At 60.5% G+C, this 57,671-nt stretch carries 43 protein-coding genes and 1 tRNA gene (2 of these 44 cut by a window edge); 19 read left to right on the plus strand and 25 right to left on the minus strand.

Annotation, left to right across the window (positions count from 1 at the left end; genetic code table 11):
* A protein-coding gene (locus tag EI290_RS00875) for a glycosyltransferase family 4 protein (RefSeq protein ID WP_246008810.1) crosses the window boundary here: on the minus strand, window positions 1-225 show its 5' end (the start). It extends 936 nt beyond the left edge of the window; the window shows 225 of its 1,161 coding nt (coding positions 1-225); it begins with the start codon at window positions 223-225; its stop codon lies off the left edge, out of view.
* Between the two features lie 119 nt (window positions 226-344).
* Here EI290_RS00875 and EI290_RS22565 point away from each other — a divergent pair, with 119 nt between their 5' ends.
* The 8 genes from EI290_RS22565 to EI290_RS00915 all read left to right on the plus strand — a co-directional run bounded on the left by EI290_RS22565 (window position 345) and on the right by EI290_RS00915 (window position 12,728).
* Entirely contained in the window at window positions 345-1,184 is an 840-nt protein-coding gene (locus tag EI290_RS22565; RefSeq protein WP_125425693.1) for a c-type cytochrome, read from the plus strand.
* Between the two features lie 126 nt (window positions 1,185-1,310).
* A complete protein-coding gene (locus tag EI290_RS00885; protein WP_125425695.1) occupies window positions 1,311-4,061 on the plus strand; it encodes a M16 family metallopeptidase in 2,751 nt (916 codons plus the stop codon).
* A 390-nt stretch (window positions 4,062-4,451) separates the two neighbouring features.
* Window positions 4,452-5,771: a GTPase HflX gene (hflX, locus tag EI290_RS00890; RefSeq protein ID WP_125425698.1), complete on the plus strand. Its 1,320-nt coding sequence runs from the start codon at window positions 4,452-4,454 to the stop codon at window positions 5,769-5,771.
* A gap of 208 nt (window positions 5,772-5,979) precedes the next feature.
* The gene (locus tag EI290_RS00895; RefSeq protein ID WP_185816782.1) at window positions 5,980-7,263 is read left to right on the plus strand and encodes a M43 family zinc metalloprotease; all 1,284 of its coding nucleotides are present in this window, start codon (window positions 5,980-5,982) and stop codon (window positions 7,261-7,263) included.
* A 244-nt stretch (window positions 7,264-7,507) separates the two neighbouring features.
* The gene (locus EI290_RS22275) at window positions 7,508-9,214 is read left to right on the plus strand and encodes a GEVED domain-containing protein (protein ID WP_185816783.1); all 1,707 of its coding nucleotides are present in this window, start codon (window positions 7,508-7,510) and stop codon (window positions 9,212-9,214) included.
* Between the two features lie 162 nt (window positions 9,215-9,376).
* Window positions 9,377-9,868 carry a SixA phosphatase family protein gene (locus EI290_RS00905; RefSeq protein WP_125425700.1) on the plus strand — a complete coding sequence of 164 codons (492 nt, stop codon included), beginning with the start codon at window positions 9,377-9,379 and terminating at the stop codon, window positions 9,866-9,868.
* A 112-nt stretch (window positions 9,869-9,980) separates the two neighbouring features.
* Window positions 9,981-12,068: a polyphosphate kinase 1 gene (gene ppk1 / locus EI290_RS00910; protein ID WP_125425702.1), complete on the plus strand. Its 2,088-nt coding sequence runs from the start codon at window positions 9,981-9,983 to the stop codon at window positions 12,066-12,068.
* Between the two features lie 324 nt (window positions 12,069-12,392).
* Window positions 12,393-12,728 (plus strand): ASCH/PUA domain-containing protein, encoded by a 336-nt coding sequence (locus EI290_RS00915; protein ID WP_125425704.1) that lies wholly within the window; start codon window positions 12,393-12,395, stop codon window positions 12,726-12,728.
* A 241-nt stretch (window positions 12,729-12,969) separates the two neighbouring features.
* Here the strand turns inward: EI290_RS00915 and EI290_RS00920 are convergent, their stop codons facing one another.
* The gene (locus tag EI290_RS00920) at window positions 12,970-14,097 is read right to left on the minus strand and encodes a DUF6268 family outer membrane beta-barrel protein (RefSeq protein ID WP_125425706.1); all 1,128 of its coding nucleotides are present in this window, start codon (window positions 14,095-14,097) and stop codon (window positions 12,970-12,972) included.
* 155 nt (window positions 14,098-14,252) lie between these two features.
* Window positions 14,253-18,155 carry a metallophosphoesterase gene (locus EI290_RS00925; RefSeq protein WP_246008811.1) on the minus strand — a complete coding sequence of 1,301 codons (3,903 nt, stop codon included), beginning with the start codon at window positions 18,153-18,155 and terminating at the stop codon, window positions 14,253-14,255.
* A gap of 537 nt (window positions 18,156-18,692) precedes the next feature.
* On the opposite strand from EI290_RS00925, the gene EI290_RS00930 reads away from it, so the two are divergent.
* Window positions 18,693-19,934, plus strand: coding sequence for a Pycsar system effector family protein (locus EI290_RS00930; RefSeq protein ID WP_125425708.1), 1,242 nt, complete (start codon window positions 18,693-18,695; stop codon window positions 19,932-19,934).
* Window positions 19,935-20,086: 152 nt separating this feature from the next.
* On the opposite strand, the gene EI290_RS00935 is transcribed toward EI290_RS00930, so the two are convergent.
* Entirely contained in the window at window positions 20,087-21,241 is a 1,155-nt protein-coding gene (locus EI290_RS00935; RefSeq protein WP_185816784.1) for a DUF2652 domain-containing protein, read from the minus strand.
* 138 nt (window positions 21,242-21,379) lie between these two features.
* On the opposite strand from EI290_RS00935, the gene EI290_RS00940 reads away from it, so the two are divergent.
* Window positions 21,380-21,454, plus strand: a tRNA-Arg gene (locus EI290_RS00940).
* Between the two features lie 163 nt (window positions 21,455-21,617).
* Here the strand turns inward: EI290_RS00940 and EI290_RS00945 are convergent.
* The 3 genes from EI290_RS00945 to EI290_RS00955 form a co-directional block, all read right to left on the minus strand.
* On the minus strand, window positions 21,618-22,820 hold the full coding sequence (locus tag EI290_RS00945) for a threonine synthase (protein ID WP_125425712.1): 1,203 nt from the start codon (window positions 22,818-22,820) through the stop codon (window positions 21,618-21,620).
* Window positions 22,821-23,160: 340 nt separating this feature from the next.
* Entirely contained in the window at window positions 23,161-24,069 is a 909-nt protein-coding gene (locus tag EI290_RS00950; protein WP_125425714.1) for a LysR substrate-binding domain-containing protein, read from the minus strand.
* A gap of 304 nt (window positions 24,070-24,373) precedes the next feature.
* The gene (locus EI290_RS00955) at window positions 24,374-25,051 is read right to left on the minus strand and encodes a response regulator (protein WP_125425716.1); all 678 of its coding nucleotides are present in this window, start codon (window positions 25,049-25,051) and stop codon (window positions 24,374-24,376) included.
* Between the two features lie 138 nt (window positions 25,052-25,189).
* On the opposite strand from EI290_RS00955, the gene EI290_RS00960 reads away from it, so the two are divergent.
* Both EI290_RS00960 and EI290_RS00965 read left to right on the plus strand, forming a co-directional pair.
* The gene (locus EI290_RS00960) at window positions 25,190-27,397 is read left to right on the plus strand and encodes a sensor histidine kinase (protein WP_185816785.1); all 2,208 of its coding nucleotides are present in this window, start codon (window positions 25,190-25,192) and stop codon (window positions 27,395-27,397) included.
* Window positions 27,398-27,552: 155 nt separating this feature from the next.
* The gene (locus tag EI290_RS00965) at window positions 27,553-27,927 is read left to right on the plus strand and encodes an STAS domain-containing protein (RefSeq protein ID WP_125425720.1); all 375 of its coding nucleotides are present in this window, start codon (window positions 27,553-27,555) and stop codon (window positions 27,925-27,927) included.
* Here EI290_RS00965 and EI290_RS00970 read toward each other — a convergent pair.
* Window positions 27,922-28,599 carry a DUF1345 domain-containing protein gene (locus tag EI290_RS00970; RefSeq protein WP_125425722.1) on the minus strand — a complete coding sequence of 226 codons (678 nt, stop codon included), beginning with the start codon at window positions 28,597-28,599 and terminating at the stop codon, window positions 27,922-27,924. The two genes, EI290_RS00965 and EI290_RS00970, sit on opposite strands and share 6 nt — an antisense overlap.
* 69 nt (window positions 28,600-28,668) lie before the next feature.
* On the opposite strand from EI290_RS00970, the gene EI290_RS00975 reads away from it, so the two are divergent.
* On the plus strand, window positions 28,669-30,156 hold the full coding sequence (locus EI290_RS00975; protein ID WP_125425724.1) for a nicotinate phosphoribosyltransferase: 1,488 nt from the start codon (window positions 28,669-28,671) through the stop codon (window positions 30,154-30,156).
* A gap of 173 nt (window positions 30,157-30,329) precedes the next feature.
* Here EI290_RS00975 and EI290_RS00980 read toward each other — a convergent pair whose 3' ends face one another.
* Window positions 30,330-30,674: a winged helix-turn-helix transcriptional regulator gene (locus tag EI290_RS00980; RefSeq protein ID WP_125425726.1), complete on the minus strand. Its 345-nt coding sequence runs from the start codon at window positions 30,672-30,674 to the stop codon at window positions 30,330-30,332.
* Window positions 30,675-30,817: 143 nt separating this feature from the next.
* On the opposite strand from EI290_RS00980, the gene EI290_RS00985 reads away from it, so the two are divergent.
* On the plus strand, window positions 30,818-31,576 hold the full coding sequence (locus tag EI290_RS00985; RefSeq protein WP_125425728.1) for an SDR family oxidoreductase: 759 nt from the start codon (window positions 30,818-30,820) through the stop codon (window positions 31,574-31,576).
* Between the two features lie 102 nt (window positions 31,577-31,678).
* On the opposite strand, the gene EI290_RS00990 is transcribed toward EI290_RS00985, so the two are convergent.
* Complete coding sequence (locus tag EI290_RS00990) at window positions 31,679-32,212, minus strand: DUF4240 domain-containing protein (protein ID WP_185816786.1); 534 nt, start codon at window positions 32,210-32,212, stop codon at window positions 31,679-31,681.
* 160 nt (window positions 32,213-32,372) lie between these two features.
* On the opposite strand from EI290_RS00990, the gene EI290_RS00995 reads away from it, so the two are divergent.
* Entirely contained in the window at window positions 32,373-32,582 is a 210-nt protein-coding gene (locus EI290_RS00995) for a heavy-metal-associated domain-containing protein (RefSeq protein WP_125425732.1), read from the plus strand.
* A gap of 57 nt (window positions 32,583-32,639) precedes the next feature.
* Window positions 32,640-33,062 (plus strand): hypothetical protein, encoded by a 423-nt coding sequence (locus tag EI290_RS01000; RefSeq protein ID WP_125425734.1) that lies wholly within the window; start codon window positions 32,640-32,642, stop codon window positions 33,060-33,062.
* Between the two features lie 71 nt (window positions 33,063-33,133).
* Here the strand turns inward: EI290_RS01000 and EI290_RS01005 are convergent, their stop codons facing one another.
* The 12 genes from EI290_RS01005 to EI290_RS01060 all read right to left on the minus strand — a co-directional run bounded on the left by EI290_RS01005 (window position 33,134) and on the right by EI290_RS01060 (window position 46,772).
* Entirely contained in the window at window positions 33,134-34,291 is a 1,158-nt protein-coding gene (locus tag EI290_RS01005) for an AIR synthase-related protein (RefSeq protein WP_125425736.1), read from the minus strand.
* Window positions 34,292-34,485: 194 nt separating this feature from the next.
* Window positions 34,486-35,994, minus strand: a complete 1,509-nt coding sequence (purF, locus tag EI290_RS01010; protein WP_125425738.1) for an amidophosphoribosyltransferase — start codon at window positions 35,992-35,994, stop codon at window positions 34,486-34,488.
* Window positions 35,995-36,140: 146 nt separating this feature from the next.
* On the minus strand, window positions 36,141-36,872 hold the full coding sequence (gene purN / locus EI290_RS01015; protein ID WP_262706111.1) for a phosphoribosylglycinamide formyltransferase: 732 nt from the start codon (window positions 36,870-36,872) through the stop codon (window positions 36,141-36,143).
* Window positions 36,869-38,158: a phosphoribosylamine--glycine ligase gene (gene purD, locus EI290_RS01020; protein WP_262706114.1), complete on the minus strand. Its 1,290-nt coding sequence runs from the start codon at window positions 38,156-38,158 to the stop codon at window positions 36,869-36,871. The genes purN and purD overlap by 4 nt, the downstream gene beginning before the upstream one ends.
* Window positions 38,159-38,224: 66 nt before the next feature.
* Window positions 38,225-38,608, minus strand: coding sequence for a nuclear transport factor 2 family protein (locus tag EI290_RS01025; RefSeq protein WP_125425744.1), 384 nt, complete (start codon window positions 38,606-38,608; stop codon window positions 38,225-38,227).
* A gap of 1 nt (window position 38,609) precedes the next feature.
* A complete protein-coding gene (locus tag EI290_RS01030) occupies window positions 38,610-39,545 on the minus strand; it encodes a phosphoribosylaminoimidazolesuccinocarboxamide synthase (protein WP_125425746.1) in 936 nt (311 codons plus the stop codon).
* 39 nt (window positions 39,546-39,584) lie between these two features.
* Window positions 39,585-40,649, minus strand: coding sequence for a phosphoribosylformylglycinamidine synthase subunit PurQ (locus tag EI290_RS01035; RefSeq protein WP_125425748.1), 1,065 nt, complete (start codon window positions 40,647-40,649; stop codon window positions 39,585-39,587).
* 2 nt (window positions 40,650-40,651) lie between these two features.
* On the minus strand, window positions 40,652-43,648 hold the full coding sequence (locus EI290_RS01040; protein ID WP_246008812.1) for a phosphoribosylformylglycinamidine synthase subunit PurL: 2,997 nt from the start codon (window positions 43,646-43,648) through the stop codon (window positions 40,652-40,654).
* Window positions 43,649-43,806: 158 nt separating this feature from the next.
* A complete protein-coding gene (gene pyrE / locus EI290_RS01045; protein WP_125425752.1) occupies window positions 43,807-44,424 on the minus strand; it encodes an orotate phosphoribosyltransferase in 618 nt (205 codons plus the stop codon).
* A 70-nt stretch (window positions 44,425-44,494) separates the two neighbouring features.
* Complete coding sequence (pyrF, locus tag EI290_RS01050; RefSeq protein ID WP_185816787.1) at window positions 44,495-45,256, minus strand: orotidine-5'-phosphate decarboxylase; 762 nt, start codon at window positions 45,254-45,256, stop codon at window positions 44,495-44,497.
* The gene (locus tag EI290_RS01055) at window positions 45,244-46,107 is read right to left on the minus strand and encodes a dihydroorotate dehydrogenase (protein ID WP_125425756.1); all 864 of its coding nucleotides are present in this window, start codon (window positions 46,105-46,107) and stop codon (window positions 45,244-45,246) included. The genes pyrF and EI290_RS01055 overlap by 13 nt, the downstream gene beginning before the upstream one ends.
* A gap of 422 nt (window positions 46,108-46,529) precedes the next feature.
* Window positions 46,530-46,772 (minus strand): hypothetical protein, encoded by a 243-nt coding sequence (locus EI290_RS01060; protein WP_125425758.1) that lies wholly within the window; start codon window positions 46,770-46,772, stop codon window positions 46,530-46,532.
* A 489-nt stretch (window positions 46,773-47,261) separates the two neighbouring features.
* Here EI290_RS01060 and EI290_RS01065 point away from each other — a divergent pair, with 489 nt between their 5' ends.
* Entirely contained in the window at window positions 47,262-47,828 is a 567-nt protein-coding gene (locus EI290_RS01065) for a DUF4468 domain-containing protein (protein ID WP_125425760.1), read from the plus strand.
* A gap of 78 nt (window positions 47,829-47,906) precedes the next feature.
* Here the strand turns inward: EI290_RS01065 and EI290_RS01070 are convergent, their stop codons facing one another.
* The 3 genes from EI290_RS01070 to EI290_RS01080 all read right to left on the minus strand — a co-directional run bounded on the left by EI290_RS01070 (window position 47,907) and on the right by EI290_RS01080 (window position 53,561).
* A complete protein-coding gene (locus tag EI290_RS01070; RefSeq protein ID WP_125425762.1) occupies window positions 47,907-49,673 on the minus strand; it encodes a lysophospholipid acyltransferase family protein in 1,767 nt (588 codons plus the stop codon).
* Between the two features lie 381 nt (window positions 49,674-50,054).
* A complete protein-coding gene (locus EI290_RS01075; RefSeq protein ID WP_125425764.1) occupies window positions 50,055-50,942 on the minus strand; it encodes a DNA/RNA non-specific endonuclease in 888 nt (295 codons plus the stop codon).
* 402 nt (window positions 50,943-51,344) lie between these two features.
* Window positions 51,345-53,561 (minus strand): T9SS type A sorting domain-containing protein, encoded by a 2,217-nt coding sequence (locus EI290_RS01080; RefSeq protein ID WP_125425766.1) that lies wholly within the window; start codon window positions 53,559-53,561, stop codon window positions 51,345-51,347.
* Between the two features lie 316 nt (window positions 53,562-53,877).
* Here EI290_RS01080 and EI290_RS01085 point away from each other — a divergent pair, with 316 nt between their 5' ends.
* Together EI290_RS01085 and EI290_RS01090 are read left to right on the plus strand one after the other, a co-directional pair.
* Complete coding sequence (locus EI290_RS01085; RefSeq protein ID WP_125425768.1) at window positions 53,878-55,245, plus strand: sigma-54-dependent transcriptional regulator; 1,368 nt, start codon at window positions 53,878-53,880, stop codon at window positions 55,243-55,245.
* Between the two features lie 94 nt (window positions 55,246-55,339).
* On the plus strand, window positions 55,340-57,671 hold the 5' portion of the coding sequence (locus tag EI290_RS01090) for a PAS domain-containing hybrid sensor histidine kinase/response regulator (RefSeq protein WP_125425770.1). The gene runs 1,268 nt beyond the window's last position; only the first 2,332 of its 3,600 coding nucleotides appear in the window; its start codon is at window positions 55,340-55,342; its stop codon lies off the right edge, out of view.

Raw genomic sequence — 57,671 nt, forward strand, 5'->3', positions numbered from 1 at the left:
CACCGGGTTGGTACCCTTATTTTCCATCAGGATGGGCACGTAGCGGCAGCCCAGCTCGGTTTCCAGCCGCTCGGAGTAGGCATCGGGCGGAGCAATGGCCAGCACCTCGTGGCCGGCGGCCTGCAGGGCCTTCACCAGGCTCCGACGAAAGTTCCAGATGTTCCAGCTGGTATTGATAACTAGGGCAACGCGCAAAACAGTGAACCGGTGAATGAGTAGATACATGAACTGAGGCAAAGATACGGGGTACCCGGCGGCCCTGTACGTGGCCGCCGGGTTTTCGGCTGCATGCCGGCGGTGGTTCTATCTTCGCAGTTGCGTTCCGTGCTTTTGTTTCTTCTGCCTTGACTACTCCCGTTCTGCTATTGCGCCTGCACGCCGTTGTGGCGCTGGTTGTGTTTCTGTTCTTCGGCTACAAGCTGCTGCTGCTGCTCATGGAGCGGCGCGAACCGCTACGCCACCTACGTGCCCGTACCCGCTGGGCCGACAGTCTTTTGCTAGGGATGTTGGTGCTTTCGGGTGTGTTGGCCTGGGTTGCTTTCCCCGAGCCGTTTAATGGCTGGAACCTGTTTCCGGCGCTGCTGCTATGCCTTCTGCTGTTGTTCTTTGTTCGGGCGCTACGGCAGGAACGGGCAGGCAGGGCCAGCTGGTACCTATTGGGGGCACTGACGCTCTACGGACTAGCAGGCGCCCGCGCCCTGAGCATACCCTGGCCGCGCCAACCTAACACGCTGCGGCAAGCCCTGCTCGGCGAAGCTCCTGATGCCGCTGCCTTGGCTACGGCTACCACGCCCTCCCCTGCTCCCGCCGGCCAAGCCGAAACCACCGCCACGCCCGAAGCCGCTGCGCCCGTTGATACCGCCGCCGCTTCAGTCCATCTTTCGGCCCAGGATTCGGCCACGCTGGTGGCGGCCGGGCCGGGTGCTACGGCAGAACCGGTCGAAACTCCGGACCTAGTAGCCGGCAAGGTGCTGTTTGCGCAGAACTGCGCAGTTTGCCACGGCACCAATGGCAAACTGGGCCTTAACGGGGCCCGCGACCTGACCAAGAGTAACCTCAACGAGACGGGCCGCATCTACCAGGTTACCCACGGCAGCATCAGCAAGAAGATGCCTGCCTTTCAGGGCAAGCTCACCGATGAGCAGATTGCGCAGGTTGTGGCCTATTCGCTGACGTTGCGCTAGTGCCCCTTCTGGCTGCTCCTTTACCAAAGAAAAGAGCCCTGCTATATTAGAATATCCTGCAACCCTGATACTTGGTTGTGTATCTTCCCCGTTGTTTGATTTTTTAGTTTTATTCCCACTCAGCATATGAAATTACCTTTCCTCCTGGCTCCGCTAGCGGCGGGGCTATTGGCCAGCCCCATGCAGGCCCAACCGACAACAGCTCTGCCGGCCGGCGTTACGCAAGCCACTTCGGTTGAAGGCATTACGGAATACCGGCTGGCCAACGGGCTGCGGGTGCTCCTGTTCCCGGACCAGTCGAAGCCCACGGCCACCGTCAACATCACGTATCTGGTGGGCTCCCGGCATGAGGGCTACGGCGAAAGTGGTATGGCCCACCTGCTGGAGCACATGGTGTTCAAAGGCTCCACCAAGCACCCCAATGTACCCCAGGAGCTGACCGAGCATGGCGCCTCCCCTAATGGCACCACCTGGTACGACCGCACCAACTACTTCGAAACCTTTGCGGCCACCGACGAGAACCTGAAGTGGGCCCTGGACCTGGAAGCCGACCGTATGGTGAACTCCTTCATTGCCAAGAAGGACCTGGATACGGAGTTCAGCGTGGTGCGCAACGAGTTCGAGAGCGGGGAAAACTCGCCCGTGCGCGTGCTCATGGACCGGGTGCTGAGCACGGCCTACCTCTGGCACAACTACGGCAAAAGCACCATCGGCTCCCGGGAAGATATTGAGCGGGTACCCATCGACAACCTCAAGGCCTTCTACCAGAAATACTACCAGCCCGATAACGCCGTGCTGCTGGTGGCCGGCAAAATTGACCCTACCCAGACGCTGGGCCTCATTAAGCAGTATTTCGGCGGCATTCCGAAGCCCGCGCGCCAGCTCCAGCCTACCTACACCGTGGAGCCCACCCAGGATGGGGAGCGGAGCGTAACGCTGCGCCGCCCCGGCGACACCCAGGGTCTGGCTGTGGCCTACCACGTGCCCGCCGCCGCCCACCCCGATTACCCCGCCACTGATGTGCTGGTGGAAGTACTGACCAATGAGCCTTCGGGCCGCCTGTACAAAGCACTGGTCGAGTCGAAAAAGGCCGCCGCCGCCTGGGGTTTCACGCCGGGCCTGCACGATGCCGGCTTTGCCTACTTCTACGCCGATGTGCGCCAGAACCGCTCCCTCGACTCGGCCCGCACGGTTATGCTGACAACTTTTGATGAGGTGGTGAAGCGCCCGCCCACGGCCGAGGAAGTAGACCGGGCCCGCACCAAGCTGCTCAAGAACGTGGAGCTGATGTTTCAGAACAGCGAAAACCTGGGCCTGAGCCTGAGCGAGTACATTGCTTCCGGCGACTGGCGGCTGGTGTACCTGTACCGCGACGCCCTGCGCCGGGTAAGCCCCGCCGATGTGCAGCGCGTAGCCACCGCCTACTTTAAGCCCAGCAACCGCACCGTGGGCCTGTTTCAGCCCGATAACAAGCCCGAGCGAAGCCTTATTCCGGCCACGCCCGATGTGCTGGCGCTGGTGAAAGACTACAAGGGCGAAGCGGCCGTGGCTGCCGGCGAGGCCTTTGATGTAGCGCCGGCCAACATTGATACCCGTACCAAGCGGGGCCAGGAGAAGAACGGGCTGAAATACGCCTACCTCAGCAAGCAGAACCGCGCCAACGCCGTAAATGCCGAGCTGAAAGTGCGCTACGGCTCCTCAGCAACCCTCCAGAACAAAACCGTGCTGGCTGGCCTCACGGCCTCTATGCTGGAGCGGGGCACCAAAACCCGCAGCTACGCCCAGATCCGGGACGCCTTTGATAAGGCCAAGGCCCAGGTATATTTCTACGGCGGCGGGCAGATTACCACGGCCGCCATCCAGACGGATAAGGAGCACCTGCCGGCCGTGCTGGATGTGGCCTTCGACTGCCTGCGCAACCCGACGTTTCCGGCCCAGGAGTTTGAGAAGCTGAAGCAGGAGCGCCTGGCCCAGCTGGAAGCCCAGCAGCAGGAGCCCCAGGCCCTGGCTTTCAACCGGGCCGAGCGGCTGGCCAACCCTTACCCCGCCGGCCATATCTTCCAGATGCTGAGCTTCGACGAGGAAATTGCCGAACTGAAGAAACTGACCGTGGAGGATGTACGCCAGTTCTACAAAACCTTCTACGGCGCCCAGAATGCCACGCTGGCTGTGGTAGGCACTTTCGATGAAAAAGCCGTGCAGCAGCGCGTGAGCAAGCAGCTGGCCTCCTGGAAAGCCGCTACGCCCTACACCCGCGTACCGCTAATGGCTTTTGAGACCAAAGCCCAGCAGGAAAGCATTCAGACCAACGACAAGGCCAACGCCCTGTACGTAACCATGCTCAAAATGCCCCTGCGCGACGACAACCCCGACTACGCCCCCGTGTTCCTGGCCAACTACGTGCTTGGCGACGGATTCCTGAACTCCCGCCTGGCCACCCGCATCCGTCAGAAGGAGGGCGTAAGCTACGGCGTGGGCTCCCAGGTGTACGCCGACGACAACGACCCCATGGGCGGCTACTACAGCTACGCCATTTACAACCCCGACAACTCAAGCCGGCTGGAGCAGGCCTATAAGGAGGAGCTGGAGCGCTTTATCAAGGAGGGCGTAACGGCCGAGGAGCTGAAAGCGGCCAAATCGGCGGCGCTGCAGAACTACCAGGTACAGCGTGCCCAGGACCGGTACCTGGCCAGCACCTGGGCGCAATATCTGGCCAAACCCGAGGGCCGCACTTTTCAGTACAACGCCGAGCTGGAAAAGCAGCTGGCGGCCCTTACCCCCGAGCAAGTCAACGCCGCCATCCGCAAGTACTTCTCCTACGACCGGCTGGTACAGGTGAAGGCCGGCGACTTCGCCCGCTCGGCCAAGGCCAAGTAGCCTGCTGTCATTGTGAGGACGAAGGACATTCCGCGCATCAAGCGGCGTCAATCCGTCCTTTTTCAGGGGTAGAAGCTCAGACCTATTCCAAAGCCCCTATCGTGCCCACGGTAGGGGCTTTTTACCTGCAGAGACGCGACACTTCGCGTCTGCTGCCAGAACGACAACGCCGGAACGACACCGTTCAATGCCGAGACGCGAAGTGTCGCGTCTCTACAATCGTTCATTAAAGGGCTTGTCATTTCTCGAATGTCTGTCCCCTGACAAGGACACATTGCTTCGTCCTTCATCCTCGCAATGACAAACACCTAACGCCTACCTTTGCCGTAGAACCCTGTAGGAGCCTGCCGCTTGGCGGGCTCTCGTTTTCTCCCCCGATCCTTGCGTACCATGGCCAAAGAATCCAAACCCCGCCAGAACAGTGCCCGTCACCCCGGCCAAACCGATGGTCTGAAGCCCCGCGTGGCTCGCATTCTGGCCAAAGGCAATAAAGAGGCTACCTACGAAACTACCTCGGAAGCCGAAACCGCCGTGCTGGTAGCCGTACCCGAAAAGCGCCAGGCCGATGCCCGCACCCAGGAATATCTGGATGAGCTGGCCTTTCTGGCCGAAACGGCCGGCGCTACCGTCACGCAACGCTTTGTGCAGCGCCTCGACAAGCCCGATATCCGCACGTTTGTGGGGGAGGGCAAGCTGGAGGAAATCAAGGCCTACGTCCAGCACAGCGGGGCCAGCATGGTTATTTTCGATGATGACCTCTCCCCCTCCCAGCTCCGCAACCTGGAGGCCGAGCTGCGGGTGAAAATTGTGGACCGCAGCCTGCTGATCATCGATATTTTCGCCCAGCGGGCCAAGTCGGCTACGGCCCAGACGCAGGTGGAGCTGGCTCAGTACCAGTACCTGCTGCCCCGCCTCACCGGCCTCTGGACTCACCTGGACAAGCAGCGCGGCGGCGGGGTGGCTCAGCGGGGGCCTGGTGAAACGGAAATTGAGACGGACCGCCGCGTAGTGCGGGACCGGATCAGCTTCCTGAAAGAGCGCCTCAAGGACCTCGATAAGCAAAGCCACACCCAGCGCAAGTCGCGCACCGGCATGGCCCGGGTGGCGCTGGTGGGCTACACCAACGTGGGCAAAAGCACTATCATGAACCTGCTGAGCCGGGCCGATGTGTTTGCCGAAAATAAGCTGTTTGCTACCGTGGACTCCACCGTGCGCAAGGTGGTGTTGGATACGGTACCCTTTCTGTTGTCCGATACGGTCGGGTTTATCCGCAAATTGCCCACCCGCCTGATTGAGAGCTTTAAAAGTACCCTCGATGAAATCCGGGAGGCCGATTTGCTGGTGCACGTAGTGGACATTTCTCACCCTTCGTTTGAGGAGCACATTGCGGTGGTAAATGACACGCTGAAAGACATTCAGGCCGCCGACAAGCCCATGCTGCTGGTATTCAATAAGATTGACCAGTACAACCCCGAAGCTGAAACCGAGCATCATGGTGGTTTTGAGGGTATGAACCAGGACGACGAAGATGCGCCCACTCCCCGCCCCTCATTGGAACAGCTGAAAGCCACTTATATGGCCAAGCTGCACGACCCGGTTATCTTCATCTCCGCCAAAAACCGGGAAAATATCGACGAGTTGCGGGCCTTGTTGGTACGCCACGTATCGGCTCTCTACCCCGCCGACCGGTATTCATCGACCAACGGCTGAGCACGGCCTGAAAAAATTCAGGTATCTATTGCACTGAGTACCAGAAAGCCCGGCGGCCAGCCGGGCTTTTTTTATGAACATTTCATCAGCGCAGTTAACATTTCATTGAATACTTCGTACTGAGCACGGCGTTTGATTGATAATTTTTCAATAAAGCGTATATTCCCTGCTCATTTTCCCCATTTTCCACAACCTACCCCGAGTACACATGAAGAAAACCTTCTACTCTCTGTCGTTGGGCTTAGCCTGCTTTGCATCCGTATCTGTTTCCGCACAAACGAGCCTGCGGGCGGCGCTGCCCACGCTGGGCCAGCAGCCCGAGCAGGCGAAAGGCCGTGGCTGCGCTTCTATGGATGTGCTGAATGCCCAATTAGCCGCCGACCCTACTCTGGCTACCCGCATGGCTGGCATTGAGGCGCAAACCGGCCGCTTTGTGGCCACCGGAGCAGCCCAGCGCACTGCCGCTGTGGTAAACATTCCGGTGGTGGTACACGTGCTCTACAACACGGCCGCCCAGAATGCCTCAGACGCCCAGGTACAGGCCCAGATTAACGTTCTGAACCAGGATTTTGCCAAGCTGAATTCTGATATTAATAAGGTACCTGCGGCCTTCGCCGGACTGGCAGCCAACACCAACATCCAGTTTGTACTGGCCAAGCGCACCCCTACCGGCGCCGCTACTACGGGCATCATTCATAAGTCTACCAAGGTAAGCTCCTGGAGCAGCAACGATGCCGTGAAAAACTCCAAGCGCGGCGGCGACGATGCCTGGGATACCAGCAAGTATCTCAACATTTGGGTGTGTAACCTGGGCCAGGGCCTGCTGGGCTACGCCCAGTTCCCCGGCGGCGCCGCCAGCACCGACGGCGTGGTGATTCTGTACTCTTCCCTGCCCGGCGGCTCTTCGGCCCCCTACGACAAGGGTCGTACGGCTACACACGAGGTGGGTCACTGGCTGAACCTGCGCCACATCTGGGGGGATGCCAGCTGCGGCAACGACCTGGTGAGCGACACGCCCACCCAGCAAACCAGCAACTACGGCTGCCCCAGCTTCCCGAAAGTAACCTGCTCCAACGGCCCCAACGGCGACATGTTCATGAACTACATGGACTACACCGATGATGCCTGCATGTACATGTTCTCCAACGGCCAGTCGGCCCGCATGAATGCCCTCTTCGCCGCTGGTGGCGCCCGCGCTTCGCTGCTGACCTCCAATGGTGCCACGGCTCCGCTGTTGGCTGGCACCGTTACCATGGAGTCGATGAAGCTCTATCCCAACCCCGCTACCGACCAGCTCACGATCCGCACGGCCATGGATACGCCAGCCAGCAACTGGACGGCCAAAGTGTACGATCTGCGGGGCTTCGAAATGAAGCAGGCCCGTACTTCGGCCAACGGCACCCTGGATGTAACCAACCTGCCCGCCGGCTACTACCAGGTAGTACTCACCGATGGGGTAAATGTGCAGCACCAACGCTTCCAGAAGCAGTAAGCCTCTCGCCCGACAACAAGCCCAGCCTAGCAAACGAGAGGCTGGGCTTGTTGTTTGCCGTTTTGCTGTGGTATGCAGATTTGCGCTGCATTAGCGCAGTATTTTGTCATATCGTTTAATAAAATTGGCATTTGTTCAAATATTTTCAATAGTTTCGGCTCTACGTTCCCTTTTCTCACAACCAGCACACCTGTTTCATTTCGTTCCTCTTCACCCTCTCACCACAACCTTTCACACGAAGCGCATGAAAAAAACGCTCTACTCCTTTGCTCTGGCTTGCCTGGGTCTGGGGGCCTCACTAACGGCCGAAGCCCAGAAAGTACGCCAGTGCTCCACCATGGAAAACCTGGCGCAGCAGCTGGCCGCCGACCCTGCCATGGCCCAGCGCCTCGCGGCCATTGAAGGTCAGACCCGCAGCTTCATTGATAACCCGGTGGCCCAGCGCACCTCTGCCGTAGTAACTATTCCGGTGGTAGTGCACGTGCTCTACAACACGGCCGCCCAGAACGTATCGGATGCCCAGATTCAGTCGCAGATTGATGTACTGAACGAGGATTTCAACAAGCAGAACGCCGATTATACCAAAACGCCTTCAGCCTTTGCGGGCCTGGTAGCCAACGTGGGCGTACAGTTCGTACTGGCCAAGCAAACGCCTACGGGGGCTGCTACCACGGGCATCGAGCGGAAGTCGACGACCCGCACCAGCTGGGGCACCGACGACGCCATGAAAAAGGTGAGCACCGGCGGCCTCGACGCCTGGAACTCGGCTAAATACCTCAACCTGTGGGTGTGCAACCTGTCGGGCGGTGTGCTGGGCTACGCCCAGTTCCCCGGCGGCGCCGCTGCCACCGACGGCGTGGTGATTCTGAGCTCGGGCTTCGGCCGGGGCGGCTCGGCGGCTGCTCCCTTCAACCTGGGCCGCACGGCTACACACGAGGTAGGCCACTGGCTGAACCTGCGCCACATCTGGGGGGATGCCAGCTGCGGCAACGACCTGGTGAGCGACACGCCCACCCAGCAAACCAGCAATGGCGGCTGCCCCAGCTTCCCGAAAGTAACCTGCTCCAACGGCCCCAACGGCGACATGTTCATGAACTACATGGACTACACCGATGATGCCTGCATGTACATGTTCTCCAACGGCCAGTCGGCCCGCATGAATGCCCTTTTCGCAGCCGGTGGTGCCCGCGTGGGCCTTACTACCTCAAACGGCGGCACGGCCCCCGGCGGTGGCGGCACGCCCACCACGCCTACCTACTGCGCCAGCAAAGGCACTAGCGTATCGTACGAGTGGATTGACCTGGTACAGCTGGGCTCCATCAACCGGACCTCGGCCGCCAACGCCGGCTACTACGATGGTACTGCCCTGGGCACCACGGTAACGGCCGGCTCGGCCCAAACCATCAGCTACTCGGCTGGCTACGCTTCCACGGCCTACACCGAGTACTGGAAAGTGTACATCGACTACAACCAGAACGGCGTATTCACGGATGCCGGCGAGCTGGTGGCCAGCCGCAGCAGCGCCTCGGCCAGCACTCTTACCAGCACCTTCACGGTGCCCACCACGGCTAAAAACGGCAAAACCCGTCTGCGGGTGGTGATGAGCGACGCCTCGGCCACAACCAGCTGCGGCAGCTACAGCTACGGCGAAACGGAAGACTACAGCATCACCATTTCGGGTGGCACGGCCCGTCAGGGCGGCGCTACGGCGGAGGCTGCCGGCTACCGCCTCTACCCCAACCCCGCTACCGACGTGCTGAACATTGAGGTACCCGCTTCCATCGACAACAAAGCCGTTTCGGTAACTGTGTACGATGTACGTGGCGCCGAAATGAAGCAGGTTCGCTTTGATGGCAACCTGCTGAACGTGGGCAGCCTGGCCAAGGGCGTATACACCCTGCGCATTGCCGATGGCCAGCAGGTAACGCACCAGCGCTTCGTAAAAGAGTAAAGAACACCGGCTGGTTTCGGCCCGCTGCTCCGATAAAAGACCTGCTCCCTGGGGGCAGGTCTTTTTTTTTGGGCTGGCCCACGGCGCCAACCACCGGCAGAGCATAACCTTTTTGCCGGGTCGTAGTAAAGAGGCCTGCCTACCGTTCTGCTCCCAACCCGTATGAAGACACTATACCTGATGCGCCATGCCAAGTCCAGCTGGAGTTTTGATGGCCTGAGTGACAAGCAACGCCCCCTCAACGACCGGGGCCGCGACGATGCCCCCCTCATGGGCCAGGCGTTGGCCAAGCGGGCTATTACACTGGATTTGCTGGTGGCCTCCCCGGCCGTACGGGCCATGAGTACGGCGGCTCTGGTAGCCCAGGAGCTGGAATACCCTTCCGATAAGATTGAAGTGGTGGAAGCCATCTATGAGGCTACCGTGCCCGATCTGCTGGCGGTGGTGCGCGCGTTGCCCGACGCGGCCGATTCGGTGCTGCTGGTGGGCCATAACAATACTCTCACCGAGTTTGCCAACCTGCTTTCCCCCAGCGAAATTCCGGACATGCCTACGGCCGCCATTGTATGCCTGAAATTCAGCACCGACAGCTGGAAACAAGTGGACCGCGCCAACGCGGAGTATTACTTCTTCGACAAACCAAAAAATCAATAAGTACTTGTTAGTTATTGGATTTTAGTTGCTGGTTGTTCGTTATCATCACGCACTTATTTCCTGACAACCAGCAACTAAAAACCAATAACTAACAACCAGCACCTCCTCATCCATGTCCGACACCAAGCAGGTGCAGCCCCGGCTGCTGAACCGTGAGTTAAGCTGGCTGACGTTTAACCGCCGCGTACTACAGGAAGCCCAGAACCCCGAGGTGCCCCTGCTGGAGCGCATTAAGTTTCTGGCTATTTTCAGCAGCAACCTGGATGAATATTTCAAGGTACGGGTAGCCACGCTGCGCCGCCTGGTCAAGCTCAAGAAGAAAACCCGCGCCAAGCTGGGCGAAGACCCCGCCGAGCAACTCCACGACCTGCTGCAGGAGGTAGGCCGGCAGCAGCAGGAATTCGGCGACACGTTCCGCAACCAGATCCTGCCGGGCTTGCGGCAGGAGCATATTCACCTGATTTCGGAGCATGACCTGAGCGAGGAGCAGCACCAATGGGTGCAGCAGTATTTCCGGCAGAACGTGCAGGACCTTCTCTCGCCCATTATTCTGGATGAGAACCTGCACCACCTGTTTCTGCGCGACCAGAGTGTGTATCTCACGTTCTTCCTGACTCAGCCCGAAAACCGCAAAAAGCACGACGGGGAACGAGTAGTTGTGATGGAGCTGCCTACCAAGCGCCACGGTGGCCGCTTTGTGCGCCTGCCCGACGTGGCGGGGGAGCATTACGTGATGTTCCTCGACGACGTGATTCGGTGCTGCGCCCAGGAGGTGTTTGCCAAGTACCAGAAGGTGCAGGTGCACGCCGTAAAGCTCTCCCGCGACGCCGAGCTGGACATTCAGGAAGAGGTATCAGGCAACCTGCTGGCCAAAATTAAAAGTAGCCTGCAGAAGCGGGAAACCGGCTTCCCGGCCCGTCTGCTCTACGACCCCGCCATGCCCAAGGAGGTACTGCGGGCCGTAATGCAGAAAACCGGCATCGGCAAGGAGGAGCTGGTGGAGGGCAGCCGCTACCACAACTTCCGCGACTTTTTTGGCTTCCCCGATTTCGGATTGGCGCGGCTGCAGTACACGCCCATGCCCCCGCTGCCTCACCCCACCTTGCCCCGCACCGGGGCCATGCTGCCTGCCATTGCCCAGCGCGACCATCTGCTGCATCCGCCCTACCAATCCTTCGACTATGTGACGCGGCTGCTGACCGAAGCCGCCAAGGACCCGCAGGTGAGCGGCATCAGCATGACGCTGTACCGGGTGGCGGGTAAAAGTGAGGTGGCCAAAGCCCTGCTGAAAGCCGTGAAAAACGGCAAGCAGGTGACGGTGGTGGTTGAGTTGAAGGCCCGCTTCGATGAGGAAAGCAACATGTTCTGGGCCGAAAAGCTGCAAAAGGCTGGGGCCAACGTCATCTTCGGTATTCCTGACCTGAAAGTACACAGCAAGCTGTTGCTCATTACACGAGCCGAGGAGGGCCACAACCAGCTGTATGCTTACCTGAGCACGGGCAACTTCAACGAGCAGACCAGCGGTATTTACGCCGACCACGGCCTGTTTACCAGCAACCCCGACATCACGCGGGAGGTGGCCGAGGTGTTTCGCTACTTCCACGACCGGCAGGACAAAGCCGGTATGTTCCGGCACCTGCTGGTGGCCCCTTTTGAACTGCGCGAGCAGCTGGTTGCGCTGATAGATGCCGAAATAGCGCGGGCCCAACGCGGCGAGGATGCCTATATTATCCTGAAGCTGAACGCCCTGCAGGATGAGCGCATGATCCTGAAGCTATATGAGGCCAGCGAGGCCGGGGTGCGGGTAGAGCTGCTTATCCGGGGTATTTCCTGCCTGATTCCGGACCTGCCCGGCCAGAGCAGCAACATCAGCCAGCGGGGCATGGTGGATAGGTTTCTGGAACATGCCCGGGTGTACGTGTTCGGCAATGGGGGCGAGGAGAAGGTGTACGTAGCCTCCTCCGACTGGATGGCCCGCAACCTGGACCGCCGCGTGGAGGTGGCTTTCCCTATTCTGCAGCCCGATCTGAAAGCCGAAGTGCGCCATCTGCTGGATTTGCAGCGCCAGGACAACGTAAAAGCCCGCGACTGGCAGAACAACTTCCTGGGCCAGGAGCAGGCTGCTGAGCAAGGCCGCGTCCGCTCCCAGTTCGATACGTACTCTTATCTGAAAACCCTGGGCAGGAAAAAGCGCCCGTAGCGGCCATACACCCGTACCGCCAGAAAGTGCTGGGCTTCCGTGGAAGCTCAGCACTTTTTTATTGCGCTGCCCACGGCACAGCTTCCGCCATGGCCCGGTAGGCCTAACCTGGCAGCGGCCAGCTTCTTCTGCGTCAGGCATGGTATAGGTAGCCGCTGCGGAGCCGGCCAAGCTGGCGCTAGGGCTGCCACACTACTACCCTATCTGCAGCAGCAGGCAACTATTTTGCCTGTATTTGCTGTTATATAGCTTCTTCTTACCAATTTGAGGTAATACGGCATGATTTTTACGGCCGTTCTTACTTCAACCTTTGCTTTCATCATCATGATACATAGTTCTGTCGGCTCGTTTGCTCCCGCTTCCCACACGCTTGCCAACTACCACGAGCTGAAGGTCTGGCCCGGGTGCTTCGCCGCCGTGCAAGCCGGCACCAAACCGTTTGACGTACGTCTCAACGACCGAAACTTCCAGGTGGGCGACGCCCTGCTGCTGTGCGAGTATGAGCCCGAGAGTGAGCAGTTTACCGGCCGCACCGTGGAGCGCTGGATCAGCTACCTGCTGCCGGGGGGTACCTTCGGCGTGGAAGCGGGTTGGTGCGTGCTGGGCTTTTCGGAGCATCCGCCCCTGCCGGCCGGCGTGAGCGACACCCGTTTGTGGTAGCCTCCGTTGTTTTCTTCCTTATGGCCCCTGCCTTGTCCGGCCGGGGCTTTTTTTTGATGGTTACCACCGGACCGGCGCAACCAGCCCGCGCCTGCCAGCTGTTTGCCCTCAGTGGCGAGGCTGCTCCTGCAACACAACCGGCTGCAACACAACCGGCTGTAATACAACCGGCTGTAATACAACCGGCCCGACGGCTATGCGCCGTCGGGCCGGTTGTATGGTGCGCGAGCAGTAAGGGTACTTACTTGCTGACTGTTTTCTTCAGGAACTTGCGCGGGGGTACGATAAACAGCTCCACCGAGGCATAGGGTGCGCCGGCCAGCTTCGAGTCGATAATTTTGGTTCGGTCGTTGTTGGTGCGGTCAAAGGCATCGAAAGCGTAGTTGTAGCGGTAGCCCCCTTCCAGCCCGAACCAGAGGAAGTCGTAGATTTCCCGCTCCCAGCGGCCCCGGAACTTCACCTCGGTTTCGCGCAGCTCCAGACTACGCAGGGCCACATTATCGGCGCGGCGCAAAGGCTGCCGCAGCTTGATGATGTAGTTGAAGCCATCCACGGAGTAGCCGGCGAAAAACAACGATTTGGGTGAAGCATTGTAGCGGGCCGTTACGCGGGCCGGGAAGATGGCCTCCACGCCCCAGCGGTTATTGAAGGTGCGGTTGTAAAGCACCGCCGGATAAATACTCTGGCGCCCGAAGGTGTAGCCCAGCTGCAGGCCCACTCCCCAGGAAAACGTGGGGCTGCGTTTCCAGCCGTACAGAAACTCGGAGGATACCCGCAGATAGTCGCTTATGGTTACGCCCTGGGCAGTATAGTCGCCGCTTAGCTCACCCTTGAGGCGGAAGATGTACCAGTTAACGGCATTCACCGGCCGGATAATGGCCAGCTGAGCCCCCAGGGTTTTCAGTCCCTTGTTCTCAATGTTGTCATAAAGCTCGTAGCCAGTGGGTTTCTGGCGGAATTTGAACTCCTCCCGCTCATAGTTGATACCGAGCAGCATTTTCAGGTGGGGCCGGTTCCAGAACGGGATGTACCCCTTAATAACCAGGCGGGCATTTTTTTCGGCCTGAGAATTATAGTCCTGCAGGCCTACCGCCTGCCCGTCGGAGGCCACATTGAAGCGGGGCATCCGCTCGTAATGGAAAATAAGACCTTTACTGGGGCCCATACCAACCACGGAGGGGGTCGCAAACTCCTGGTCGCGGCCTACCTGGTCGGCGGCGGTGGTATCGGAGGCCGGTGGGGCGGGCGGCGGATACACGGGTGGGGTGCCGGGCGTTACCTGGGCCTGCGCCGTACTGGCTGCCACTACGCATAGGGCGGCAACAGCAGGGCGGGCTACCCGCCCAATCAGCGTCGAAAAAAAGGACATACGAAAAGGTAAGAGGGGAGCGGAAAAAAGGCGAGTTGGTGAGGTAGTGAAATGGTGAGGTAAGGTTCTGTCATCCGCAGTCTGGGGTCCGCCTACGAAGGACCCCAGACTGCGGATGAGGAAACAGCAAAACTCACTACCTCACTATTTCACCGCTAGAACAGGAAGTCAAAGCCCACGAACACCAGGTTTTCCTCGCCTACGGAGTAGGTAGCGTTGATGACGGCCTGCTTGAGCACATCAACCCACACGCCCCCGCCCACGGCGGTATGGAAGGCCTGCAGGCCGGTCTGGGTGTCGCGGGAGGTGTACACGCGGGCCGCATCGGCCAGGCCCAGGATGCCGAACTTGCCGGGCACCACGTAGGCGTTGAAGGTGAAGAGCTGGATGCGCACCTCCGCGTTGCCGTACACCGAGGAGCGGCCGGCGTAGCGGGTGCGGCGGTAACCGCGCAGGTTGGTGGTACCGCCCAGGGTGTTGGCCTGGTAGAAGCGGTAGTCGCCCAGGTTGCGGTTGGCCCCGATGCGGCCGGCCCAGGTGAGCTGGAAGGGGAAGTTGGGCGAGAGGTAAGCCCGGAACTCAGTGGCCAGGCGGCCATAGTTCAGCTGCTCTCCGTTGAGCTGGTAGTTGTACTCCACGGAATTGTACCAACGCAGGCCGATGCGGGGGTTTTTGGGCGAAGAGGCGGCATCCAGGTTCAGATAGGCCCGGCCACCCACGTAGCGGTTCAGGCCGAAATCAGAACTGCGGATGCCGGCGGCGGCGGTGCCCGCCTGCCCGTTGCCGGCCGCATCGAGGCCGCTGGCTATTTCGCTGCCAATCTGGCTCCGGTCGATGCGGAACTGGTCGTACTGGGGGCCGAAGCCGAACTTCAAGAAGCTGAACAGATCCTTCTCCAGCATGGGCGCTATATACAGCCGCGAGAAGCGGATGCGGTAGGTGTCGTTGATGTCCCGGTTGCGGGCGCGCTCATCCCCGTCGGCCAGAATATTCTTGGTATCGTTGCCGAGGCCGAAGAAGTTGTAGAGCAGCTGTGGGCCGTAGAGCTGAGCCGTGAGGCGCAGGTCAGTTTTACCGAAAACGTCCACGAAGTGGCCCAGGTAGCGCACGTTGTAGGCGCTCTGGGAAGGCGAGTAGTTGGCCGCCAGGCTCTGCTCGGTGGCGTAGGGCGTTTTGCGGAAGCCATAGGTGCGGTATACCGCGCCCCCACCCAAAAACACCCGGTCGTCGATGTTGTAGCCGAAGTAGGCCGTGGGACCGAAGTAGTTGAGGGTGTAGTCCTTACGGTCGGTGCGGGTGTGTACGTCGTAGCGGCTCACATCAATGCCGGGCTCCAGGCGCAGGCGGGCATCCTTGCCGGGCACCACCACATTGCCCGAGTCGGCATCGTAAATGTGCAGGCGGTGGCGCAGGCCAGCCACGTTCGAGCGGTCCACGATGGAGTCCCGGTCTACCCCCCCGATGATGCGCACTAGCGGGCCGTTCTTCACGTCGCCCTTCACCTCATACAGGTCCCGGTCGGCGAAGCCGTAGAGGCGCAGCTCCCTGGTCACCTTGTTATCGAAGGTGCGGTCGAAGAGCATTTTGGTCAGCTCGCCTTCCTTGTTGATTTTCTGCACCGTCACGCGGGTTTTATCCCCAGGCAGGCGCTCCACTACAAATTTCTCCCGCTTCTTGGAGCCTTTCACCTCCGTTACACGGCTGAGCACCTCGTAATAGTCGGCGGCTACCTGGGGCAGCAGCTCGCGGCGGCTTTTCAGCTTGGCAATGATTTCGGGGCCATGGAGGGCGTAAATCTGCTGGGGCCACCGCTCCCGGAAGGCTATTTCAATTACCTCGTCGGTCAGGCTGGCCTTCATTTCCTCGGCCTGCTTCACCCATTCTTCCTTGCTCACCGAAGCCAGGTACACCCGGTCGTTGCTCAGGGCCGTCAGGTTCAGGCCCTTCCAGTCGGCGTAATCCTTGCCGAAGTTCTGGAAGTTGCGGATGGCCCACTTGCGCGAGGCCAGGTAGGGAAACAGCCCGTCGCCCTTAAAGAAGGCAATATCCCGGTCCTCGGGCACAGCCGTAAATTTCCGGTCCCCGTCCTTATCCTTTTTCTCGGCCCAGCGCCACTGGTCCTCGTGCCGGTCCCAGTCGCCAATCCACATATCAAAGAGGCGGGAGCGGGCAAACGCTTTTTCGTTAACGCGGTTGTCGTTGTCGTCGGTGATGCGCTCAAACACCTTATCGGTGCCCACCAGGTTTTTGGCGTTGCCCAGGCTCTCCACGTTGCTCTGGTCGTCCTTGGCATCCTCCTCAATGGCTCCCGGCGTGTTGCCAAACCGCTCCAGGTACTGGCCCAGCAAGGGGTCCTGCGGGATGTAGCGCAGCTCGGGGTTGGTGTGCAGAATACCGGCCGCGTCGGCCAGGGGCGGAATAACAATGGAGTTGTAGGGGTGCTGGGCCGAAATCTGGTCCTGCAGAATGTCGGCCGCCGCGCCCTCGCGCAGGCTTTCGGGCAGTACGGCCGAGGGGTCTTTGTTGAGGCTGCGGATGGTAAAGTTGCGGCCCTCCTCGTTGCGCACTTTCAACGAGGCCGTTTGCTTGCCGCCCCCGATTTTGTAGGGCGTGAGGCCGCCCTTCTCGGTGGCCATGTCCAGCACCGGGAACTTCACGGGCGTAGCCCACTCCTTGCGGTAATGCTCCCCGAACAGAAACTTATGGAACCGGCCCCGGTCGTCGTAGCTGGGGTTTACGGCCACCGTTACGGTAGAGTCGCGGAAGTTGGGGCGGGGGCCGGTAGCCTTGCCGGGGCCCTCGGCCACCACGGCCTGCTGGGCATACATGGGCGTGCGGAACACTAGGCGGCCGGTCTGGCCGCTACCTTCCGGCACGTAAAACTCCGTCCACACCTCCCCGTTGTCGTAGTAATTCACGCGGGCAAAGCCCTTTTCCTTGTCCGAGAACAGGGCGTCGCCGCCTGAGCCGGGCTTTACGTGCTGGGTTTTGCAGCCCGAGCCGCTGACGATGTGGTTGAGGTTGCCCTCCTTAAAGTACTGCAGGTTGTGCTCATGGCCGGCGGCATACACCACGTTGGGGTATTTCTGGAAAATCTCCAGCAGCCCTTTCTTATAGGCCTGGTACAGCGGGTGGGCAATGTCCTGGCTTACGCCGCCGTACTTGCGGGCAAACGGATAAATGGAGCCAATAACCGGCAGCGGCACAAAGGCATATTTGTACACAATGCTGAGCGGAAAGAAATGGTCCCCCAGCGTAAAGTAGCCGCCGTGGATACCATCCGAAAACAGCGGGTGGTGGGCCACCACCATAATGTTCTTACCCGCGTTGCGCTGTATAATATCCTCTACCTGGGTAAAGAAGTCGGTTTCGTTGGCTACCCCGCAGCCGCTGTTAGCCCCGTAAGGCCGCTCCCCGGTGGTTTGCAGAAACCACTGCGAGTTGATGGCAATCAGTACTACATCATCCTGCAGGCGCACTTCCACGGGACCGGGACAGGCGTCGCGGGGCAGGAAAAAGTCGCCGGTGTAGGGGAAGGCCGCCGAGTCGCTCTGCAGGTAGTTCTCCACGAAAAACTGCTCCCGGTTTACCTGGTCCACGGCCCCGCGCAGGCCCTGCTTCCAGTCGTGGTTGCCCGGAATCATGTATTTCTCGCCCTGGTAGTCGCGCAGGATTTTCAGCTGGTCCACCATGCGCCGCTCCGATTCCTTCCGGTCGTAAGCTTTTTCCTCGGGCATACCATACTCGTATATATTGTCGCCGAGGTAGACGGTGGTGCTTTTGCTGCCGGCCGCCAGAATCTGCTTGCGCAGGTAGTTCAGCGAGGGTTCACCCCCTTCGGCCTCGGCAATGGGCTTGCCCACGTCGCCAATCAGGAACACGGAGTAACGGATGCGGGAGCTGTCGGGTGGGGTTTTGGACTCCCAGCCCAGGCCGCTTTTGCGGTAGTTGGGTCGGGTGGGGTGGGGCGTCTGGTTTTTTTGCTGGGCCAGTGCCGCAGGTGCGGCGGCCCCAACCAGGGCCAGCAGCAGGCAACAGGACAGGAAATGTCGGCTCATAAAACGAGGAGGAAGTAGCGCAAAGTCCCGCGCACCGGCCACGAACCGGCTTGCGGGAGGAGTGGAGTTCAGAAATACGGCAAACCGTGCCGCAACGGCCATGGTTGAGGTGCAGTTTACCACGGCCGGGCCGTGGGCTGCCCTACGCAAATCGTCTGGCTACGGTTGGGCTGGCGCATAAGTGAAGGCTCCCGTCACTACCGGGCCCCGCCACGAGCCCCGCATCCGGCGCGGGAGTCGGGCCTTCTGCTTGTACACGTAGCAACATCCTGACCCCGGTGGGTGTTGAGGATAAACAGGATGCCCCGCGCCTTCCGGGGGAGTACAGTGGGCAGTAGGCAGCCCGGATAGCGCGCCGCGAATACGCGGCTTTCTTTACCCGCCACCCGGTTGGTGGTGGTGCCGGGCCGGCCGGCCCCAATTTTGCAAACCGGCGCTTGCCCCCGCAACTTGTTCAGCTCAACAACCTGAAGGCGCGAATCGCGTTGTAAGCGGCACAGCCCGTTGTTGCCATCTTTTTGTTGTCTCTTTGCCCTGATGGAGCCTACTCTTACTCAGAAACCGGCCAAGGCCGAAATTGTCAAGCAAGCCAAGGCCTACGTGCAGGCGCTGCTGGAAGAAAAACTTCCGGCCCAGCTCGTGTACCACTCGCCCAAGCATACGGCCACGGTGGCCAAGGAGGCCCGCGCCCTGGGCGAAGCCGCCGGCCTGGCCGAAGCCGACCAGGAAGCCCTGGTGCTGGCCGCCTGGTTTCATGATGTGGGCTACATTGATACCTACGACGGCCACGAGTTCCGCAGCGCTGAGCTGGCCGGTGAGTGGCTCAGCGAACAAGGCTACCCGCCCGAGCGTGTGGTCCTGGTGCAGCAGCTCATTAAGGCCACCCACCGCGACGCCACCCGCGAAACCGAGCTGGAGCAGCTGCTGGTGGATGCCGATATGAGCAATATGGGCCGCGACGACTTCTTCGCCAACGGCGAGCTGCTCCGGGCCGAGTGGGAGGCCACCCTGGGCAAAACCTACTCCAACCCCGACTGGGCCGAAAACCAGCTAGCTTTTCTCTGCGCCGGCAAGTACTACACCAAGGCCGCCCGGGAGCGGTACGAGGAGCAGCTAAAGGACAACGTGAAGGAGCAGCGCAAGCAGCTCAAGAAAACCGAGAAAAAGAAAAAGAAGAAGGACGAGGAAGCCACCGGCACCTTCGCCGAGCCCAAGCGGGGCATCGAAACCATGTTCCGGACCATGTACAGCAACCACATGAAGCTCTCGGACATGGCCGACAAAAAGGCTAACATGATGATTTCGCTGAATGCGGTGCTCATGTCGCTTATCATTACCTACTTCGGGGCCAAGCTGGGCAGCAAAACGGCGGCCCTAAGCAACGTGGGCATCATCCGGAACCCTATTATTGCGGTGCCCATGGGCATTCTGCTGGCCACGGCCCTGGCCTCCGTTATTACGGCCATCCTCTGCGCCCAGCCCGATGTAACCAGCTTCAAGTGGCTTAAGCGCAGCCCCCAAATTGCCACCAACCGCCGCGTGAACCTGCTGTTCTTCGGCAATTTCAGCAAACTCAGCCTCGATGACTTCCAGCACGGCATGACGGAAATCATGGGCCAGAAGGATGCCCTCTACACCAATATGGTAACGGATATCTACTACCTCGGCGACGTGCTCACCAAAAAGTACCGCCTGCTGCGCCTGAGCTATACCATTTTCATGGTCGGCCTCATTTTAACGGCCCTGTCCTTTGGCATTGCCCTGTTGTACAAGGCGTAAGTATAGGGTAAGAGGGTAGGAGTTGTCTGTCATCCTGAGCGCAGCGAAGGACCTTACCACGTCTGAACGAAACCGTTGTTACGTGGTAAGGTCCTTCGCTGCGCTCAGGATGACAGTTTTTCTATTCCCTCCTACCCTCTTACCTTCCTACCCTATCTTCCTTCCCCCAGCAACCGGGCCAGCTGTTGGATGGAGCGGCCCAGGAAGCGGTGCAGGCGGTGCAGCTGGCCATAGCGGACGAGGCGGTGGCTGCTGGCGACGTGGCCGTAGCGCAGCTCCAGGGTGAGCAGGCAGGAATCGAAATCAATGGCTTCGAGGCAGCAGAACAGCAGGGCGTTGGGGAAGAGGCGGAAGTGGGAAATCTTTTCCACGTAGGTAATGCGGCCTTCCTCCTCCTCCAGGCACTGCACCGTCTGGAAATCAATCTGACCCCCGAAAATATCCACCTTATAGCTGGTGCCCAGGCGGCCGGCCTTGCTCACGTCGTAGTGCACGGCGGTGGCGCCTTCCATCCAGCGGGGGCGCATCCGGAAGTTGCTGATGACGCGCAGGGCGTAGGGCGCGGGCACGGGCAGCACCCGGCGCACTTTCAGGGCGCAGCCGGGCCGGGGGGCCTCCTCGGCGGCGGCGGGGCCGGCCAGCAGCAGCCGCAGCGGCGAGAGGTGGGCGTAGTGGTAGGGCGTTTCGCCCAGGTGCTCGTAGTAAGTGGAGCCGGGCAGCAGCCGCGTCCAGGCAAAGGCCCGGGCCAGGGCCGCCGCCGACTGCGTAGCGGTGTAGCCCTCCGAGAGCAGAATGTACTCGGAGCCGGTTACATTGTTCTTGAGCAGGCGGTGTACCACAATTACGTCGCGGCCCATGAGCTTGGTGTGCTCCCGGATGCGGGCCACGCTCACGCGGCCGTAGTGCACCACTATCTTGAGGGTGAGGGCCAGCTCCTGCAACGAGGCCGCCAGGGCCGAGCCCGTGTCGCGGGCCACCAAGCGCAGGTAGTTCTGAAAATCCAGGTAGATGCGGCGGCACTGGCGCACCAGCTCCTCGGCCGTGGGCGGCGGGCCCAGCCGGTAAAACAGCACCGCGTCGCCCTGTATTTCGTTGACCTCCAGCTCCAGGGTGTTGGCTTCGATGAGGATTTCCAGCAGATCGGCCACCAGAAACGGGGCCTGGGGGTTACCCGACTCCTCAATGAAGCGGGTGAAGCCGCTGATGTCCGGAATCAGCAGCAGGGCCGGCAGCTGGCCGTCGGCGGCGGCACCGGAGGCCGTTCCGGCCGCCCGGCGCTGAGCCCGCAATTCATCCAAAACCCCCATACGGCCGCAAACTGAGAAAAACGGTGGAAAATAACGTCCGAAGATACCAGGGTCGGCACGGCTTTCCATGCGCCCGTACCCCGGCCGGGGGTTTGGGCGGGACGGGCTTTCGGCGTAGCTTTGCACTGGCTACTTGCCGGCTGCGTAGTTCAACGGATAGAATAGGCGTTTCCTAAACGCTTGATATGGGTTCGATTCCCGTCGCGGCTACCATAAACTCCTGTTTCTGACGTCAGAAACAGGAGTTTATTATTTCCGAGGTGCTCGTGCTATCCTCATCTGGCGTCGGCGGAGCAGCTAGAGCCAGAAGCTAGTTCTTCTCCTTGGAAAGGAGAAGAACTAGCTTCTGGCTTTCGTCCTTAGCGCGGCTTCGTTCCTACGCCGCGTAGCGGCCCAGCACATTATCGAGGTATTTCTGGGCGGAGCCGGTGTTGAGCAGGAGCACCTCCTCGTGGGGTTGCAGCCAGCCGGTGGCCAGCAGGTGGCGCGTAGCCATCCAGACGGCGGCTCCCTCGGGAGCTACAAACAGGCCTTCCAGCCGGGCCAGCTCGCGCATTCCCACCAGCATATCCTCGTCGCTGATGGCCAGGGCCGTGCCGCCCGACTCGGCCAGCACTTGCAGCATCAGAGCTTCGCCCAGGGGGCGGGGCACGGCCAGGCCGTTGGCAATGGTGGGGCGGCCCTGGTAGTGCTGGCAGTTGGGCTGGCGGCCGGCCAGGGTTTCTACCAGGGGGCAGCAGCTGAGGGCCTGCACCGCCACCATGCGCGGCAGCCTCGCGTGGGCCGGCAGCCAGCCCAGGGCCTGCATCTCGCGGAAGGCTTTCCAGATGCCAATAAGGCCGGTGCCCCCGCCGGCGGGGTACACCAGCACGTCGGGGAGTTGCCAGTGGCCCTGCTCGGCCAGCTCGTAGCCCATAGTTTTCTTGCCCTCCAGGCGGTAGGGCTCCCGAAGCGTGGACACATCGAGCAGGTGGCCGGCGGCGTTCAGCTCCCGCACCCGGGCGGCGCAGTCGTTGATGAGGCCATCCACCAGCTGCACGTCGGCCCCATACCAGTAGCATTCCTCCCGGAAGGCCACGGGCGTGTGCCGGGGCATGACCACCGTGGCGGGTAGGCCGGCTTTGGCGCAGTAGGCGGCCAGGGCCACCCCGGCGTTGCCGGCGGTGGGCACAATGCAGCCGGCCGCCCCCAGCTCCCGGGCTTTCGATACGGCCATGCTCAGGCCTCGGGCCTTGAATGAGCCAGTGGGGTTCTGGCCCTCATCCTTGAGCAGCACCGAGCGGAGCCCGTAGCGGGCGGCCAGGGCCGGCAGCGGAAACAGCGGTGTGAACCCCTCCCCCAGACTTACGCGGTGGGCGCTGTCAAGCAAGGGCAACAGCTCATGGTAGCGCCACATGGTGGCTTCGCGGCCGGGCAGTACCGTGCGGGGCGGGGCCGCGGCGGTAGCGTAGCGGGCCAGCAGCGGCACCCCGCAGCAGGCCGATACGGTGTGTGGGTGGGCAGCATCGTAGGGGGTGTGGCAGCGGCTGCACTCCAGCACGGTAAGCAGGCTGGTTGCAACTTCAGGAGGGAACAGCATGGCGGGTGGAGTCGGGTAAGGTTGGCTAGGCTGGGTGGATAGTCAGTAAAAAGGCCGTCATGCTTCATCTGGCGTCCGCGTAGCCGAAGGCGGAGTCGAAGCAACTCTACCTCTTACTAACCTAAGTCCCTCTCCCGGAGGATTCCGCGCATCAAGCGGCGTGGGTTGGGGAGGGGTCCAGCGAAGCGGTAGAGATGCTTCGACTACGGCTGTGCCTTCGCTCAGCATGACGGGTTTTACTATGCTTTTTTACTCACCACTCAGCCCAGAGGGTGGTGGTAGAAAACGTCTGCAAGTAGGCCCCGGGCTATGCCTTCGGCAAATGGTATTTTGGCATAGGTTATTCCGCCCCGGAATAGTAACGCCGGGCAAACTGCAGGAAGCCCCGGAAGGGAGCCAGGTTTTCGGTGCCCCGGCGCTGAATGAACTCGAAGTGCCGCTTGAGGTGCAGGCCGCGCACCGGCACCTCGGCCAGCTCGCCGGCGGCCAGGGCCCGCGCCACGGCCTGCCGGGGCAGGAAGGCCAGCATCTGGTCGTCAACGCGCACAAAATTTTTCAGGGCCTCGGTACCGCCCAGCCGCACCGGCACTTGCAGGTCGGCCAGCCGGATGCCCTGGGCTTGTAGGGCCTGCTCCAGCACGGCCAGCGTGCCCGAGCCCGCCTCGCGCAAAGCCAGCGGAACGTGGTAGAGGTCAGGCAGCACCAGCTGCCGCAGCCGCAACGGGTTGCGGGCCGAGCACACGGCCACCACCTCGTCGGTGAGCAGGGGCGTGTACGTAACGTTGCTGACCCGGTGAATACCCTCAATTACGCCCAGGTCGATTTCGTGGTCGAGCAGGGCCTTGAGGATATTCTCACTGTTGCGGTTTTTGAGCGTGAGCTGGGTGTGCGGGTGCTCGGCCAGGTAGGCCGACAGCACTGCCGGCAGCACGTACAGCGACACGGTAGTGCTAGCCCCGATAACCATCTGGATGGTGGGAGTAAAGCCCGGGCTCAGGGCGGCCATTTCCTGGCGCAGCTCGGCTTGCAGCTGCTGGGCCAGCAGCAGCTTGCGGTAGAGCAGCTGCCCGGCCGGCGTGAGGGCCACGCTGTTGCCGAGCCGCTCGAACAACCCTACCCGGTAGTACTCCTCCAGCGCCTTCACCTGCTTGCTCACCGCCGACTGGCTCAGGAACAGGCTCTGCCCGGCCTTGGTGAAACTCAGGCGGCGGGCTACTTCCAGAAATACTTCGTGCTGGGTGGAAAGCATGGCGGGTGGCGGTAACCAGTCGCAAGATACGGGCCGCAAGAAGCTGTTTACGTTAGCCGTAAACGATATAGAGACGCAATATTTTGCATCTCCTCGTTGAACGGCACCGTTAGAATACACGACAACCTCAGCAACGAGGAGACGCAAAATATTGCGTCTCTACGCCGTTCTAGCTCGTCACCGGATGAACTCAAACAGCCTTTGAGTTACCATTGCAGTCACCAGCACGCGAGATTCCTCGGCAAGCTCGGAATGACGTTCTTTGCAACTGTCCACACGCCCCACTCGGAGCCGGGCCGGCGGCTTATTCAATCAGGCCGTGGTTCATGGCGTAGCGGATGAGGGCAGCCGTGTTTTTAGCCTGGGTTTTCTCGATGATGTTCTGGCGGTGGGTTTCGATGGTGCGCTTGCTGGTGAAGAGCTTCTCCGCTATTTCAGCGTTGGTGAGGCCCTCGGCAATCAGGCGCAGCACTTCCCGCTCCCGCCCCGACAGCTCTACCGCGTTGGCGGGCCGGGTGGTGCCGGCCTCGGTACCGAAAGCGGGGCTGGTGCTTACGGCCGTTTGCTGTACCAGACGCTGGAGCATGTTCAACCCGATTTCCGTGCACAGAAACTCCCGGCCGGCCGCTACCGTCCGGATGGCGTGGGTAATTTCGGTGATGTCGGCGTTTTTGAGCACGTAGCCCAGGGCTCCGGCCTGCAACATGCGGTACACGTAGTTTTCGTGGTCGAGCATGGACAGCACCAGTACCCGCACGTCGGGAAACTCAGTACGCATGGCCATAGCCGCCGCAAAGCCATCCAGCACGGGCATGTTCACGTCCATCAGCACCACATCGGCGGGGGTATGGACCAGCAGCTCCAGCAGCGCCTGGCCGTTGGGAGCCTCTCCTACTACCTCCATATCGGGCTCCTTGGCCAGCAGCGCCCGGATTCCGTCGCGCAGGATGGCATGGTCGTCGGCCAGGATTATACGAATCATAGGGTGTGCAGGCAGCGGCACGCCTCCCCCGGTAAGTCCGGGAGCCGGCCACGGCACCTAAGGTATACTACGCAATACCGCCGCCCACGGCCGGGCCCCGGGGCCGGATACCCGTATCTTCGTTCTTTACCGCCTGCTATGCCTGCATCTTCCCCTTTTGCGAATCCTGCCCCGGATACCGGGCTGCTCCGGGCCGAGCTGGCAGCAGCCCGCGCGGCCCTGGCCGAGGCCCAGGCGCGGGCCACTTACTACCAGCAGCTGTTTGAGCAGCAGCACCGGGCAGTACTCATTATTGGTAACGGCTGCTACACCGACTGCAACGGCACGGCCCTGCGGCTGCTGGGCCTGAGCCGCCGCGACCAGCTGCTGGGGCAGCCCGTGGGCTCCTTTTCCATGCCTGTGCAGCCCGATGGCCGCCCCACCCCCGCCCGCATTGCCGAGGTGCTCGACCAGGTGCGCCGCCTGGGCTGGGGCCGGTTTGCCTGGCTGGGGCGCCGCCATACGGGGGAGGAGTTCTGGGAAGACGTGGTGGTTACCTGCATTAGGGAGGCGGGCCAGGAGCTGTTTCACGTCAGTTGGGAAGATACCTCCGACCGGCCGCCGCGGGCCGGCAGCAGCTACGAAAGCGAGAACCGGCTGCAGCTGGCCCTGGCCGCCACTCACTCCGGCGTTTGGATCAGTCACCTCACCGCCGGCTATACCTACTGCGACCAACGCGCCCGGGCGCTGCTGGGCGCGGCGGAGGCCATTTGCCCGCACGAGGCCCTGCTGCCCCTGCTTCATCCCGACGACCTGCCCCGGCTGCGGGCCGCGTTCCGGCAGGCGAGGCGGGAGCGGCAGCCCTTCGATGTGGAGTTCCGGGTGCAGCACCCCACCGAGGGCCTGCGCTACCTCATGGCCATGGGTCAGGTGCAGTTTGATGCCCAGCAGCGGCCGGTGCGCATAACAGGCCTGCTGCGCGACATTACGGACCGCCAGCGTACCCGCCTGGAGCTCATCCGCAAGAGCGAGCTGCTGGAGCAGATGCTGCGCCACCTGCCGCTGATACTGGGGCGCTTTGACCGGCAGGGCCGCATTCTGGAGCTGGTGGGAGCCGGCCTGCGCCACCTCCACACCACCGATAACGAGGGCGTGGGCCGGCAGGCCGGCTACCTGATGCAGGATATGCAGGAGCCCATTGCCCAGGTACTGACCGGGCAGCACGTCCGGTTTGTGGCCCGGGGCCAGGTGCAGGGCCAGCCCGTGTATCTGCAGTGCTTTGGCTTCTTCGACGAAAGCCAGCAGTGCGGCGTTATCTTTTCCATTAACGCCACCGAATCGGAGCTCAGCAAAGAACGCCTGCGTACTGAAAAGGAGTTTTCAGAACGCCTGCTTAACCACAGTCTGGATGCCATTGCTGCCTGCGACCAGCATGGAAGCGTAACGGCCTGGAACCACATTATGGAGCGGCTTTCGGGAGTACCGGCCAGCACCATGCTGGGTCAGCAGTTACCGGAGTTTCCGGTTTTTGCCGGGGATACAGCTCAGGGGGCGGCGCTGCGGAGCATTTTGAGCGGCCAGAATACTCCGCACTATAACGTGCCCTTTCACTGCCACAACCAGGATTGTGAGGCCAACCTGCTGCCCCTGCCAATGCCGGAGGGTTCTGCGTACGGGGTACTAGTGGTTATCCGCGACGTAACCCAGCGCAACCAGCTGGCCGCCGAAGCTACCCGCCTGCAGCTACGGCGGCAGCAGGAAATACTGTCGGCAGTACTGGAAGCCCAGGAGGCAGAACGCCGCCGCATTGCCGAAGGCCTGCACAACGGCGTAGGCCAGCTGTTGTACGCCGCCAAGCTCAGTTTGCCGGCTGGCCCCGAGGTGCAGGCCACCCGGGCGGTGCTGGAGGAGGCCATCCGGGCTACCCGTACCATCTCCTTCGAGCTAACGCCCGGGGTACTAGCTGATTTTGGGCTGAAAACGGCCCTGGAGGAATTGTTTAAACGTATTCCACACCAGCATCTGCCGGTGCAGCTGCACATTCTGAATTTGCCCCCCCGCCTGCCGGCCCCCGTTGAAATGGCCGCCTACCGCATTGTGCAGGAATTGCTCAACAACATGCTCAAACACGCCCGGGCCACCACGGCCCTGGTGCGCGTGGCCTACCGTAACCAAGCCCTGCACCTGGCCGTGCACGACAATGGAGTGGGCTTCGAGCCGGCCACCGGGCCGCAGCCCGGCCTGGGTCTGCCCAGCATCCGCAACCGGGTGGAGCTGCTGCAGGGCACACTGCAGCTCACCTCCCGGCCGGGCCAGGGTACCACCGTGCAGATTACCATTCCCGACACACCTGCTCCTGAGGGATAAGCAGCAATGCCTGTTCGCCACCCAACAGCCAGCAGTAGTACATAGCTAAAAATCAGTATTTTACACATCAACCCCTACCATTCCGGACCGTATAGCCAGGTATCCTCCCAGTTGGTGCCCGCGGGGAGGTATGGTTTACTGCTAGCTAATCTGCAATGGAGGTATATCGAGAAATTCTGCCCAACAGCTACCTGCTGATTCTGACCGAAGACCAGATTACGGCCGCCGAAGTACAACTTACGGAGGCCCTGCGGGTAGCCAGCCGCAGCGGTAAGCCCAGCATTTGGGTTGACTGCAGCCAGCTGCATACCTTGTCGTTTGCGGCGCTGCGGGTGCTGGCCCGCACCTACCGCCGGCTGCGGCGGCGGCAGGTACAGCTGGTGCTGTGCCACCTGGGCAACGAATCGCGCCAGCTGATGGCCAAGCTGCCCACGGCCCTGTGTCCGCCGGTGGTACCTTCTCTGCTGGACGCGGAACGCTACTGCCAGCACCCGCACCCCCTCATCGAGCCGCAGCGGCTGGCCTCATAGCAGCCCCGCCAGCCCATTAATAGTCAGGGCCACTACGGCCGTATTCAGCCCGAACGACAAGAGGCCGTGCACCAGAGCCAGCCGCCGGATAAGCCGGTCAGACACGCCCACGTCGGCGGTTTGCGCCGTCATGCCTATCACGAAGGAGAAGTAGGCGAAATCCAGGTAGTCGGGCGCCGGCTCGTTACCGGGAAACTCCAGTCCCCCCTCCGGCCGGTCCCCGTCGGTGTTGTAGAACAGGTGGGCATAGCGCAGGGTAAACAGGGTGTGTACCAGCAGCCAGGCCAGGAGCACGGCTACCGCTCCGGTAATGACGTGCGTTAGCAGCAAGGGGTCGTGGGCGGAGCGAATGGAGGACAGCAGCAGTATTACGGCCAGCAGGCTGGCACTGGCCGCCGTAAGTACAAAGCCAAACGACAGCGCCCGGCCAGGGTCTTCGCGGGTGGCAATGCGCCGAATGTGGCCGACATCTGCCGTCAGGATAATGGCCCAGGCTACCAGCAGAGTAGTGAGAGCAAAACCGTTCCAGGCCGTAAGCAGGCGCAACATGGGTGGCCAGCCGGCGGGCGTGCACCCGTACAGCAGCCCCGCGGGCACCAGCCCCGCCGAAAGGCGCAGCCAGGCCGGCAGCAGGGCCAGGCGGTGGAAAACGGAGGGGCGACGGGTAGGCACGGAACAGGCAGCAACCAGGACAGATTGAAATATTCTGCGTAAGCTACGGCATCTCAACCGTTGCCTTGCATGAACCCCGCCCCACTTTCCGGCCTGTATGCCCCTTCCCTCAGTCTGCTCACCGACCTTTACCAGGTTACCATGGCCTACGGCTACTGGCAACAGGGCCTGCAGGACCGGGAGGCGGTGTTTCATCTGTACTTCCGGAAGGCCCCGTTCGCGGGCGGCTATGCCCTGGCGGCGGGCCTGGCGTACGTAGTGGACTATCTGCAAAACCTGGCCTTTTCCGAAGACGACCTCACCTACCTGGGTAGCCTGCGCGGCGGCCAGGGTACGGCCATGTTCCCGCCGGAGTTTCTGCAGTACCTACGGGAGCTGCGCTTCACCTGCGACGTGGATGCCATTGCCGAAGGCACCGTGGTGTTCGGCAACGAGCCGCTGATTCGGGTGCAGGGGCCGCTGCTGCAGGCCCAGCTGGTAGAAACGGCGTTGCTCACGCTGGTAAACTTCCAGACGCTGATTGCCACCAAAGCCGCCCGCATCCGCGAAGCCGCCGGCTCCGATACGGTACTGGAATTTGGCCTGCGCCGGGCCCAGGGGCCCGATGGGGGGCTGGGTGCCAGCCGCGCCGCCTACCTGGGAGGGGTAGATGCTACCAGCAACGTGCTGGCCGGGCAGCGCTTCGGTATTCCGGTGAAGGGCACCCACGCCCACAGCTGGGTTATGGCCTTCGAGGATGAGCCCAAGGCCTTCACGGCCTACGCCCAGGCCTTCCCCGACGACTCCGTGTTTCTGGTAGATACCTACGATACGCTGGAAGGTGTGCGCCACGCCATCAAAGTGGCCCGCGAGATGCGGGCCAACGGCCACGAGTTGGGCGGCATCCGCCTGGATTCCGGGGACCTGGCCTACCTCAGCCGCGAGGCGCGGGCCTTGCTCAATGAGGCTGGGTTTGACAACGTGCGCATTGTGGCCAGCAACGACCTAGAGGAAAACCTCATTACCAGCCTCAAGCAGCAGGGTGCCAAAATTGACACCTGGGGCATCGGCACGCAGCTGGTTACGGCCTACGACCAGCCGGCGCTGGGGGGCGTGTACAAGCTGGCCGCCCTGCGCAAACCCGACGACTCGGGCTGGGACTTTACCATCAAGCTCTCGGAGCAGCTGGCCAAAACCAGCATCCCCGGCATTCTGCAGGTGCGCCGCTACGAAACCGACAAAGGCCAGCCCCGCGCCGATATGCTCTACAACGTAGCCGAGCCCCTGCCCGAAACCCTGACCCTGGTAGACCCGCTGGATGCCACCCGCCGCCGCGCCGTGCGCCCCGATGCGCCATTCCGGGAGCTGCTGGAGCCCATTTTCCGCCGGGGTGAGCTGGTGCACACGCTGCCCACGCTCCAGGAAAGCCGCGCCCGCGCCCACCGCGAAGTGCTCAGCCTCGACCCCAGCATCCGCCGCTTCCTCAACCCCCACACCTACCCCGTGGGCCTGGAAGAGTCGCTCAACCGCTTCCGCACCCAGCTGATTCTGGAGAAGCGGCCGGTGCGGCCGGCGTAGCGCTCCGGGTACCGGTAGCCATACAAGTGCAGAGGCGCGAAGTGTCGCGGTTCTACATCATTCAGCTTGGCGGCTTCTACGCGGCCCCGGCTTTTTCTACAGCTTCAGTTGCTGATTTTTGGTTGAGTCTTCACTCTGGGTTCCGGGGCCGGAGCGGAGGCTGCAGGCGAGGGCTATTTCTCAAGGGAAGGTTTATCGAACGAAGAAACTGCGCTCTGCCAGGCGCACAGCTGATCCAGGATGGGCAGTAGCGCCTGGCCGCGCTCCGTAAGCGAATATTCCACGCGGGGCGGCAGCTCGGCAAACGCCTCACGCCGGACGATGCCATCTTCCTCCAGCTCCTTGAGCTGCTCAGTAAGCACCTTGCGCGAAATAAGCGAGAGGCGCTGCGCCAGCTGCCCAAAGCGCACCTGCCGCTGGGCCAGATAAGAAATGATAATCAGCTTCCACTTACCGCCCAACACGCCCATTGTGCGGGTCATGGCGCAGGCGGAGGCACAAAAGGCAGCGTCGCGCATAAGTAATCCAGAGTGAAAAGTGGCCGCAGGAAACGATAGTTACGCCAAGGTAACCAGTTTATGCGGCAAGTTGATCGGCATTAGTAACTAAAAGTAACTGATGATAGTTCCTTGCCGAAACTAATCAACAACCTCTTTTTTCCATGGCAACTTCTCAAAAGCTAGCGGGCAAAATTGCCCTTATTACTGGTGGTACTTCCGGCATTGGCCTGGCCACGGCCCAGCGTTTCGTGGCCGAAGGCGCGTTTGTATATATCACCGGCCGGCGACAGGCCGAACTTGACGCGGCGGTACAGCTCCTGGGCCAGTCGGTGGTGGGAGTGCGCGGCGACGTGAGCAACCTGGCCGACCTGGACCGGGTAGTGGCTCTGATTCGGGAGCAGCAAGGCCGGCTTGATGTTCTGTTTGCCAACGCGGGCATTGCCGAGTTTCTGCCCATCGATGCCGTCACGGAGAACCACTACGACCAGCAGTTCGACATCAACGTGAAAGGCACCGTTTTTACGGTGCAGAAGGCGCTGCCACTGCTGCCCGATGGCGCGGCCATCGTGCTGATGTCGTCCATTGTTGGCTCCAAAGGCTCTGATAACAGCAGCATCTATAGTGCTACCAAAGCGGCCATCCGCTCCCTGGCCCGCACCTGGACGAGCGACCTGAAGGCCCGGCGCATCCGGGTGAATGCCATCAGCCCCGGCCCCATTGAAACGCCCGGCCTAAACAACCTGGCAGGTACGCCCGAGCAGGTTGCTCAGTTTAAGGCCCAGATGGTTGGGGCCGTGCCGCTGGGTCGCCTGGGCGAGGCCGATGAAGTTGCTAAAGCCGTCCTGTTTCTGGCTACGGATGACAGCAGCTACGTGGCAGGCGTAGAGCTATTTGCGGACGGTGGCATGGCTCAGGTGTAAGGCATTAGTACCAAACTGGCTCACCCCCAGCACGCCGGGCGCCCGGCGTAAGCTGCCTGAAGAAGCAGGCCCGGCCACTCTAGCGGCCGGGCCTGCTTCTTTTTACGCCGCACCAAACTTTTTCCACAGTTTCGGGAGCAGCTTGGGCAGCTGGTTTTCGGTCCAGTCCTCGCCTTTGGTTTCGGAGCCGGAGTCGTAGTCGAGGCCGCGGGCAAGGGCAATGTCGCGGGGAGAGGAACCCGCTTCGGCCTCCTGTCCTATGCACTCTTCAAACGCAGAATCTGCCACCACCAGCAGCGCTTCGAAATCCAGATAAGCTTCTTCAACAACAGCCGCCAACGTGTCGGGGGCACGCAGTGCATTCTGATAGACCTGCTGCCCTTCCCCAATCAGCCAGCACCGGAAGTACAGGTAAGAATCGTCGGTTACATATCCGTCGATAATCTTTTGAGCCGCCAGAATCCCGAAGTCATCCGCCGCAATCAGGTACTCCCGCAGGATGCACTCGAACTCAATTATCTGCTCAGGGCTTCGTTTGGCTAAACTGCTTATGAGTAGCTGTTCCTGCAGGTTCTGGTTTCCTTTTGCACGGGTTTTAGCCGATTCTATTAACTCCCAGAATTCTGTCTTGTCCATTTTCACTGGTGGGTTAGCCCGAAGAGCGAAATACGGCAAAACTCTACACACCACCAGCCAAAGCCTATACCGCTGCACCTTGCGGCGCCGGTTACTTTTGCTCCTGCTTCGCTGTAATAGCGGCATCACCAGCCACCGGCTACTTAATCAGTCCTTCCTCATGCCTACTCTGAAATTCAAAACCAGCATCAACTGCGCCAACTGCCTGCGCGCCGTCACGCCCTTCCTCGACGCCGAAGCCAGCGTGGACAAATGGAGCGTGGACACCAGCACCCCCGACAAAATTCTGACGGTGGAGGGCGCCAACCCCATTCCTGAGCTGATTATGAAATCCGTGTCGCAGGCCGGGTTTGATATTGAGCCGGCGTAGAACGGCAGCAACCACATGATTTTTTTCGCTCGACACCAGTTTCTTGCGGTAGCTATAATGGCTCTGTTGTTAAGCAACTGTCAAAGGAAAGTCGTTTTAAATGTAAACAGTGCAGGTGCAACAAACGCTGACTTATCTGTATCTGCTCCTGATTCAGTAGTGGTACGCGGCAAGATTTTTCCACCACGCGACACTATCAAAACGTTAAAAAACTTCCAAGTTGAATTCCGGCGACGAACGAACAGTCAGGCTATTGAACTCATCATTGATAGTGCATCACGTAGAACAGGACGTTATCAGGTCTACTTAAAGGCAGGTCAAGTCTATCAGGCTCGGTTAGTGTACACTGTCCGAAATTGTGAAGTAGAAACACAAGAGGTATTTGTTTCTCGGAATCACTCAACTCAGGTCAAAAACTTTTATCTAAGCTATCCGGATAGCACTGCATATGGTGGATGCCTGACCGGGTTTACTCCATAACCAGTGTGCAAAGCAAAAGCGCCCGGCCTGTTAATAGGCCGGGCGCTTTTGCTTTGCACACTGGTTATATTTTACCCCTCGTAGCGCAGCTCGCCGGCTTCTACGCGCAGCACCACGTCGGTTTCCGGCGTGATGCGACCGGCTACCTGGGCCTGGTAGCCTTTGCTGCGGAGAGTTTCGGCTACGGCTTCGGCTTGCGCAGGCTCCGTTACGAGGAGCATGCCGTTGCCCATGTTCCAGTAGAGGTAGGCTTCCGTGGGGCTGATGCCCGCCAGCTCGGCCAGCTGCTGCATGGCGGGCAGGGGCGCAAAGAGGTTGTCCAACTCCGCTCCTACCCCGTTTTTAAGCACGCGCCGGAAGTTATCGGCAATTCCGCCGCCGGTAATATGCGCCGCCGCATGCAGGGGCAGGCCGGCATCCAGTACCGCCGCCACGCCGGGCGAGAAAATGAGCGAGGGAGCCAGCATCACTTCACCCCAGGTTTTGGCGTTGGCCGTTGTTGGTTGTTTGTTGTTCTTTGTTCGTTGTTCGTTGTTCGTCTCCGAACCACCTGATGCAGGTTCCTGATATGGGACCTCGTGCCACTTTTCGCCGAAAGCTTTGGTGAGGGCGCGGCGGGCTAGGGAATAGCCGTTGGAGCGGAAGGACGGGGACCGAAGCGCCACCACGGCTTGGCCAGCGCGCACGTTGGCCCCGCTCAGGGGGCGCTCCAGGCTGGGGTGCAGCACGCCCACGGCCGTGGAGCACCAGTTGAAGTTCATTTTGGCGCCGGGGTAGCCCCCGATGCGGTTGCCCAGCTCGGCAATTTCGCCGCCCGTTACGGCTATCTGGCTGAACTGGGCCGCGTCGTGCAGGCCGCGCATCAGCTCATCCACCACCTCATAGTTGAGGGTGTTCACATCGATGATGTTGGAGAGGTTGGTGGGCACGAAGCCGGCCACGATGAGGTCGTCGGCCACCATGGCAATAAGGTCGTAGCCCAGCGTGTCGTAGCGGTCCAGGCGCTCAGCCACCTCAATCTTGGTCCCGATGCCGTCGGAGCCGATGCCCAGCCGCTCGGCCCCGAACCGGATTTCGTTGGAGAAGCCGCCCGCCAGGTCCTGGGCCGGCTCGCCGGGCTTGCCGGCGCGAGTACTGAAGGTTTTCTGGGCCCAGTGGTAAGCGTTTTTGGAGGCAGCGTTGCCTTCTTCGATGGAATAGCCGGCAGTGGCTTTGAGGTCAGATGACATGCAGGAAGCTAGGTTAAAGCTGGAAGCTAGTTCCCCTCCTTGGAAAGGAGGGGTTAGGGGTGGTTGATGCTTTTTGAACGGTTACTAAAGCCAGTTACCCGTGGATGTTCAACGATTGTCAACCACCCCTAACCCCTCCTTTCCAAGGAGGGGAACTAGCTTTTTAGTTTCTAGCCCTAGTGTCGTTCAGAATGCTAATGCTCCGTTGGCGCGGGAGCTTTGGCGCTGACGGAGGTAGGCGCCGGCTCGTCCTTTTTCTTGTCGGAGCGGTGGCTCTGGCGCTCCTCCTGAATGTGGCGCAGGTACTTGGTCACGTCGCCGGTGGGGTAGTGGCCGGTGAAGCAGGCGAAGCAGCTGCCGCCGTGGCCTTTCTCCTCCGAAAACAGCTCCTGCAAATCCTCAATCGACTGGTAAATCACCTTATCGGCCTCAATGTAGCGGCAGATTTCCTCCTCCGTGTAGTTGGCTGCAATCAGCTCGGTGCTCATGGCCATATCAATGCCGTAGATGCAGGGCGAAACGATAGGCGGGGCGCTGCTGATGAAGTATACCTCGGCGGCCCCGGCCTCGCGCAGGATGCGCACGATGCGCCGGGAAGTAGTGCCGCGCACGATGCTGTCGTCCACCACGGCTACCTTCTTGCCCTCCACAAACTCGCGGATAGGGTTGAGCTTTTTCTTCACGATGTCCTCGCGGCCGGCCTGGCTGCTCACGATAAAGGAGCGGCCCATGTGGTTGTTCTTCACCATGGCGCGGCGGTAGGGCACGCCAATAGCTTCGGCCAATCCGGAAGCCGAGAAGTAGCCCGACGAGGGCACGTCAATCACCATATCCGGCTGAATCCCCGACTCAATCACTTTCTTGGCCAGCATCTTACCCAAGCGCACCCGCTCCCGGGCCACCAGTCGGCCGTGGATGGTGGAGTCTTCGCGGGCGAAGTAGATGTGCTCGAACACGCAGAAGTTTTTGGGCTTCTCCTGCGGGTTCTTGTGGTGCACCTTGAAATCCTTGTCGATGAACACCGCCTGGCCGGGGCCGACGTTTTCCACGAACTCAAAGCCCAAGTAATCAAAGCAGGTGCTTTCCGAGGCGAAGGCATACACCGGGCCGCGCTCCGTTTCGCGGCGGCCCAGCACCAATGGCCGGATACCCAGCGGGTCGTTGAAGGCCAGCAGGCCGTGTCCGGCAATGATGGTGATGGTGGCGTAGGCCCCTTTCACCAGCTCCTGCGTCGTCTCCACGGCGTCGAAAATGTCGATAACCGAGAGGTTGTCGAGGTTTTTCAGGCGCAGCTCCGAGGCGAAGGTGTACATGATCAGCTCCAGGTCGTTGCTGGTTTTGGGCAGCACGTGGTACTTCTCATGCAGGCGCTTGGCGGCCGAGCGGAAGTTGATGACGTTGCCGTTGTGTACCATCGACAGCCCAAACGGGTAGCTGGTGGTGAACGGCTGCGCCAGCTCGGCGTCGTTGGAGCCCTGGGTGGTGTAGCGGGCGTGACCAATGCCGATGTTGCCCTTCAGCTTCTTGAGCTGCTTGGGGCGGAACACGTCGGAGATGAGGCCGTTGCCCTTGCAGAGGTGGAAGTTGTCGTCGAAGGTGGCAATGCCGGCCGCGTCCTGGCCGCGGTGCTGGAGCGCGGTGAGGCCGAACACGATATCGTGCGCAACGTCATCAGGACCGTAAAAACCTACTATTCCGCACATTTCAGTTGTCAGTTGCCAGTTGCCCGTTGTCAGGCCGCTGTGGGTGTTGGGTGGTACTACAGCATGTCATGCTGAGCGAAGTCGAAGCATCTCTACCGCTTCGTTGCAATGCTATATGATTAGCCAGAGGTAGAGATGCTTCGGCTTCACTCAGCATGACGTTCTTGGATGATGAGTTCAGCCAGCGTTTCGGCGTACATGCGGTGTTCCACGGCTAGGCCGCGGCGCTCTACTTCGGCTAGGGTGTCGGCCCCACGCAGGTCAACAGCGTGCTGGGCCAGAATAGGTCCGGTGTCGAGACCTTCGTCCACCAGGTGCACGGTGATTTTGGTTTCCGGCAGGCAGTTATCGAAGGCCCACTCGTAGGCGTGCAGGCCCTGGTGCTGGTGGGTGTCGGCGGGATGAATGTTGAGGATGCGCCCCGCAAACGCCCGGATGAACGAGGGCGACAGAATGCGCATGTAGCCGGCCAGCACCACGTAATCGGGTCGATATTGGCGCAGTACTTCCACCACTTCGGCATCAAACTCGGCCCGCTTCCGGCCCTGGCTGCTGAGGCTGGCCGTGGGGCAACCCAGGGCCGCTGCCGTTTCCAGACCGGGCGCGTCGGGCTTGTTGCTGAATACCACGGCTACTTCGGCCAGGCCACTTAGCACGCCGTGTTGCACGGCATTTACTAGGGCCACCATGTTGGAGCCCCGGCCGGAGAGAAGGATGGCCAGGCGTTTGGCCTCACCCCCTAGCCCCCTCTCCGGGGGGAGAGGGGGGACTAGCTTTTTACCGGCATCTGAATCTAGATTTAGAGCTAGTTCCCCCTCTCCCCCCGGAGAGGGGGCTAGGGGGTGAGGCGCCTTGACTGGGTCCGTGTGCTTTTTCACCGCATTTCGCTGAAAATACCCGTCGGTTCCGGCCGCTGGCCGATGTCAGTGCGGATGTATACATCCTGGAATTTCACTTTCGCTGCTTCGCGGTACACGTGGGCCACCGCATCTTCCAGCTCCTCGCCGTGACCCACCAGCACCAGCACCCGGCCGCCGTTGGTCACCAGCTCGCCGGTTTCGATGCGCTTGGTGGCGCCATGGAAGGCCAGGATGCTGGGGGGCAGCTGGTCGAGGCCGGTGATGGGGAAGCCGGTGGGGAAGCTGGCGGCGGGGTAGCCGCCAGAGGCCAGCACCACGCCCACGTAGTAGCCGCGCCGCTGCCGCACCACGGTTTGCTGCAGCTTGCCGTCGAGGGTGGCTTCAATCAGCTCCAGCAGGCTGCTTTCCAGGGCGGGCAGCAGCACTTCGGCTTCGGGGTCGCCGAGGCGGGTGTTGTATTCCAGCAGCTTGGGGCCCTGGGGCGTGAGCATGATGCCGAAGTACAGGAAACCGTGGAAATCGAACTGCTCGTTTTGCAACCCGCGCAGCGTGGGGTCCACAATGTCGGTGCGGATGGCGGCTAGCACGTTGTCGTCGGCAAATGGGACGGGGCAGTAGGCCCCCATACCGCCGGTGTTGGGGCCCTGGTCGCCGGCCAGCAGCTGCTTGTGGTCCTGGGAAGGCGCCAGCAGCCGGATGCGGTTACCATCGGTGATGCCGATGATGCTGATTTCGGGGCCGGTGAGCTTTTCTTCGAGCAGGAAGCTGAACCAGCCGCTGTGCAGGCGAGCCAGATCATCGAGGGCGGCGTGGGCTTCTTCTACCGAGGAGCACACGTACACGCCCTTGCCGGCGGCCAGCCCGTCGAATTTCACCACCACGTCGCCGTTCAGCTCAGCGGCTTTGGCGCGGGCGGCGTCCATCTTGTCGCTACGGAACTGCCAGGATAGGGCCGTGGCCACGCCGTGGCGGCGCATGAAATCCTTGCTCCACACCTTAGAGCTTTCCAGCGTAGCCCCCGCCCGCCCCGGCCCAAACACCCGGATATCGGAGCCTTGGAAGAAGTCCGTGACGCCCGCTGCCAGTGGAGCCTCCGGCCCTACTACTATCAGTTTCACGCCCTGCGCTTCGCAGAAAGTTTTGATGGCCGGGAAGTCGGTAGCGCTGATGTCGGGGTGGCTGTTCGGGATGCCGGCGTTGCCGGGCAGCACGTGCACGGTGGCGCCGTCGCGGGTCAGCTTCCACGCCATGGCATGTTCACGGGCCCCGCCGCCGAGGAGTACTATGGGTGTTGAATTCGTCACGGTGTCGTTCTAGGGTTGGTTCCCGCAGAGGGCGCAGAGGGTTTCGCAGAGGGACGCAGAGTAGTTCTAACTAATATCGTCAATGGCACTAATCTTGCCATCGACAAACTGGAACACCGACCTACCCTGCAACTGTAGCCTGTCGCCTGACTTCAGGCCGTTGGGGAAATCCATGGCCGCCACAGCGAAGTAATCAATGAGTATTTCCACGCGGTTGTCGGTTATTAGCCAATCGGTAACGTACTGCTCTCGTTGGGAGAAATACTGTTTGGCTTGCTCGGCCTGCGCCCGGAACTCCGCCTTACCGTGGGTGGTCAGGCTGACTTCGCCGCCGGCTACGTTTCGAAATGTCACCTCGTCGTGCAACGGCGCCAGCATACCAGCCACATCAAAGCGGTTATACGCTTCGATGTAGTCGGTTACCAGCTTTTTTGCCTGTGAGGACTCCATTTCAGATGGTTTCTTTCATGATACCAGCACGCACCAGGTTGCTCACGAGTCGGGCTTGTACGTCGCCGTCAGGAGTGATTTCGTTGCCGGTGAGCAGCGGGCTGCCCGTAATACGCTCGTAGATATTGAGGTAACGGCGGGTGGCTTCGGCGGATACTTCGGGGGTGAGGGCGCGGGGGTACTGGCCGTCCTGCTTGTGGGCAATCAGCCATTGGCGCACGTATTCCTTGTCCATCTGCTCGGCCGTTTCCGGGTTGCGGGCGTAGTCCTCGGCGCTCCAGAACCGCGACGAATCGGGCGTGTGGATTTCGTCAATCAGCATCAGCTCCCCATCCAGCAGCCCAAACTCATACTTAGTATCCACCAGAATGATGCCACGCTCGGCCATCCACTGCGAAGCAAAGTTGAACAGCTCCAGGGCCTTCACCCGCATCTGCTCATACAGCTCCCGAGACACCCAGCCTTCCGCCACCAGGTTTTCCGGCGTAATCTCGCGGTCCGACTCCTCCTTGGTAGTGGGCGTCACGATGGGCGCGGGGAACTGCTGGTGCTTGGTCAGGCCGTCCGGCACGGTTACGCCCGAAAAAGTGCGCTGGCCCTGCTGGTAGCCGCGCCACATGGAGCCCGTGAGGTAGTGGCGCACCACCATCTCCACCCGAATCGGCTCGGCCTCTTTGGCCAGCGTCACGTTTGGGTCGGGCAGGCTGATAACGTGGTTGGGGATGATGTGCCGGGTTTTGTCGAACCAGAAAGCCGCTAGCCCGTTCAGCACCGCGCCTTTGTGGGCCACGGGCGTTTCCAGCACCGAGTCAAACGCCGACAGCCGGTCAGTTACCACAATCAGCCGCTCGCCGGAAGGGGCGCGGAACGAGTCGCGGACTTTCCCCCGGTGCAGGAGTTCGAGTTGGGGAGTATCGAAGTGGTTGAGGGTGTTCATATGAAAGGGTGTCAACCGGCAGGGCTGGCAGATGGCTCGTTAGGATAAAAACTGGTGGGCTGTTGGCTGCGCTACGGTAGCGGAGCGCTGGCTCTGCACGTGCTCCACAATGTTTCTGAACAGCTTAAGCCCGTCGCCTTCCTCACTCAGATTGGGGTTCTGGCGCTTGCGCCGGGCCCAATCCGGGTGGTTATACAGCGACAAAAACGCCTCCGGATGCGGCATCAGACCAAAAACACGCCCGGTCGTATCCGTGAGGCCGGCGCAGTTCAAGTCAGCACCATTAGGGTTGAAGGGGTAGACTTCGGTGGGTGAGCCGTCGAAATCGGTGTAGGCCAAGCAGTTCAGGCCACCGGCTTCGATGGCGGCCAGCGTGGCGGCGTCCTTGATGATGAGGCGTCCTTCGCCGTGGCGCACGGGCACTTCCAGCGTATCGAGGCCCTTGAGGAAGGGCGAGTTGGCCTTGGGGTTGACTTTAAGCTTCACCCAGCGGTCTTCATAGCGGCCCGAGGCGTTGTGGGTCAGGGTTACTTCGGGCGTTACGGTGCCGCTCAGATCGGGCAGCAGGCCCAGCTTCACCAGCACCTGGAAGCCGTTGCAGATGCCCATCACGTGCTTGCCGCTGGCAATGAACTGCTTGATATCATCGAGCAGCGTGCGGCCCTCGGCGTTGCGGCGGTAGCGCAGCTTATTCGCCAGCACCACACCCGAGCCCAGGTCGTCGCCGAAACTGAAGCCGCCGGGGAAGTTCAGGATGTCGTAGTCGTGGATGCTGACGTGGCCGTGCAGCACCTGGTTCAGGTGCACGATGGTGGCCTCTGCACCGGCCAGCTTATACGCGGCGGCAAATTCCTCCTCGCAGTTGATACCGAAACCCGTCAGGATCAGCGCCTGCACTTTCGAGTTGTCAGTTGCCAGTTGTTGGTTGTCAGTTGGCTGTTCTTCCTTGCTTTTCAGCGGCTCGGCGGATTCGTGGCCGGGGTCTACGCTTTTGTAGCCGGGCAGCACAATCTGGCCTTCGCGGTTCACGATTTCGTGGCCGGGGTCGTCGTGCTGGGGGCGCGGGGGCGTGTGCTGGTCCGGCAGTTGGGGAGTCTGTTCCATGATTAATGCGCGGTTTCGGGGTGGCCGAAGCCGATAATGCGGTTTACCGGACCGTTGGTCCACTCGTGGCGCAACGCCGCCGTGCTGGCCGCAATGATGGTTTTGCCCGCTTGCCGCACCGTCAATTGGCTATCCGGCGTTACGCGACCCAGGCGTGTGGCGCGCCCACCGAAGTGCTGCTCAAACGCCACCACATCCTCCGGGGCTACCGTGGCCACAAACCGGGAGTGCGACTCCGAAAACAGCTGCACGTGTACCGGCAGGCCTTTCGGCAGCTCCACCTCGGCCCCAAAACCGTAGCCGAACGTAGCCTCTGCCAGCGCTACGGCCAGACCGCCATCCGACAAGTCATGGCAGCTCTGGATCAGACCCTGGTCGTTGGCTTCGCCCATGAGGATATACAGGGCTTTGGCTTCTTCAAACCGTACCTTGGGCACATTGGCACCCAGCTCGCCGAAGAGCTGGTAGAACTCCGAGCCGCCCAGCTCGTCGTAGGTTTCGCCCAGCAGGTACACCACGTCGTCGGCCTGCTTGAAGTCGGAGGTGATGGTACGGCGCACGTCCTCGACTTTGGCCGTCATGGAGTACAGCACCGTGGGCGGCACCGAAATCTTCACGCCGTCGGCCTTGAAGTCGTTTTTCATCGAGTCCTTGCCCGAGGTGAGTGGGATGCAATAGGCCGCCGTAGCGTCGCGCAGGGCCTGGCACATGCGCACCAGCTTGGCCAGCTTGTGCTTGCCGTCGGGGTTGCCCACGGCATCGTACACCGAGTCGGGCACGCAGAAGTTGTCGTTGACGGACCAGAAGTTGCCGTCGCCGTAGCTCAGGTTGGGCAGCTTCCCTCCTACGGCTACAATCTGGCGCACAGCTTCGTCAAACGCGCCGGCTGACATATCATAGGCGTCCAAATCCCCGAATCGGGGCAGAATGCCGTTGCTAACGGCCACGCCTTCCCAGCTCTCGAAGTTAAAGCGCACCACAGCCGCATCCTGCGGAGCCTGGCCGGTAGCACCCATTAGCGGCTTGATAATCGTGCGGCCCTTCACCTCGTGGTCGTACTGCCGAATCACCGACTCGCGGGAGCAGATATTGAGCGAGCCCAGCAGGCGGCTCAGTACGTCAGTATAGTCAAGGCCAGCCGCCAGATTCGGTTCCTCCGCCGTGGGCTTGCTCCACTCCGCTTCCAGCACTTTGCGCGGTACACCGTTGTGCAGGAACTCCATATTGATGCGGGCCACCGACTCCCCATCGAAGCGCACGTCGAGGCTGCCATCGGCGGTGAAGTAACCGATGTCGGTCAGTTCCACTTCCATCTCCCGGCCCAGGGCCAGCAGCTCTTCCAGCTTGGCAGGTTCTACAGCCAACGAAAACCGTTCCTGCGACTCCGAAACGAAGATTTCCCAGGGCCGCAGACCGGGGTATTTCAGCGGTACTTTCTCCAGCTCCACCACGGCGCCGCCGCTGATGGTGGCCAGCTCGCCGATGCTCGAAGACAGGCCGCCCGCGCCGTTGTCGGTGCTGCACTTGATGAGGCCGCGCCGCGTAGCCAGGATCAGGAAGTCCATGGCCAGCTTCTGGGTAATGGGCGAGCCAATCTGCACGGCCGTAGCGGGCGAGGTTTCGTCCAGCTCAATGCTGCTGAACGTCGCGCCGTGGATGCCGTCCTTACCCACCCGGCCGCCGGCCATGATGATGCGGTCCTGGGCGTCAATCTTCTTTTCCCACGAATCCAGCCCGGCTAGCTGCATGGGCATCACGGCGCCGGTGCCGCAGTACACCAGCGGCTTGCCGGCGTAGCGGTCATCGAACACAATGGCGCCGTTCACGGTCGGCACACCCGACTTGTTGCCGCCATCCTCGATGCCCTTGCGCACACCTTCGAAAATGCGGCGCGGGTGTAGCTGGTTGCTCAGCAGCGTACCATCAAACTCGGGGTTGCCGAAGCACAGCACGTTGGTGTTGAACAGCAGCCGAGCACCCCCAATGCCAGTAGCCAGCGGGTCACGGTTGTTGCCCAGAATACCGGTAATGGCCCCGCCGTAGGGGTCGATGGCCGAGGGTGAGTTGTGCGTTTCCACCTTCCACACGAACAGCGACTCGGGGTTGATGCGCACGGCCCCGGCGTTGTCGCTGAACACCTTAATCAGCCAGTCGTTGCCGTTGGCGCGCAACTGCCGGTTTACCTCGGCGGTGGCGTTTTTGATGTAGGTTTTAAACAGGGAATCGATTTCGAACTTCTCGCCCGTATCGACGTCCTTATACTTAATAACGGCCGAAAACTCCTTGTGCTTGCAGTGCTCCGACCAGGTCTGGGCAATAATTTCCAGCTCGCAATCCGTTGGGTCCTGGGGTAGGCCGGCGGCTTGGCGCTCTTCCCGGATGCTGGTGTAATGGTCGCGCACGGCGCGCATTTCCTCCAGGTTCAGGGCGTAGAGGTTGTCTTTAGACAGCTTCAGCAGCTCCTCATCCGAGAGGCCCACCAGCGGCACAAGGTCCGTAACGGCTTCGGCCCCACCGCCCGGCCGCGGCGTGTAGTCGCGAATCTGGGCTATGGGGCCGACTTCGAAGCGGTTAATCATCTTGTTGCCGAGCAGGTCTTCGGCCAAGCGGCGCAGACTACTCTCGGGCAGCTCGTGCTCCAGGAAGTAGAGCCGTTTGCTGAAAATGTGCTGGGTATGCGTGTCCAGGGGCTGGTTCAGGAAGTCGCCGAGGGCGTTCTGGGCCGATATGCCTTCGTCGTCCGTCACGCCGGGCAGCTTGGCCACCAGGATGTAGCTCTTATACTCGGAGCCGTGACGGAACTCATCGAGGGCCACGTCGTGCAGTACCGGGTCCTGAAGGCAGTGGGTGGCGAAGTCGCGCAGCTGCTCACCCGAGAGGGGGTAGCGCACCGTGTAAAGGGCGGTACTTTGCACCCGGCCGGTGGTCAGGCCGAGGTGGCGCTGGGCAGCATCGGCTACGCGCTGGCCCTCGCCATCGTGCTGGCCGGGCTTGAGCAAAAGCTGTATGGTTCTTTGGCTAGATTCCAAAAGAGGGAGGTTTATCTATTTTTCGGTTTCCCACGCCCGAGGCCGAAGCCCCGCCGTGAGGAAGCACACCCCGCGCGGAGGTACGCCGAAAATGCCTTGCCGCCGGGCCGTTTGCCGCCGCGGTAGGTTTAAGAAAACGCTTTTTCCGGCCGACTGCCGGGTTTCACCACCGGAATACCCGCCTGGCACAGCGGGCACGTATCGGGTGCGTAGGTGGCCGCCGTTACCGGCAGCAGGGCAAAGTTCGGAAAAGAAAGTGAGGCTTGCCCACCTGTGCGGTCAATTAAACTCGCCACGGCCAAAACTTTTGCCCCCAGCCCTTCCAGTACGCGCGCTACTTCGTTGGTGCTCTTGCCGGTCGTCACCACGTCTTCGGCAATAATAATTTTCTGGCCCGGCTCAATGGTAAAGCCGCGCCGCAGGGTCATCTGCCCCGCGTCGTCGCGCTCCGTGAAGATGCCGGGCACGCCCAGCTGCCGGGCCAGCTCGTAGCCAATTACCACGCCTCCCATAGCCGGCCCCACCACTACATCGGGCTGCAAACCGGCCTCCCGGATCCGGCGGGCCAGCTCGGCCGCGGCCGGCGCGGCCAGGTCGGGGCGGCGCAGGAACCGGGCACACTGCACGTAGGTATCGGAGTGCAGGCCCGACGACAGGCGGAAGTGCCCGCGCAGCAGCGCATCTTCCTGCAACAGCTGCTGCTCCAGGGTTTCGGAGGTGAAGGGAGTGGTGTGGGGGGAAGTCAAGGGAAAGTGAATTGTTATCGGATGAAATGATGACCGTCATGCAAAGCGGAGCGAAGCATGACGGCCAGGGTTACACTGCTACCGGCCGCAGCTGGTTGATCTGCTCCACCAGTTCCCGGGCCGCAGCAGCGGCGTTTTCGGCCTGCCAGAGGGCGCGGGAGGTGTTGATCAGCAAACCGGAGCCATCGGGGCGGAGGCCGGCGCGGAGGGTGGTGGCCAGGTCGCCGCCCTGAGCGCCCACACCGGGCACCAGAAACCACTGCTCCGGCGTGAGACGGCGCAGGCGGGCTACCGCCTCGGCGTTGGTGGCGCCTACCACCAGCCCAATGCCGCCGTGCTGCTCATCCAGCTTGCGGGCTACGCTGGCGGCGCAATCGGAGAGGGAGCCACCGCGGGTGAGGGCCACATCCTGCAGGGAGTGAATGGGCTTGTTGGAGGTTTTGGCCAGCACGAACACCAGTTTGCCGGGCCGGGCAAAGGGTACAATGGCGTCGTCGCCCATGTAGGGGTTTACCGTTACGCCATCAGCGCCAACTACATCGTAAGCGAATTTGGCGTACTGGTCGGCGGTATTGGCAATGTCGCCGAACTTGCCGTCCAGGATTACCGGAATGCTTTCCGGGATGCGCTGCACGGTTTCGCGCAGGAGCTGCACCCCGTTTTCCCGACTCAGGAAAAAGGCCAGGTTGGGTTTGAAAGCGGCGGCGTACTCGCTGGTCTGGTCGATGACTTCGGCCAGCCGCCGTGCTACCTGTGCATCGTCGCCTACGGGGTCAAGGCCCACGCAGAGCAGGGAGTTAGCCGCCTGAACTCGATAGATTAGCTTTTCCATTCGGAGGTAATGGTTTCGGGGGTGAGATGAGCACACTCGGTAGCCAGCCGGGCCGTGAGGCCGGGTTCCAGCCATTCGCCACTGGCAATCTGCACGGCCGAAGCTCCGCAGCGCAGGTAATCCGTTACGTGGCTGGCAGTGAAGATACCGCCCGTACCGAAAATGGGCAACGTCAGCCGTTCGTCGTGAGCCAGCTCCCATACGCAGCGCAGGGCCACGGGCCGCAGGGCTTCGCCGGAAAGCCCGCCGGCCACCGGGGCCGCGGTAGCATCGTCGGGCAGGTGCAGGGCTTTGAGCAGGTTGGTAGCCGCCAGGGCGGTAGCACCGCCCTCCTGGGCCCCCAACGCCAGGCTCCGGATATGCTCGGGCCAGGGCGGCAGCTTCACAATAACGGCGGCCTCAGGGCCCAGCTCATTGCGTACGGCCTGGGTGGCGTCACGCACAAACCGGGCCGTCAGCTCCTCGCCTTTACCGGTATCGGGCTGGGCAATGTATACTTCCACACCCGCAATTAAGGCTCCGGGCTCGCGGGCCAGGAAGCGGGCAATTTTGCGGAAGCCCGGAATGCCTGGAGCCGTAATACTCACGAATACCGGTACGCCAAACCGGCAGAGCGCAGGCAGATGCTCCTGCACCAGAATTTCAGCACTTTCGGTGCGCATGTGGGTGGCATTGAGCAGCGTCTGGTCGGCCACCTGCCAGATGCCTTCCTCGTAGAGCCCAGGCCGCGGCTCCATAGTTACAGTGCGGGTGAAAATGGCCCCCAGCCGTTCGTAGGCCGCGCCACCTAGCTGCCAGGTGGCGGCGGCCAGGCATATCGGGTTTTGTAGCGTGAGGTTACCGAGTTGCATAGATTAAAAAAAACTATGATTTTGCCGCCACCCAATACTTGCTAAAGAGTTGGTTAGCAGCAAAATCAGATGTGGTAGCTACCCCCAGCCTAAGCCGGAGCCACTATGTAATATGTCCCCGAACACGGGGTGGGCAATTTGCGGACCGACATCTATGTCAGAATCCCCCCTGATTTCTATCACCCCGCTCCTTGCACCACCCCGCCCCGTTGCCACCGTTGGGTGGGTAACGGGTTATTATAATCGGGTATTCGGGCAACCTTCCTGCCGGTAGTATAGCCGGCCGGAAATAGCCAGGCACTCCATATTCACTTACCGTATTGCACTGTATGCTGGCAATGCTCAAGCACCTGGATCCGAACGCAGATTTACGTTGTAGGCAGCCACAGCGGCTACTATGTGTAGAGTGAGGGTGGCGTGGTTCATGAGCTTGGCAGGGTGAGGCTGTACAGAATGGTGGGATGCGCGCAAATAACCTTGCTTGCTGCCGCTGCCGCCGAACCGGCCGAACATAAAAAAACCGCTTCGGAAACCGGAGCGGTAGAGGCAGCAAAACCAGCAAAAACAGAGGAACTAACAGGGGCCACAACATTGCGGTCATCTCGCAGGATGTTCTCCTGAAAGGTCCCGCACTCCATCATATGATATTGATTGAGGTGAAGCACGTCGCAAAAGTACTACTCCACATTGCCTGCACAAGTGAAGCGTCATTAAGTTTATGTTACCAAAATGTTACCCACCCTGCCGCTTGTTGCGAGGCCATCAGGCACATCTTTTTACACATATAGCTGTTTATCAAGGAAATCCAGCAAGCACCAGATGAACGTATTTTTACCACTGCATGTACCCAGTGTTATCATCCTCAACTTGATAAGCTTATAGCGTATAAGCATCATACGGATGGTTATTGGAAATATACAAATTCTGTTCAATATCCGCTCCGGAGTGATACGTAGCGGCTATATGGTAGAGCAGTTGCCGCCTCTTTCTTTTCCTTGGTCATGTGGCCAGTAGTACATACCTGACAAAAAAAACCGAGGGCAAGTCTTAACATATTCATAATAGGCTTATTTTTATACAAGCTTCCGTTCTGATTGTACCTTTGTTACTCTGAGCGTCTGAGTTGTTTTTCCTTTTCTTTTTCTCCTTTTGCCATGAAAAAAGTGCTACTAGGTTTGCTTGTGAGTGGGATGCTGGCACTGGCACCAGAAGTGTGGGCTCAGTCTACGGCTCCAGTCCCGGTTGAATATTCGGAACGTGTACCGGCAGAAGGTGCTGGCCGGACGATGCTCTACAACCGCGCCCTGGACTGGGCGCAGAACAAATTCTCGTACAAACCTACTTCCAACCTGAAAACCACGGAAGCGGCGGGCCTCATCCGCATCACGGGTACGGGTACGCTGAAGCAGGTGGATAATAAAGGCAAGGATCAGCCCCTGACCGTGTTGTTTGACTTTGTATTTCAGGCCAGCGACAATGGCTATACGTACACTGTCGGCTCCTTTCAGGTAGCACCCGACCCCAAACAACCCTCGCAGCTGGTTGCCTTCGATGAGTACCGGGCCCTGTTGCAGGCCGAGCGCAACAACGACAAAACCCGCAACGACCGACGCATTACGGCTCAGGCCAATTCCATGGCCAGCGAAGCGGCCATGTCGTTCCGCTCCTACATGAACAGCCAGCCGGCGGAAGGCCACGTTGGTCTGGCAGGCGAAAACTAGGCTTTACGTACTGAGTATACGCAACAAAAAGCCCGTCGGCGGTCTGTCGACGGGCTTTTTGTTGCGTATACCCGATGCTTATTCCGCCTCTGCCCCGGGCAACTCCGGCGCGTAGCGGCTGAGCAGGTCGTGGGTGCGGGCGGGCAGCTCCCGGGCATCCAATACCATAAACCCATCCAAGGTGTTGTTGAAGCCGGGGTCGAGGTTGAAGCCAATGATGCGGGCATTTTGCCGCAGATACTGCCGCAATAGCACTGGCAAGCCACTACCACCCGGCTCCAGCTCCGCAATCAGGCGATGCAGGTCATGGAGGGTATGTAGCCCCATTTGCAATACAGCTGGCGAGGCGGTATCGGCCAGAGGCCGGTACCGGAACTGCTTACGGGGGCGTACCAACGCGGCCAGGGACGCATCCGAGAAATGCTGCTGCAGATACGCAACCATCACTTCCTTGGATAGAGCCGAAAACCGGTTGCTAATGCTCACAGGCCCTATCAGGTAGCGGTATTCCGGATGACGGGCAATGTATTCGGCAATACCGCTCCATAGTAAAGCTAGGGGCAGAGGCTGTTTCTGGTACTCAGCCCGCACAAAGGAGCGGCCCAACTCCAGCGACTCGCGTAGTAGCGGAGCCAGCTGCTTGCGCATTCGAAACAAGGAGTGCAAATAAAAGCCCCGCTTACCCAACTCCCGCATAATGCTACGGCCCCGCCCGATGCGGTAGGCCCCCACAATACAGCGGCGGGCCCGGTCGTAGAGGAAGAGGTGCCGGTAATAGTCGTCGTACTGGTCCAGGTCGGCGGGCCGATTGGTGCCCTCCCCCACGCCCCGGAAAGTCAGCTCCCGCAGTCGGCCAATTTCTGGCAATATGTGGGGCAGCTCGGCTTTTTTGGCTACGTATACCTCCCACTGCTGGCAGCGCACCAGGCAGCGGCTGGGTCGCAACGCATCAATATCGGCCTCCAGGGCGGCGGCTGGCGTTTCCGGAACCAGGGCGGCAGGTGGTAGCACCGGCAGCAGCGGCCGGGCTCCGGCGGCTAAAGAAGCATCCAGGGCATATACCCGGGCCCGCAGGTATAAGAGTCGGTCGGTGGCCGGTACTGCAGCCAGCTCACTGGCTGGCACGGGTTTGCCAATGCGCAGCCGTACGGTTTGCCCCCTTTTGTTGAGCAGCTCAGCCGGTAGGCGGGCCGTACGCAGAAGTGGGTGTACCAAGCCGAGCAGGCTAAAGGAAGTGCTATTTTTCCCGCTCAGCCAAACCGGCAGCACCGGTACCCGGGCGGCTTCCAGCAAACGGCCGGCCGTCGGGTTCCAGTCCCGGTCCAGGAGCGGGCGAAACGGAGCAGTCCGATGGGCCACCTCCCCGGCCGGGAACAGGCCCACCGGAATATCGTTGTGCAGGTAGCGCAGCAACTGCCGGACCTTGCTGGCATTGCGCCCCGCATCCTTTTTTTCGGTACTTACCAAGGCCAGCTGCTCAGGCAGGTTTGCCAGCAGGGGGGCCAGCAGCTCATTGGCTACAACTACAAATTCTGGTCGTACTTCGCTTAGCACGTATAGCAGCACTAGCCCGTCCAGGATGCCACACGGATGGTTTGCTACTGCCACAAAGGCTCCCTGCACCGGTACCCGCCGCAGCTCCGCAGCATCATATTCCACGGTAATATGCAAATCACGCAGCAGCTGATCTATAAACTCCCGGCCCGCAAGATGACAATGCCGCTCGTACAAGTGCTGTAGCTCGCGGAGTTGCGCCACCCATTCCCACAGGGGCCGTAGCAGTGGCCTTGCCGGCGGCCCGGCATTGTGGCTGAGTAGCGGAAGCGAGTTTGATAACAGATCCATATCCCTCACAGGTACAGCCAGAAATACTACGGCTTTATCCTCAGCATCAAACTTCGCAAACTGCTATTAGCTGGGCATTACGAACACATTATCAAAACTTTACCAACCGCCTCCTAGGCCCTCAAAACGAAGAAGCCGCGTTGCAGCGCGGCTTCTTTACTTTCTCACCAATACAGCTTCACACTTCACTCTGTACAAACCTACGGGGTTTTGCCCGACCATATTCAGTTATTAGACTAAGTAACAGAAAATTAAAGGCGAGGGGGCGAATATGGTCGATGAATGAATGCGGGGCACTTGCTGTGCCTAAGTAAAGACCCACTCACTACGAAGCCCGACTAATCAGCCGGGCTCCGTAGTGAGTGGGCTAGCTGGCACCGATCAGCTGGTGGGGCCGTTGTCTACTTTGGCTTCGATAGTAGTCTGCACCGAGGAAGAAACGGCCGACAGCAAGTCGTAACCGGTAGCAGATTCAATGGCGTTTACCGTGGTCCGGTACGAGCCCCAGGTCGTGCTCAGGGAGTTGTCGTTGGGCGTGTCAATGGCAATAACGCGGGTGCTGGTGGTTACGCGGGCGGCGTCGCCGGTACCAACGGGCAATACCACAATTACCTTCCAGCAACGCGCTGGCACCGTTATACGGCCGGCATCAATAGTAGCCGCGTAGCCATTGGAACCAGTGCCACCTTTGCCGTAGCTACCACAGATAATGTAGAGCTCGTTGCCGGCATTTACCAGCGTGCGGCAGTAGTTTTCCAGGTTGGCCCAGGTGCGCTGATTGTTATTGGGCGCCTGGGGCATCATATTGGTCATCAGGAAGGTAGCCGTGTTGTCGGCCACTGAGCCCGTCCGGTCAGCGGAAGGGCAGTTGTGCCCCCGGTCGAACCCGGAGCCGCTGTAGCTGGTGCTGCCGGCGCGGTACCACCCGGAAGGCAACGAGGCATCAGCCGCAAAATTATCCTGGCGGGCAGTGCTGCCCAGCCAGGCGCTGCTCAGGTGCCAGCTTACCCAGTTCGGAATGCCCCGGTCGCGGTGGTACGACATGGAGAATTGCGACTTGTTCATGAGGTAATTGGTGTAGTTAGTGGTGCTGGTAGTAGCTCCGCTGGGGTTGCCCATTGCCAGGTTGCTGTCGCGGGTGGCGGTGGCATCGGCGCTCTGGGAAGAGGTGCTGGGGCTGTTGGCCGGTACAACGGCATCTTTAGAGCAGGACACAACTACGCTGGCTACCATAGCCAGACTCAGAATGCGGGTAAGGGTACGTTGCATGGTGGAGAAAGGAAGGTGTTTGGTTGGGGAAGGAAAGAAGAGGCGTACTATTCCGGCCGCAAAAATGACGGTTCGCTTCTGGTTGGATGTTACCGGAAGATTATCATTTTAGAAAGATAGAACAGGCAGGCAAAATCATTATTTTTTAACAAATCCTTAACCACAACTTTTTGGCATTTCGCCTTTTAGCATTCTTTGCCCTCCATCTAACTTTCCGGGCTGGCCCAAAGCCACTGCTTTCTCTTCTATTACAGAAGTACAATACGTATTCTACTCGCTTCAATAGCCCTTTTTTCGGCTTTAATACAAACAATAAACTCCCCACTGACCTGCAACAGTGGGGAGTTTATTCAACAAGCAATAAGAATAGTTGGGTGGATACGAGTATAGAATAGCTGAAAATTAAGGCTGCACTACCAGCCGCTTGGTACCGAGGCGCTGCCCCGATTTATTGATGAGTGTTACCTGGTAGAGACCGGGCTGCAAACGGGAGGCCGAAATATAGGCCCGGGCATTACTCACCGTTTCCCGGCTTATTTCCTGGCCCATCTGGTCGTACACCACCACCTGGTACTTGGTGCCGGCCTTATCGGTAGGCAGCTGCATACGCACCTGCTGCGACGAGGAAGCCGGGTTCGGATACATTTCGAAAATGACCACCGGGGGCCGTACCGATACCGATGCCACCTGAGAGTACGATTCCTGACCGCTCAGGTCCACAATGCGCAGGCGGTAATACAGGGTGGGGGCGTTCTGAGAAATGCCGTCGAAGTCGCGGTACAGGTACTGACGGGTGGTATTGGAATTGCCTGCGGCATTCACCCGCCCCAGTGCCTGGAAGCTGCCCGAAGCCGACAAGGACCGCTCGACGATGAAATGGCTACTGTTGGCTTCGGCCGTAGTCTGCCAGCTTACCTCAATGGCCCCGTCGCTGTTGGTAGCCCGCAGATAAGTGAGGGTGACCGGCGACGAAACCGGCATTGTAATCGTGGAAGGGAAGCCGCTGGGGGCATCATCGGCAAAAGCGTAGTAGATGCGGGCATCGTTGAGGGCCGAAACTCCGTTGGTCAGCTCCAGCTCAACCCACTCGAAGCTCCGGGTAGTACGGAACGATACTTCCTGCTTACCATCAGCCAGCAGTTCCAAGCCAATCAGAGAGGGGTCGGCAATGGTTTCAACCAGTTCTGAGCCATCGGTACCGGCATAGGTTTTCACCCGAAGGCTGGTGAGCAGTTGCGCATCAACCAGGCCGGTTGCCAGGCCCAGTACCACGCCAGCCCGGTTGCCACCGGCTCCGGCACCATTCAGCCGCATTTTCAGCCGGGTGCTGCCGCCTGCTGCCAGCAGCGCATTATTAGTAGCGTAGTTACCGGTCAGGTCCTGGTCGACGGCCAGCTCGGGGTTGCTGATGGCACAGTTGACGCAGGCCAGGCTGCTGCCATTTACCTGGTAGTTACCGGCCGTGCTGGCAAAGCGCGACAGGCGCGGGGCCTGGTCGCGGAACACGCGGGGCTCTACCCCGAAGCCATAATACACCTGCAGATTGTCCAGAGCTCCCAGCAGGCTCACCCGCCGGATCTCAACCCGGTCGTAGGGTTTGGTGGTGGCCATGCGAATGTTATACTGGCCCGAGGGCAGCAGGCTCAGGCTCAGCAGGCCGGCCCCGGTACCCGTTTCCTGCAGGGTGGTACCCAGGTAGGTGGTGAGGCGCAGCCCCCCCAGCACCGAGGCATCCAGCAGTCCGCGGCTTCCCAGCACAAACCCCGCGTAGTAGCCAGCCGGCGCGGTGCCCTCCAGCTGCGTTTGCAGGGAGGTAGGGCAGCTCAGGTCCAGCAGAGCACCCATCGTGGCATAGTTGGTCAGGTCGGTATCAACGGCGTTGGTGGGGTTGCTCACGTTGGAGTTCACGCATACCGTAACCCCATTATCGGTGGCGGTGGTGCTGTAGTTAGCCGCCGTGGGCGTCGCAAATCTCGACACATAGCCTTTAGCAGTGGTAATCTGGTTGACCCCGATGCCGTAGGCGTAGAATACCTTGAGCTGATACCCCAGCGACACCAGAGACTCCGCCTCAATTTCAATTTGATCGAAAGGCCGGCCGGCGTTGAATTCCAGAGGCATGGGGCCGGTGGCAGTGCCCAGTAGCGCGGCAACCACATTAGCATCCACTATCCTGGTTTCCTGCAGCTGGGCGCTGCCCCCATTGCTACTCAGATACGTGCGGATTTTAATAGCCGACGCTACATTCACTCCCAGCAAATTCAGCACACCTCCGTCGCGGGCCACTACTATACCGGCCCGATGCCCGGCCGGCACCAACCCATCCATATCCATGCGCAACTTTAGCGTGCGGGTAAGCAGCACACTGGCCGGTACGTTGAGAGTGGCTGCCGTGGTAAAATCGGCATCGGTGGCATACTCCGGATGGGTGATGGACCCGAAGCAGGTGGTTACATTCAGGATGGTGTTGCACTCCTGAATGGGGGTGGCCCCGGATATCCCAGAGTTGGAATAAATAGGTGGGGTGGTACCCTGGGCCAGCGCCTGGGTGCAGGCACACAGCGCAATCAAAAAGGCGGAAACCAAGCGCCGGGGCGCGGATACGTAAAACTGACTCATGTACAAATAGTAAAAGAGAGGAAACCGGCGGCAACCCACTGACTGCCAGCGCCCTGAGTGGCAAGAAGATGGCCACTTCACTTAACAAGCAGTAAATATCTGAAAATAAGACACTTACACATAACTCAAATTTTATATATTGTCTCATTTCGAAACAATTGTTCCTAAATAGAGAAATGCTAGCTTACCACAAAAAAGCCCCCTATACTCGCACGGTTGCCGTCTTTCCCAAAATCAAAAAATACAACTCGGCGCTGCCTCCACCCGTTCTTTTTCTGATCTGCTCTCTGCCCTCGTTCTTTTCTCGTTCCGAGCTATGACCCCTTCCTTACCCATTACCATTTTCATCGTTGAGGACAATGCCTGGTATGGCGAACTACTGGAATACAAACTGGCTCAAAATCCGGACTTTACCATTCGTCGCTTTACTACTGCCCAGGCCTGCCTAAGTCATCTTTCCGAAAAACCCGACATCATCACCCTGGATTATTCCCTGCCCGATGGCAAGGGCGACCAGGTATTGCAACAGATTCAGGAGCGTCTGCCGGAGGTGGCCGTAATTGCCATATCGGGGCAGGAAGATGTGCGAACCGCCATTGGCCTGCTCCGGCAAGGTGCCTATGACTACCTGGTAAAGGACGAAGAAACCGCCGACCGGCTGTGGAATACGGTAAACAACATCCGGAAGCAACTGGCCCTGCGCCAGGAAAACACCCGGCTGAAAGAGCAGATTGGTCATAAATATGACCCTCAGCGGGCCATTTTGGGCAACAGCTCCCAAATCCAGCAGCTCTATACACTCATTGATAAGGCCGCCCGCACCAACATTACGGTGTCCATCAGCGGCGAAACGGGTACCGGCAAAGAGTTGGTGGCCAAGGCCATTCACTTTCGCTCGGAGCGGCGCGACGCGGCATTTGTGGCCGTAAACGTGGCAGCCATCCCGCGGGAGCTGATTGAGAGCGAGCTGTTTGGCCACGAGAAGGGTGCCTTCACCGGGGCCGTGGGCAAACGCATTGGCCGCTTCGAGGAAGCGCACAAAGGCACTTTATTTCTGGACGAAATTTCGGAGTTGGACCTGAGCCTGCAGGCCAAGCTGCTGCGCGTCTTGCAGGAGCGGGAGGTAGTGCGCGTCGGGAGCAACACCCGCGTGCCCTTTGATGCCCGCCTCATGGTTGCCACGCACCGGGACTTGGGCCAGGAGGTGAAAGAAGGGCGTTTCCGGGAAGATTTGTACTACCGCCTGTTGGGGCTACCCATTCTGCTGCCGCCCCTGCGCGAGCGGGGGCAGGATGTGCTGCTTCTGGCCGATGCCTTCCTGCAGGAGTTCTGCACTCAGAACAACCTGGTAACCTGCACCCTGTCGGAGGCGGCCCGGCAGAAGCTGCTGCACTACAACTTTCCGGGCAATGTACGGGAGCTGAAAGCCGTAATTGAGCTGGCCGCCGTGCTGGCCGAAAACGACCAGATTCAGCCCCAGGACTTGCCCTTACGCCACCCCCAGGCCGGGCAGCAGGAGTCAGCTTTGGTCGGCAACGAGTCGTTGCGGACCCAAACGGCCGCTATTGTGCAGCGCTATCTGGATGCCCACAACGGCAATATTTTGCAGGTAGCGGCCAAACTGCAAATCGGGAAGTCTACCATTTATCGTATGGTTCAGAACAACGAAATCCGTATCCGGTAACCGGTGGCCTGCCAGGCATGCCCGTTCCCGCGCTGGGGTATACCCTCAGCAACCCGGATAGGCGTGTGTTGCACTCAGATCTATTCCAGAGGCTATGAGTTCTATTAGTCAGCGCACCTGGGGCCGCCAGCTACGCCATGCCCAGCGCCTATGGCGCGATGCGCAGCAGAGCTGCGCCGAAGCACAACAGCAGCTAGCGGAGCTTCGGGCCCGCTCCCAGGCGTCGGCGGCGCAGGCCAGTGCCCTGCTCCAAACCATGACCACGGCCATTCTGGCCGAAAACCAGGACCACGTGGTGACGCTGATTAACCAGCGCATGTGCGACCTGTTTCTTTTGCCTGGCTCACCGGCCGAGTACCTGGGGCAGCAGTCGGCTCGCCTGCACACCAGCTGCGAGCTGCTGGAGGATGCCTCTGGGGTACGACAGCAGAACGCCCGGGTAATAACTGCCCAGGAACGCAGCAGCGGCTTATTGCTGCGGCTGCGCGACGGCCGCATTGTGCAGCAGGACTACCTGCCGGTGGTACAGAATGGCGTGACCGTCCTGCACATCTGGAGCTATGAGGACGTGACGGAGCAGCAGCTGGCCCAGCGCCGGGTGCAGGAGCTGAGCCAGCTCACCGAGCAAAGCCCCCAGCCTACCATTCGTTTCAACCGGCAGGCCGAAGCCCTGTATGCCAATCCGGCGGCGGCCCCGGTACTGGCAGCGCTGGCCCACCCCGACGAAGCCCCCTGCCGGCAGCGGATTCAGCAGGAAATTCAGAAGGCGCTGGCCAGCGGGGGGCCGCATACCGTAGAGCTGCGCCTCGGCGACGAGTTTTACCTCTGGACCATTGCTCCTTTGCCCGTGGAGCAGGAAGCCAACCTCTATCTGACAACTATTACCGAGCGCCGCCGGGCCGAGGCCGAGCTGTTGCGCAATCAGCTCTTCACTGCCCGCATCAACGATACGGTGCCCAACATCGTGTTTATTTATGACCTGCGCACGAACTCGCTGAAATACTGCAACAAGCAGGTTGGTCCTGTGTTGGGCTACACGGCCGAGGAAGCCCTGAGTATGGGCTCCCACATGGCGCAGCAGCTCCTCCACCCCGACGACTGGCTGATTTCTCAGAACAAAGCCAGCCACCGCCACCGCATGAAGGATGGGGAAGTTATGACCTCGGAGTACCGCTTCCGGCACCGGGACGGCTCGTGGCGCTGGCTTAGCCTAAAAAGCACCTGTTTTACCCGCCTGCCCAACGGGCGGGTGTGGCAGCTGGTGGGCTCGGCCTCCGACGTGACGGAACGGCGCGAAACAGAGGAACAGCTTCGCCAAAGCCGGCTGTTTGTGGAGCGCATTACCCATACCACGCCCAACCTGATTTACATTTATGATACGGTGGCCCAGGCCAACATCTACTGCAACCGGTTTGTGGAAACGATGCTGGGCTATAGTGAAAAGGAGCTGCAGCAAATGGGCAGCAGCATGATCAGCAACCTGATGCCCCCCCAGGAGGCCCGCCGCCTGCAGCAGCACTTTGAGGAAGTGACGCGCTGCACCGACGGCGAAATTCTGCACCTGGAATATTTCCTTTACCACCGCAATGGCTCCATCCGGTGGCTCCGCATCAGCAACACGCCCTTTGCCCGCGACGAAACAGGCAGCGTAACGCAGATTGTGGGCTCGGCCGAAGATATTACCCGCTGGAAAATTGCCGATGAGCAGCGCCGCTCCGCCAACCGCCGCCTGGCCGAGCAGAACCGCTTGTTCCGCCAGGTTATTGATACCGTACCCAACCTTATCTACCTGAAAGATGAAGATGGCAACTATATTCTGGCCAACCAGGCCACAGCCCAGCTCTATAGCCTCTCCAACGAGGCCCTGCTGCAAACTCCGGCCGCCGAGCTGCTGAATAACTTTCCGGACCTGAGACGCCATAGCCTGCAGGATGAGCAGGTGCTGCGTACCCAGCAGGAAGTGGACCTGGAAGACACGTTTACGGATGCCCAGGGCCAGCTGCGCTGGTTCCGGACGGTGAAACGACCCTTTGTGCTGGCCGATGGCACGGTGCAGGTACTAGGCGTTGATAACGATATTACCGAGCTGAAGAATACGGAGCAGGCCCTGCAGCAGGCCAAGGAAGTGGCAGAGCAGAACGCCCAGGCCCGCCAGACCTTCCTCACCAACATGAGCCACGAAATCCGGACGCCCATGAACGGCATTATGGGCCTGGCAGAATTACTCACAAAAACTCCCCTTAGCCAGGAGCAGCGTCATTACCTGCACCACATCCGGCATTCGGCCGAAAACCTGCTGGTCGTCATCAACGACATTCTGGACATGGCTCAGCTGGGTGCAGGCCGGGTGCGGGTGGAAGCCGTACCCTTTGAGCTGCAGGAGGTGCTGAAGGCCTGCTGCCAGGCCCTCATTCCGAAAGCCACCG

Source organism: Hymenobacter metallilatus (assembly GCF_003944705.1).
GTDB classification, from domain to species: domain Bacteria; phylum Bacteroidota; class Bacteroidia; order Cytophagales; family Hymenobacteraceae; genus Hymenobacter; species Hymenobacter metallilatus.

Coding starts and splice junctions, on each gene's coding strand:
- EI290_RS00885 (WP_125425695.1), top strand. CDS start 1,311: ATGAAATTACCTTTCCTCCTGGCTCCGCTAGCGGCGGGGCTATTGGCC.
- hflX (WP_125425698.1), top strand. CDS start 4,452: ATGGCCAAAGAATCCAAACCCCGCCAGAACAGTGCCCGTCACCCCGGC.
- EI290_RS00895 (WP_185816782.1), top strand. CDS start 5,980: ATGAAGAAAACCTTCTACTCTCTGTCGTTGGGCTTAGCCTGCTTTGCA.
- EI290_RS22275 (WP_185816783.1), top strand. CDS start 7,508: ATGAAAAAAACGCTCTACTCCTTTGCTCTGGCTTGCCTGGGTCTGGGG.
- EI290_RS00905 (WP_125425700.1), top strand. CDS start 9,377: ATGAAGACACTATACCTGATGCGCCATGCCAAGTCCAGCTGGAGTTTT.
- ppk1 (WP_125425702.1), top strand. CDS start 9,981: ATGTCCGACACCAAGCAGGTGCAGCCCCGGCTGCTGAACCGTGAGTTA.
- EI290_RS00915 (WP_125425704.1), top strand. CDS start 12,393: ATGATACATAGTTCTGTCGGCTCGTTTGCTCCCGCTTCCCACACGCTT.
- EI290_RS00920 (WP_125425706.1), bottom strand. CDS start 14,097: ATGTCCTTTTTTTCGACGCTGATTGGGCGGGTAGCCCGCCCTGCTGTT.
- EI290_RS00925 (WP_246008811.1), bottom strand. CDS start 18,155: ATGAGCCGACATTTCCTGTCCTGTTGCCTGCTGCTGGCCCTGGTTGGG.
- EI290_RS00930 (WP_125425708.1), top strand. CDS start 18,693: ATGGAGCCTACTCTTACTCAGAAACCGGCCAAGGCCGAAATTGTCAAG.
- EI290_RS00935 (WP_185816784.1), bottom strand. CDS start 21,241: ATGGGGGTTTTGGATGAATTGCGGGCTCAGCGCCGGGCGGCCGGAACG.
- EI290_RS00945 (WP_125425712.1), bottom strand. CDS start 22,820: ATGCTGTTCCCTCCTGAAGTTGCAACCAGCCTGCTTACCGTGCTGGAG.
- EI290_RS00950 (WP_125425714.1), bottom strand. CDS start 24,069: ATGCTTTCCACCCAGCACGAAGTATTTCTGGAAGTAGCCCGCCGCCTG.
- EI290_RS00955 (WP_125425716.1), bottom strand. CDS start 25,051: ATGATTCGTATAATCCTGGCCGACGACCATGCCATCCTGCGCGACGGA.
- EI290_RS00960 (WP_185816785.1), top strand. CDS start 25,190: ATGCCTGCATCTTCCCCTTTTGCGAATCCTGCCCCGGATACCGGGCTG.
- EI290_RS00965 (WP_125425720.1), top strand. CDS start 27,553: ATGGAGGTATATCGAGAAATTCTGCCCAACAGCTACCTGCTGATTCTG.
- EI290_RS00975 (WP_125425724.1), top strand. CDS start 28,669: ATGAACCCCGCCCCACTTTCCGGCCTGTATGCCCCTTCCCTCAGTCTG.
- EI290_RS00980 (WP_125425726.1), bottom strand. CDS start 30,674: ATGCGCGACGCTGCCTTTTGTGCCTCCGCCTGCGCCATGACCCGCACA.
- EI290_RS00985 (WP_125425728.1), top strand. CDS start 30,818: ATGGCAACTTCTCAAAAGCTAGCGGGCAAAATTGCCCTTATTACTGGT.
- EI290_RS00990 (WP_185816786.1), bottom strand. CDS start 32,212: ATGGACAAGACAGAATTCTGGGAGTTAATAGAATCGGCTAAAACCCGT.
- EI290_RS00995 (WP_125425732.1), top strand. CDS start 32,373: ATGCCTACTCTGAAATTCAAAACCAGCATCAACTGCGCCAACTGCCTG.
- EI290_RS01000 (WP_125425734.1), top strand. CDS start 32,640: ATGGCTCTGTTGTTAAGCAACTGTCAAAGGAAAGTCGTTTTAAATGTA.
- EI290_RS01005 (WP_125425736.1), bottom strand. CDS start 34,291: ATGTCATCTGACCTCAAAGCCACTGCCGGCTATTCCATCGAAGAAGGC.
- purF (WP_125425738.1), bottom strand. CDS start 35,994: ATGTGCGGAATAGTAGGTTTTTACGGTCCTGATGACGTTGCGCACGAT.
- EI290_RS01025 (WP_125425744.1), bottom strand. CDS start 38,608: ATGGAGTCCTCACAGGCAAAAAAGCTGGTAACCGACTACATCGAAGCG.
- EI290_RS01030 (WP_125425746.1), bottom strand. CDS start 39,545: ATGAACACCCTCAACCACTTCGATACTCCCCAACTCGAACTCCTGCAC.
- EI290_RS01035 (WP_125425748.1), bottom strand. CDS start 40,649: ATGGAACAGACTCCCCAACTGCCGGACCAGCACACGCCCCCGCGCCCC.
- pyrF (WP_185816787.1), bottom strand. CDS start 45,256: ATGGAAAAGCTAATCTATCGAGTTCAGGCGGCTAACTCCCTGCTCTGC.
- EI290_RS01055 (WP_125425756.1), bottom strand. CDS start 46,107: ATGCAACTCGGTAACCTCACGCTACAAAACCCGATATGCCTGGCCGCC.
- EI290_RS01065 (WP_125425760.1), top strand. CDS start 47,262: ATGAAAAAAGTGCTACTAGGTTTGCTTGTGAGTGGGATGCTGGCACTG.
- EI290_RS01070 (WP_125425762.1), bottom strand. CDS start 49,673: ATGGATCTGTTATCAAACTCGCTTCCGCTACTCAGCCACAATGCCGGG.
- EI290_RS01075 (WP_125425764.1), bottom strand. CDS start 50,942: ATGCAACGTACCCTTACCCGCATTCTGAGTCTGGCTATGGTAGCCAGC.
- EI290_RS01080 (WP_125425766.1), bottom strand. CDS start 53,561: ATGAGTCAGTTTTACGTATCCGCGCCCCGGCGCTTGGTTTCCGCCTTT.
- EI290_RS01085 (WP_125425768.1), top strand. CDS start 53,878: ATGACCCCTTCCTTACCCATTACCATTTTCATCGTTGAGGACAATGCC.